Here is a 57671-nt window from a genome sequence, read left to right on the forward strand (position 1 = left end):
ACAGGCTGATCGAATACGACGGCAATCGCCGTGGTATGTCGCCACGGTCGTCTATGTATGGAGACGCGCTAGAAGCATTCGTAGGTGCTATTTATCTCGATAAGGGCTTCCGTTTCACACGGACCTTCATCATCAGCAAACTCATCACGCATTATGATCTGGACAGCATTATCCAGAACAACGTGAACTTCAAAAGCCTCATCATCGAATGGGCGCAGCGCGAAGGCAAGGAAATCCGTTTTGAAATACTCGAAGAACGGGGTACCCGCCACCACCGCGAATTCATTTCCCAAATTCTCGTCAACGACGAGCCTTTCGCAACAGGCAATGGCTTTACCAAGAAGAAAGCCGAGCAATCCGCATCGGAGCAAGCCTGCGCGATCCTTGAATTGAAATAACCTTACTTGTTTTTGAGTGCCCGCTCATTGGTTTTCCGATGGGCTAACGATGCTTTTGTCATTTTGCAGAATTGAGAATCGGTCGTTTTGTCTGCGTTTGGAAGCCTAAAATTGCCTAAATCGGCCATTTTGTCGCTATTTTTTTGATTTTGTAAGCCCGGAACAGAAGTTGTTAAATAGAGGGCATAACCGCGAGGTTGGAAGAAATTGAAAACTAGAAACAAAAACCTTATAACAATGAGCACATTAGTCAAACATTTCGCAGGTCCTTCTTATTTGAATGGATTTTTTGGTAAGGATCTCTTTAACGAATACAACACTCCTGCATTTGCAGGCACCGTACCAGCTGTGAACGTGGTTGAAAACGACGAAGGTTTCCGCATCGAAGTAGCGGCCCCCGGCCTTCAAAAGTCTGACTTCAAACTGAACCTCGATAAAAATCAACTGACCATCTCAGCTGAGAAAGAGCAGAAGGAAGAAAACAAAAACGAGAAGTACACGAGGAAAGAATTTAAATACACCTCTTTCCAAAGAACTTTCACTTTGCCTAACACCGTTGACGGCGACAGGATCGAAGCCAACTACGCCGACGGCATCCTGAGCATTGCGTTGCCGAAACGTGAAGAAGCAAAAGAGAAACCTGCCCGCCTGATCGAGGTCGCTTAGTCGGACGTACTCACATAATGGGCGTTATTCGGGAGGATAACGCCTTTTTTGTGGGCGCCGATGGATAATCCCCTGGCAGGATATTTTAGTAAATTCCCAAATGAAATATCTTTGTTAAAAGATGTTAAACGAATCTACGACGGGAATAATTTGTTGATTGATTTGCGTTATTTGTCCATAAAAATATAACCCCAACATATGTCTATGAAAACAAATTGGAAAGGTTTGGTGTTGGTTGGGTTGATTTCGAGTGCATCAACCATAGCTGGCTACAAACTACTTGGTCCTGATAGTGATAAAGATGTTATTTTCAAGGAAGCGCCTTCCGAATCCATAGCACGTTTTACATCGGCAGGAGCTCCGGCTGGTGCGCCGGGTGATTTTGTTTACGCAGCCGAGGCTACTACGCCGACGGTCGTGCACATTAAATCGACCGTTACCCGCCAGGCCTATCGTGGCCAGCAGATCCCTGATATTTTCCGGGACTTTTTCGGCGATGATTTCGGAGGCGGCCAACGCGGCCCGCAGCAATCGGAAGCGACCGGTTCGGGTGTAATCATTTCAAATGATGGATACATTGTTACTAACAACCACGTGGTGGAAGGCGCGCAGGAACTGGAAGTGACTTTGCATAACAAGAGCAAATTCCGCGCGAAAGTGATCGGTACCGACCCTTCCACGGATATTGCCGTGATTAAAATTGAAGGAAAAGACCTGCCTGCCGTGACTTTGGGTAATTCCGACGCCGTGAAAGTAGGAGAGTGGGTGGTTGCCGTGGGTAACCCTTTCAACCTTGAATCCACCGTAACAGCCGGTATTGTGAGTGCAAAAGGCCGTGGGTTGGGTATCATCGGCCAGTCGAGCCGCCGTAACCAGATGCAGCCGACCGCTGCCACAGCCGGCGATTCTCCACTGGAATCATTCATCCAGACCGACGCCGTTGTAAACCCTGGTAACAGTGGTGGCGCATTGGTAAACCTGAAAGGCGAGCTGATCGGTATCAACACCGCCATTGCGAGCCCTACCGGTAGCTTCGCAGGTTACGCATTCGCCGTACCTTCGAGCATTGTGAAAAAAGTATCGAGCGACCTGATCAAATTCGGTAATGTACAACGGGGTTACCTGGGTATCGCCCTCGACGACCTCGATAGCAGAAAAGCCGAAGAATACGGGGTGAAAGTAAGTGACGGCGTGTACGTACGTGATTTCACCGAAAACAGCGCTGCCAAGGCAGGTGGTGTGAACAAAGGTGACGTAATCGTGAAAGTAGACGGTGTGAATATTCACTCGATCCCTGAGTTGCAGCAATCTATCGGTTTGCACAAGCCCGGTGACAAGGTGAATCTGACCGTCAACCGCGATGGTAAGGAGAAAGACCTGAGCATTACGTTACGTAACCGTACAGGTGGTTCTGAGATCATCAAACGTGATGAATCAGCAGCAGTAATGAGCTCGCTGGGTGCGCAGTTCGGTAATTTGAGCGACCAGGAAAAACAGAGACTGTCGCGCTACAAAATCGATGGTGGTGTGAAAGTGCTCTCAATCGAAGGCGGCAAGTTTGCACGCTCGCAGGTGGAAGAAGGTTTTATCATCACCAAAGTGAATGGCAAGACGGTTAAAACTGTAAAAGAATTCGAAGCGGCGATTGCCGGTAAGGAAGACTCGATGGTGCAGTTTGAAGGACTTTATCCCGATGCGCCTTACGACGTTTACTCATTCGGATTCAGACTATAAGAATTGAATGCATAAAGAAAGGGCTGCGATGATCATCATCGCAGCCCTTTCTTATTTTGAGATGCCTGTAATTAAAGCAGGAATTTGAGCTTAATCACTTCCTTCTCAGTCAGGAAGCGCCATTTGCCGCGGGGCAAGTCCTTTTTATTCAACCCCGCAAAAACGGTACGGTCGAGTTTCTGAACTTCGTAACCCAAATGCTCGAACATACGGCGCACAATGCGGTTACGCCCGCTGTGGATTTCAAGTCCCACAACTTGTGCGTCCGGCGTCACCAAACCCACTTCGTCGGGACGGATAAAACCGTCTTCGAGTTCAACGCCGGCTTGCAGCTGCTCGAAATCCTCGGTAGTAATCGGTTTATCAAGCTCAGCCTGGTAAATCTTTTTGATACCGCTGGAAGGGTGCGTCAGCTTTTCGGCCAGTTCACCGTCATTGGTGAGCAACAGGAGCCCGGTTGTATTGCGGTCGAGACGGCCTACGGGGTACACGCGCTCGGAACATGCGCCGGCGATGAGATCGAGCACGGTTTTGCGCTCTTCGGGATCGTCGGTGGTGGTGATATAATCCTTTGGTTTGTTAATGAGGATGTACACCATTTTCTCCGGGTTCAATGCCTTCTTGCCATATTTCACGACATCGGTGGGGCGCACTTTGTAACCCATTTCGGTGATGATTTTGCCATTCACCGAAATTTGACCCGAAGAAATGAGGTCGTCGGCCTCGCGACGTGAGCAAATGCCCGCATTTGCGATGTAGCGGTTCAGACGGATTTCGTCGGTTTCTTCCTTGACCTTATGCCTTGCCGAAGGCTTCTTTTTATGCTCGTAATTGTCAAGATTATAGCGCGGTGCGGTCTCGTAACGTCCTACTCGTCTTTCCAACCCGCTGCGGTCCTGCTCTTCATCGTCCTGGAAACGGGAGCGGTAGGGTTTGTCGTCCCTATCTTCTTTTTTTTTAAAAGAACCTCCGTTGCGGTCAAATGAGCGGGAAGGCCTTTCTGATCTCGACTCGCTGCGATCACCGCGCGGCTTAAACTCGCGATCGCCGTCTCTTTCGAAACGTGGTTTGAACTCGCGTTCGTTATCATTCTTCTCAAAGCGCGGTTTAAACTCACGGTCACCTCTTTCGGGACGCGATTTGAAATCACGTGAATCTCTGTCCGGACGCGGTCTGAACTCACGCTCGTCATTATCCCTGTCAAAACGAGGTTTGAACTCGCGGTTGCGCTCTCCGAAGCCACCCCTTTCAGGACGGTCGCCAGATGGCTTCCGGTCACCGGAACGGAAATCTTTTTTACCAAAGTCCTTTTTAAAACCACGCTCAGCAGACTCGCCTTCGCGACGGAATGGACGGTCGTTGCCGCCTTTGTCCCATTTCTTGAAATCGGGCTTACCAAACCGTGGCTTATCAAAGCCAGGCTTATCGAATGCACGATCTTCCCGTGGCTTCTCGTGATCGAAGCTTGGACGAGCTTTCTGGCCTTTGTTGTCGGCCGGAGCAGAAAATTTAAGACTGGATTTTTTGATGCTGGGTTTGCTGAACCGGCTTTCTACCGCGGGTTTAGCACGTTTGAAGAATCCGCCTCCACCTTTGGAGCCTCCGGAATTGTTTCTGTTTCTCATTAGGAATGCAGTATCACTACTGGATTTATTTCCTCTTACAAATTTACCTTGTAACCGATTAGTGCTTTAATTCGCACAAAATGGTATGAATTGCCACTAAAACTGGTTAGCCAACGTATCTGATGGTCAGAGTACTAGTGTTGAAAAAAATTAGCCTGCAAAGATACGGGAATTTTTCTGGTAAAAATATTTGAATGTGTTTATGTCAAAAATGATATGAAAACGTTTATAAGTACTATCGGAGAAATGCGGCCGGAAATGGCCATTTTTACCTAACTAAACCTTCATTAACAAGTGCATTATGGCAGCTGAGGCGCAACCGTTGTGGAAACCGGGACGGAACCTGTTGGAACAGTCCAATCTGAAAAAGTATATGGACTGGCTGTTTGTCAAAAAGGGCCTCTATTTCCGCTCGTATCACGATCTGTGGGAATGGTCGGTAACCGATCTGGAAGATTTCTGGGAAAGCCTTTGGAATTATTTCAATATCAAATCCCACGATTTGTACCTCGAAGTGCTGCAAAAGCCCCTGAGCGGCATGATCGGCACACGCTGGTTCACGCGTTCCAAGCTAAACTACGCCGAACATATTTTCAGAAACAAAACCAAAGAGCGCCCGGCGATGGTCTTCCAGTCGGAAAAATCGGAGCTCGTGGAGATCTCCTGGGAAACGCTGGAAATGCAGGTAGCCGCTGTTTCGACCTGGCTGAAACAGCGCGGCGTGAAACCCGGCGACCGTGTGGCGGCAGTCTTGCCCAACATTCCCCAGGCCGTAGTCGCATTTCTGGCAACGAATGCAGTGGGAGCAGTGTGGTCGTCGTGCTCCCCCGATTTTGGCAAACCAGCGATTACCGAACGCTTCTCGCAAATTGAGCCGAAGGTGTTGTTTACCGTCGATGGCTATGTTTATAATGGCAAAACGTACGACATTACTTCCTTCGCCACCGAACTTTCCGCATCGCTTCCCAGCGTCGGCGACACGGTGCTGATCGACAATATATTTTCAGAAACCCGTCCCGATAGGTTTACAGCCTGGGAGGATATCCTGCATTTCGAAAATTTCGGGATCGATTTTGAACCCGTTCCTTTCGACCATCCGATCTGGATTCTGTACTCGTCGGGGACGACAGCCAAGCCGAAGGCCATTACCCACAGCGTCGGAGGTTGCCTGATCGAGCACATGAAAGCATTGGTACTGCATCAGAATGTGAAGCCGGGTGACCGGTACTTCTGGTATTCCACTACTGGTTGGATGATGTGGAACTACGCATTAAGCTCGCTGCTTTGCGGAGCTACATTGGTGATATACGACGGCGCCCCAGCATATCCTTCTTCGCAAGTACTATGGACAATGGCCGAAAAAGCCCGTATTACGCATTTTGGCAGCGGGGCGGCATTTTATATTGCTTCCATGAAAAGCGGCGTCAGCATTACTTCCGAGCGGCTTGGGTACCTGGAAACGATCGGTTCTACCGGCTCGCCGTTACCGCCGGAGGCATTTGAATGGATTTATAAACATGTCAAAAAAGATGTATGGCTGATCTCGCTGAGCGGCGGCACGGATGTATGCAGCGCGTTCGTAGGCGGGTGCCCGCTCGTGCCCGTATATGCGGGCGAGATCCAATGCCGGATGCTCGGAGCGAGAATCGAGGCATTCGATGAGGATGGGAAGCCTGTTTTGAACGAACTGGGTGAAATGGTAATCACACAGCCGATGCCGTCGATGCCTATCTATTTCTGGAACGACGAGCATGACGAAAAATACCTTTCCAGCTATTTCGAAATGTACCCGCACGTGTGGCGGCATGGCGACTGGATCAAAATCACGGACCGGAAATCGGTGATCATCTACGGCCGCTCCGACGCTACTTTGAACCGCGGCGGCGTCCGTATCGGTACCGCTGAGATTTACCGCGCCGTGGAAAGTATCCCGGAAGTGAAGGATAGCCTGGCTGTTTACCTCGAAAAGTCGAATGGGGAGGGGACGATATCGCTGTTTGTCGTTCTGGCTAAGGATAAAGAACTTACTGAAGATTTGAAAAAGCAGATTAAAGACACTTTACGCACGCAATACAGCCCGCGCCATGTGCCCGACACGATCGAGCAGGTGAGCGATATTCCTTATACAATCAACGGCAAGAAGATGGAAGCGCCGATGAAGCGGATACTGATGGGGCAAGACCCGGCCAAATGTATTAATGTCGACACCATGCGCAATCCCGAATCGTTAAAGGCATTCATCTAGAAATACGCGCTGTTGGTCTGTTAACGCCCTGCATTCATTTGCATTAGGCAACCAAAATCGTTTAATTCACGTTGGAGAAATAGCCAATTTCCGCGACGCCAGCCGATATTCCTAATTTTTACAGGTATGAACTCACATAGCCCCCAACCCCCCATTCAGAACTCGAAATCCGTAGTTCGTTTGCCTATCATCATTGCGATCACGCTGGCGGCGGGTGTGCTGCTGGGAAGTACGTTTTTCAGCGGTGGAAAAAAGCTGTCTGATGTGGCGAAGGGTTATGGCAAGTTCAGGGAGGTGTTAATGTTGGTGGAAAACAATTATGTCGATTCGGTAAACACTGAGGAGTTGGTGGATTATTCGATCTCGAAAATGCTGGAAAAGCTTGACCCGCACACGGCATATTTCAATGCCGAAGAAGCTACTGCAGCGCGGTCGCAGCTGGAATCGGGTTTTGACGGTATCGGCGTCGAGTTTAATATTTACAATGATACAGTGTATGTGGTAACCCCGCTGAGCGGCGGCCCTTCCGAAGCGGCTGGTATCCAGAGCGGCGACCGCATTATTTCGGTGAATAAAGAAAACCTTTCGGGGCCTGGCGTTACCAATGCGCAGGTCTACAAGTTGTTGCGAGGCAAGCGCGGTACCAAAGTGGATCTATCGATTGAAAGGGTAGGGTTAAAGGATAAAATGAATTTCTCCGTCGTGCGCGACCGCATTCCTACCTATTCGGTGGACGCCGCCTACATGGTGGATCAGGAAATAGGGTATATTAAAGTGAGCCGTTTCTCGGAAACCACTTTCGATGAGTTTAAATCCGCATTGAAAACCTTGAAGGCCGAAGGTTTGAAAAACCTCATTCTCGACCTTCGCGGCAACCCGGGCGGCTATATGGAACGCGCTACGGCCATGGCCGACGAGTTTATTGCAGGAGATAAGCTTCTGGTGTATACCGAAGGCAAAGACAGCCGCTTCGACCGCAAGACTCGCTCGCATGTGGACGGCCTTTTCGAGCAAGGCCCATTGATCGTGCTTGTGGACGAAGGCAGCGCATCAGCGTCCGAAATCCTCGCCGGCGCATTGCAGGACCACGACCGCGCATTGGTAGTAGGAAGAAGGTCTTATGGAAAAGGATTGGTTCAAATGCCGATCAAACTGTCGGATGGCTCTGAGCTGCGCCTGACAATCTCACGCTACTACACGCCGAGTGGTCGGAGCATTCAAAAACCTTATGAGCTTGGAAAAGGCGAAGATTACAGCCAGGATCTGGCGCACCGTTACGAAAGCGGAGAGCTATTCAATGCCGATAGCATCAAGTTTGATAAAACTAAGATTTATAAAACCGATGGCGGCCGTGTCGTGTACGGCGGCGGCGGTATTACCCCGGATATTTTTGTGGCAAAAGATACATTGATGAACAGCAAATACCTGTTTGAGCTGTATTCCAAAAACATTATCCGCGAATATGCGCTACGCTACGCGAACGAAAACCAGAAGAGATTGGAAAAACAGCCATTCAAGGAATACCTGAAATCATTCCAGGTGTCGGATGCGATGCTGGCCGAGTTGGTAAAAGACGCTTCGAGGGCGGGTATCAAACCAAATGAAAAAGAATTGAACCTGTCCAAACCGCTCATTACTTCGCAAACCAAGGCGATCATCGGTCGTTATGTCTGGGGAAGAAAGCAGAAAAATGGATTGAACAACGAAGTGTTTCAGGTTCTCAATCCGAGTGATAACGTTTATCAACAGGCTGTACAGCTTTTCTCACAGGCCGCACAGCTGGAAAAAGGCGAGTTCAGCAGTTTGAATACTCCAAAAAGCAAAAAGTAAAATTCACGCCACACCATCCACTCAATGTCCCGTATTGCATTTATTACCGGAGCCACATCCGGTATCGGTAAGGCCACGGCGGAAGCATTCGCCGGGGTCGGAATAGACCTTATTTTGTGCGGCCGGCGCCAGGAACGCCTCGACGAAGTAGCCGCTGAATTATCTTCCAAAGTAAAAGTAACCACACTCGTATTCGATGTCCGTGACAAAGGTGCGGTGTTCGTAGCAGTCGGCTCGCTGCCTGACAACTGGAAAAACATTGATATTCTGGTCAACAATGCAGGAAATGCACATGGGCTGGGCACGCTCGACGAAGGCGATACCGACGACTGGGACGCGATGATCGACGGTAATGTGAAAGGGCTTCTGTACGTTTCGAAGGCTATTATCCCGCTGCTTCTCGAACGCGGCAAAGGCCACATCGTCAATATCAGCTCCATTGCCGGTAAGCAGACTTACGCCAACGGCGCGGTGTATTGCGCTTCCAAAGCTGCCGTGGAGGTGATCAGCGAAGGAATGCGCCTCGAACTGACGCAGCATGGTATCAAAACGACCAACGTGGCGCCGGGTGCCGTGGAGACGGAATTCTCGCTCGTGCGTTTCAAAGGCGATGAAGCCCGGGCTGAAAAGGTGTACCAGGGTTTCGACCCGTTGCAAGCCGGCGACATCGCCGATGCGATACTCTACGCCGTTAATGCACCTGACCGTGTTACGATTGCCGATATTACCATTCTCGCCGGCACCCAGTCCGCGGCGACTGTGATCCATCGTAAATAGAATTTTATTTGGTTTTTAGTCGTAGTTAGGCTGATTATCGATACCTTCGTCATTCTTTTTCAGGCCCCGACTTCCATAAACAGGAGGTCGGGGATATTTTGAATGCCCATGAAAAGTTTCGACCAAAGTTCATCCGCGGATTCCTCCGCCGCCGTGTCCACGGCCTCGGTTCCCGCCTCTCAGACGGTATTTCCAATTCTTCTGGCACTGAGTTTCTCCCACTTGCTGAACGACACGATGCAATCCCTCATTCCGTCGATTTACCCGATGGTCAAGGATTCGTTCAACCTAAGCTTTTCGCAGATCGGGCTTATTACATTTACTTTTCAGGTGAGTGCATCTGTTTTTCAGCCACTTGTAGGTTCATTTACAGACAAAAGGCCGCAACCTTATGCATTGGCAGTCGGGATGTGCTTTACATTGCTGGGGCTTGTATCGCTGTCCTTAGCGAACAGTTTTCATATTGTATTACTTTCCGTGGGCCTGATCGGTATCGGTTCGGCGGTGTTCCATCCGGAGGCTTCACGCGTGGCGCGCATGGCGTCGGGAGGCAAGCATGGGATGGCACAATCACTTTTTCAGGTCGGTGGCAATGCAGGTAGTTCGCTCGGACCACTGCTGGCGGCATTGATATTATTGCCTTACGGGCGATTCCAGGTGATCTGGTTTTCACTCGTGGCATTGCTGGCAATCGTTATCCTTTCGTGGGTAGGCGGGTGGTACAAGCAAAACCTGGCGACGGTTGTAAAAAAATCCGCCAGCGCTGTGAAGCAGGAAGCGACTTTATCCAAATCCAAAGTGGTCGTTTCGATAGGTATTTTACTCCTGTTGATTTTCTCGAAATATATTTATATGGCCAGCATTTCGAGCTATTTCACCTTTTACCTGATCGATAAATTCGGTGTTTCCATACAGAGCTCGCAGATTTACCTGTTCGCATTCCTGTTTGCCGTAGCGGCAGGGACATTCATCGGCGGGCCGGTAGGCGACCGGATCGGTCGTAAATATGTAATCTGGATTTCGATTCTCGGCGCAGCACCATTTGCATTGCTATTGCCTTACGTCGATTTGTTCTGGACGGGCGTGCTGAGCTGCATTATCGGTCTGATCTTATCGTCGGCATTCTCGGCTATCCTCGTGTACGCGCAGGAGCTGATTCCGGGGAAAGTCGGGATGATCGCGGGGCTGTTCTTCGGTTTTGCATTCGGTATCGCCGGTATCGGTTCGGCCATTCTTGGCACGCTGGCTGACAAGACGAGTATTGAATACGTATTCTGGGTTTGCTCGTTCCTGCCGCTGATCGGGTTACTAACCGGGTTCTTGCCGAATTTGGAGAGGAAATCCTGAGTGGTTTTAGGCGAAAAGTTTCAAAAACTGGGGCAGACTGTAAACCGGCAGTAGCGTGAGCGCCTGCCTTTGAAATTTCCGATCACTACTAATGAAGAAATCAATTTTATGATGAAGCGCGGTATAGTATTACAGCGCATCTTCAATGTCGTCGATCGGAGAAGTTAGTGCCAGGTTTACGACTTCCTGATTGGCATCGACAATACTGATGTCCGAGAGAAACAGCAATAGGAGATCTTTGGACTGGGCACTTCCGTAAGCTTTTGTTAACCAATAGCTGACGATATGTAGAATGGAAGGTGAAATGAAGGCTTTAATTTTCTTTTCCAGCGCCAGCGATACTACTTCCCGCGCATCTTCATAGTCTTTTCTTTTCAGGAAAAAATCAAGCACGATGTTCGCATCGAGGAAGACGCTAGTGGCCATACTTTTCTTTGCGGGCTTCGTGATATGCTTTTACAAGATCCTGATCGGCATGTATGCCAATCGGCGCTTCCATTTCGTCGAGTACTTCGAGGATATTTTTTTTCCGTTCAGCTGATTGTGCAATAGATTTCAAATGATCCTCAATTATCTGAGAAACACTGATTTGTCGTGCTGCTGCGTAATTTTTGATGTACGCTAAAACAGTATCTTCAATTGTGACGTTCAAACGAGTTTTCATACTATGAATATGCGCATAAATTTTCGCATATGCGCACTACATTTAAACTTTTATTCTCAAAACCAGCTGTGGATCAGGACATAAATTGAGATAGTAATCCCGATCCGCGGCATTGCAGACGCCCGGAAAATCACCTTTGTAATGGCCCATATCTCCGATAACCTGAAAATGCAAATGCGGTGGCCAGTCGCCGTTTTCGGGATAGGGACCAATGGCAGCGAAGCGTTCTCCGGCGTGGATCGTTTTGCCTTCGTGCAAGCCATCCAATGAGCCTAATGATAAATGCCCGTAGAGCGTAAAGAAGGTTATCCCGCTTAGTTTATGTGCGAGGATAATGGTTGGGCCGTAATCTCCGTAATGGTCGTTAAATGCAAAGCTATGCACCGTCGCGTCGAGCGGTGCGTAAAGCGGCGTGCCTGCCTCTACCCAAATATCCACACCCAGGTGAATGCTGCGCGGCTTTTCGGCGTTGGCAGTGAAATGTTTCCGATGCCGGTAAATGACCCGGTCTTCGGCATAGCCGCCAATTCCATTGAATGTGTTTTCAGAAAGCATTTCACCGAAAACATAGTTGGAGAAATCAGCGGTTTCCGACAAATCGCGCGTCAGCAAATCGACATTGCCCGCTGTAAAATCCAGCTTCCGGTAAGGTTTGCTGTTCTGTATGACGGCACAGAATGTGGGATGATCGTGAAGGACCTCGGCGAGTTCTGGCATATTCAATGGGTTTTAAGTAAATCAGGCAAGCCGTTTCCGACTTGCCTGGTTCCATATACATTACTTCGGATCAAGCGCCTGCTTGATTCTTTGCGACACATCCTGCAAATGGTAGCGGGTGTTTTTATCGGTGCTTTTCGCGATGGCAGCATTCACCGTCGTTTTGAGGCTTTCCAAATGCGCCCTCGCGATGGATGGTAAATCGGTCTTTTCGAGTTCCACCGAACGTGTCGAGAAACCATAGGTAATGCCTACCGGGATGGATTGAACATTCGCCCGACCCGGTTTCAGCAACGAAATCAGCTTTTCAGCGTATACTTTTTGCAAATTCCGGCGGTACAGATCAATCGGCTTTCCGGCTTTGGTCTCCGACCATATCCCCGTTTCCAGGTCGGTAAAAAGATCGTCGAGCGTGTAGTATTTGGCTGAAATACCGGTTTCCATCAACCGTACGGCACGGTCGCCTGCGAAAAGGGAGGTCAATGCATAATCTTGCAAAGCTTTAATAGCCTCCATACCGGTTTCGGGCTTCACTTTGTTGAGGATATTCTGGTCCAAAAGCCAGGTCGGCGTTTTGAAAAGCTGGGCATTCAGGAAGTCGATGGCTTCTTTTTGGGTCGCTTTCGGCACCGTCGTAAAAGTAGGGCCTTCCATGTCGTAGGTCGTCGGCGTATCGTAAATACCGCCCACATTCTTGATCACATGGCCGAGGTAGCGACGATATTGCGTCACCACGTTGCCGTAAATTTCATCCAGTTCCTTATAGCTCTCGCCATCTTCCTTGCTCCATTCAATCAGGTTCGGTAAGATGCGTTTCAGGTTTTTGATACCATATTCCGAAGCTTTCATAGCATTGTCACTTAGATCCTCGGTCTGGTAACGGGGGTCATAAGGGCTGATTTCCGTACCAAAATGCAGGCGGTTGTCTTTGTAGGCCTCTTTGGTCAGGGTATTCAACGCCAATTTTTCGGCCTGGGCATCTTTGGCATCGGGGAAATTGCTGTAACCCCATTGAATGGCCCATTTGTCGTAGTCGCCGATGCGCGGAAAGAGGTCGGTAATGCCGTCCTCAGGCTGTGCTACGTAGTTGAAACGTGCATAGTCCATGATGGACGAAGTATGCCCGTGTTCAGCAATCCAGGCCTTATCGCGCAGTTTTTCGACGGGCGTGGCTGAGCTGGCACCCATATTGTGACGTAGGCCAAGGGTATGGCCGATTTCGTGAGATGACACGAAGCGAACGAGTTGGCCCATCAATTCGTCATCGAACTTCTTGGTACGTGCTTTCGGGTCCACCGCCGCGGCCTGGATAATGTACCAGTTGCGGAGCAGGCGCATCACATTATGGTACCAGCCGATGTGGCTTTCGAGGATCTCGCCGCTGCGCGGGTCGTGTACGTTAGGCCCGTAAGCATTCTGAATGTCGGCCGCGAAATAGCGGATCACCGAGTAGCGGGCATCTTCGAGGCTCATAGTGGTATCCCCTTCCGGCCAGTACTCGCCGCGGATCGCGTTTTTCCAGCCGGCTTTCTCAAATGCAACCTGCCAGTCATCGACACCGGCTTTCAGGTATTTGCGCCATTTTTCAGGTGTGGCCGGGTCGATGTAGTAAACGATCGGCTTTTTAGGCTCGATCAGCTCGCCGTTTTTCTGTTTGCGGGCATCTTCGGCATTCTTGGGTTCGAGGCGCCATCTCACAGCAAAAACTTCGGTGTCGGAACGCTGCGATTCCTCCCCGAAGGTGGCATATTGATTGGCAAAATAACCCACCCGACTATCGAAAATGCGCTTTTTCATCGGCGTTTTCGGCAGCAGGATCAGCGAGGAGTTCATTTCAAATGTCACGACACCCGCGTCCAGGCCGGACGGCAGGTATTGGCCGATCGAGGGCGTTGGCGTAGGCGTCAGCAGCTGAGGCGTTACGTTGAAAGTTTTGATCGTCCGGATCTCCGTATTGATCGGATAGGTACTGATTTTGGAAATGAAAGATGCTTCTTTCTTGAATGCGGCTAGTTTCAGGAGCTGTTTGCTCACAGAACTCAATGAAAACACCTGGTTATCGGAGTTGAAGAATTCAGTCACATCAACTACCGAGGATTTCCCAGGCTCTTTTTTGATTGCCTTAATGTCGAAAACACCGATAATAGGGTCGGAATTGGAGTTTTTGACGGCCTGGAAAATAGGCTTGGTACTATCTGGGCTTGTCACGACAATCGTTACCGACCGCAATAGCAGATTGTTATCCATTCCCCGTTCCCAACGGATCATTTGCCGGTTCACTTCCTCACCTCCGAAAATTCCGCCACCCGCTGCGGTTTTGGAATAGCGGGTCACAGCCATAATATCACGGTTCAGAAGCGAATCGGGAATTTCAAAATACCATTTGTCATCCACCTTGTGGACCGAGATCATGCCTTTCTGGCTAATGGCATTGGTGCTGTCGATGAGTTCCTTGAATGCTTTCGGGCCTTTCTTTTTGTCGTCTTTCAGCTTGTCTTTCACTGCGGAGGCAACCGCGTCGACGGCCTTGTCGATTTTGACGTCTTCCTGTTTGTCTTTCTTTTTCTTTCGTTGCGCATGCGCGTCGTGCGTGTACACGAATGCCAGCGCCGCGAGGAGAAGGTAACGCATTAATCTCATAGAGTTGGTTTTTGGGATAAAGTATAAAGGTGTATTTAAATGAGAGGTTAGGGGGTTATCTGGCCATCAATTCGGCCAAAACGCCTTCTTTGAGGGCATATTTAGAAACCTGGATTTGCCGGATACCATGCGTTTTGAGTACGTAGTCGATCAGGCAGACGGCCACGACAATCATGTCCACACGCAGCTCGATCATGCCGGGAATCGCCATGCGCTCGTCGTGGTTGCCGGAGAGTATGAGGGTATAGGCACGGTAAAATTCTTCCAGTGGAATGTTAAAATCCGTTTGGGCTGGCGGCGGCCAGTCGCCAGTGCGGAAATGGAAGTCCATATCCACAAGGGTATCGAATGTCCCTGACGAGCCCACGAGCTTTTCCGGGGCATATTGATGTATTGCATTCGCGAGCGGGATCAGGTTTTCGTCGAAATGATTGTAAAGTGCCCGGCGATCGGCCTGGGAAAGCGGGTCGTTCCGCATGAATTTTTCCATGAGCCGCTGTCCGCCGATTTCGAAGCTTTGCTTCCAAAAGATTTGCGAGCGGTTCCCGATGATAAATTCCACGCTCCCGCCACCGATGTCCATGATCAGCGAAGGAGCGTCACCAATGTCGGCCCCGCGGCGGACACCATAGTATATGTACTCTGCCTCGCGGTTGCCATCGATAACCGTCACTTCGATATTCGTTTTTTCCAAAATTTCGGAGCAGAACTCCTGCCGGTTTTCCGCATTACGGACCGCGCTCGTGCCGAATGCGAATGTTTTTTCAGGCATTACCTCAAAAGAATCCAGCTTTTCGCGGAAATAGGAGAGGACGGCAAGCGCGCGGTCCTGCGCTTCGGGTGTGATCACGCGTTTGTTGATACCTCCCAGGCCGATCCTGGCGGGCCTGCTTTCGTGGAAAACAGTCTTAAAATGAGCGCCGTTAGGCTCCGCGATCAGCAGGTGAAATGTGTTGGTGCCTAAATCAATTATTCCCAGTCTGGAACTCATATGGGGCTGTTTAATCTGTTAATGACTAGTGTTTCAATGCAATGGATACAAAAATAAACGAATTTTAACGACTTATTTCTTGATTTTCTGTTGGATATAGTTTTTCTTTGCAGTCCGATTTCAGAAACCAATTCAAAGAACATTAGAAATTATAAGCATGCTTATTATTAACATTAAAGACAACGAATCGATTGATCGCGCTCTTAAGCGTTACAAGAAGAAATTTGAAAGAACTGGTACAATGCGTGAGCTTCGTGCCCGTACAGCTTTCGAAAAACCATCTGTTAAGCGTCGTTTCGAAGTTTTGCGTGCAGTTTACAAAGAGAAAACTTACGGTCATTTAGAAGACTAGTTCCTCACGGAATGGTTCTCTGAAAGACTTCTATAGGATTATTGTATCCATATCATACAAGAGGAGCTGTCTTGAATAAGATAGCTCCTTTTCGTATGTTAGGGTTATGATAAAGCCGTTTCTGGAATTCCTCCAATTCGAAAAGCGCTCCAGTGCGCATACCATCAAATCGTACCAAACTGATCTCGAACAATTTCAGAAATACCTCCTTTTTCAATACGATTGTACCGAGCCCGAAATGGCCAAAGCGCCTATGCTGCGGTCGTGGATCGTGAGTTTGATGGAGGAGGGGCTTAACCCTTCGTCAATCAACCGGAAAATTGCTGCGCTCCGAACCTTTTACGGGTATTTAAGAAAGAAAAAGCATATTGACAGTGACCCGACGAAAATCCTGTCGGCTTTGAAAGCGCGTAAGAAGCTGCCTGCCTTTGTGGAGGAGAAATCGATGGAAATGCTTTTTGAAGAGGGTACATTTACCGATGATTTCGAAGGGCTGCGAGACAGGGTGATTATGGAACTGCTCTATGGCAGCGGGATCAGGCTTTCGGAACTGGTGGAGTTGGAATTAAAAGACCTCAACTTACCTGCCCGTACGATTCGGGTCTTTGGAAAGCGATCGAAGGAACGGATTGTGCCGGTCTCCACTTCTTTGGCACAATTACTTGAAAGATATATAGAACAGCGTGCGCCGGAAGAGGATACCGATGTTTTACTGCTAACCGATTCAAATAAAGCTGTTTACCCGGTTTTTGTGCAGCGGAAGGTGAAACAATACCTTTCGGCCGTTACCACGCTCTCGCAGAAGAGCCCGCACGTGCTCAGGCACACGTACGCGACGCATTTGCTCAACCGCGGTGCCGATCTCAATGCGATCAAAGAGTTATTGGGCCATGCCAACCTCGCTGCAACACAGATTTACACGCATAACTCGATCGAAAAGCTTAAAAAATCGCATCAACAAGCGCACCCCAAAGCCTGAAACCCATTTTTTAAGGTTATATTTGCCTTCAGTGCAAATTTCAAAATATAATTTCGTCACTCCATTATGAATAATAGTTTCCAGGACGCAGTTGTAACGAAGTATAATATTTTTAATAGCCTGTTTCTGAGCTTACCCTACCGCGGTATATTCCAAACAGGCTCCTTGCTTCCGATACTGACTCAGCAAAGTGAGATTGGCTTTCAGGAAGGCAAATCTCCCAAAGAAATCATCGAGCATTTTTTTTCAGAGCTCCTGGAAACAGCTACTCCCAAGGAACGTGCGGATCTGCTTTTTGCATTTATCCAATACATAGAGCGCCAGGTCGTGCTTTTCGACTCGGTGGAAGATGCGGCCTTCGACGAGACCCACGATCTGACCGGCAAAGGCTCGGTAACTTACCTGACCGAACGGCTGGAAAGCGATGAGCTGAAAAAGAAACTGCTCGCCAAACTGGAAGACTTCAGCGTACGCATCGTGCTGACCGCCCACCCGACCCAATTTTATTCAGGCAAAGTGCTGGGCATTATCAATGACCTGGAAGATGCGATCAAGGCCAACGACTTTACAGAGGTAAACCAGTTGCTGTTGCAGCTAGGGAAAACGGCATTCATTAATCACGAAAAACCTACGCCGTTCGATGAAGCGGTGAGCTTGTGCTGGTTCCTTGAAAACGTGTATTATGATGCGATCCCTTCCATTCTTGAAAAGTTGATTAACGGCCTGGGAATGAGTGTGCACGACTGGCCTTACCCGAATGTGTTCCGTCTGGGCTTCTGGCCGGGCGGCGACCGCGATGGCAACCCGTTCGTGAATCCCGAAATCACATTGAAAGTCGCCGATCGCCTGCGCGAGACGCTTTTGCGGGGTTACTACCGTGATATTCGCCAATTGAAACGTCGCCTTACATTCAAAGGAGTGGACGATGCGATTTCGCTCGCGGAGAAGAAGATGAACAGCACTATTTTCGGGCCGTTTGAGGAAGGCTATGGAAGTGCTCAGGAGCTGATCGACGAATTATTGAAAGCACGTGAAGTGCTGGTGAACAAGCACCAGGGCCTTTTCGTGGAATTGCTGGATAATTTTATCCTGAAACTCAATCTCTTCGGGTTCTTCTTTGCAAGCCTCGACGTCCGTCAGGACAGCCGAAAGCACGGAAAGGCCTGGGAGGATATCCTGAAAAGGCTTGAAAAGAAAATCCCGCTCCTGAAATATAGCGACTACCAGAGCTGGGATGAGGCGAAAAAGATCGATTTGCTGCTCTCGCTGAATATACCGCTTCGTGACGAAGATTATGAGGACGAATTGACGAAAGACATTCTCGGGTCAATCCGCGCGATCAAAACGATCCAGCAAAAGAATGGCGAAAAAGGTGCACATCGGTATGTGATTAGTAACAACACTTCCGCATTGAATGTAATGCAAGTGGTGGCACTGGCCAAAAACCTGATTGCAGACGAAGAAGGCAAGCTGGCGCTTGATGTCGTACCGCTTTTTGAAACCGTGGACGATCTGGCTAATGCACCGGGCATCATGCGGACGCTGTACGAAAATGAATATTACCGCAACCACCTCGCCAACCGCGAGAATCACCAGACGATCATGGTGGGCTTCTCGGATGGTACCAAAGACGGCGGCTACCTGCGTGCCAACTGGTCGATCTACCGGGCTAAGGAAGAGCTGACCAAAGTATCGCGTGAGTTCGGCATCAAAGTGACGTTCTTCGACGGTCGTGGAGGACCTCCTGCACGCGGTGGCGGCAATAACCATAACTTTTACTCGTCGCTCGGTAAGGATATTGAGGATAAGGAAATCCAGCTGACCGTTCAGGGGCAGACCATCAGTTCCAACTATGGTACCGTTACGACGGCGATGTATAACCTGGAAAGGCTGTTCACTGCCGGCCTCGAAAATCACCTTTTCAAAGGTCACCGCGACGATGAGTTGACCGACGCCGACAAGGATCTGATCGAGGAAATGGCGGAAATCGCCTATAATTCCTACCTGGACCTGAAAAACCACCCGATGTTTGTCAAATACCTCGATAAAAAGACGCCATTGCGCTTTTACGGGCAAACCAACATCGGCAGTCGCCCGACCAAACGCGGTAACGATGACGAAGGTTTGAAATTTGAGGATTTGCGTGCGATCCCGTTCGTGGGCTCATGGGCGCAGATGAAGCAGAATGTGCCGGGCTTCTACGGTTTCGGGACAGCTATCCGCGAACTGGCGAAACAGAACAAGATCGAGGATATCAAGAAGCTTTACCAGAAATCGCTTTTCTTCCGGACATTGATCGAAAACTCGATGCAGTCGCTTTCGAAGGCATTTTTCCCTGCCACCAAATACCTCCGCGATGAGGAAGAATACCGGGAGTTCTGGGACAAAATGTACGAGGAATTTTTGCTCACCCGTGAACTTCTGCTGGAAGTTTCGGGTCAGAAGGAGCTGCTCGACAGCAACAATGTCACCAAGGTTTCCATCAAAACCCGTGAACGCATCGTATTGCCATTGATCACTATACAGCAATATGCATTGCAAATGCTCGCCGGCGATCCGAAGGACTTGCCCGTGGATGTAGAGACTTACAACCAGCTGATTATCCGGGCGATGTTCGGGATCATCAACGCGGCGCGGAATTCGGCATAAGGATTTTCCCAAAGCTATATATTTCCTGAGCCGGGTCTGTGCCCGGCTCATTTTGTTTTATGGTCATTGGTTTTTCACTCGCCTCTTGCTTTGTATCGGATAATTTTCGTGTGAAACCGGCCGTTGCGGAAGCGTAGGGTATCGGGCAATACATCGGATGACCGGGGTATCCGGGCATTGGCCAATGTGAGCTGAAAACTTCCTTTTATTTCTTGCGTTTTGGCATTGTAGCTATCGATTTGGATGTAGTTATCTTCGGAGTCGACAGTATAGAAGAAGTCCCCGGCAACGTCGCCGTCGCTGAGTGATTCAAACAAAGCGACCTGGGGTTTGTCGCTGGATTCGCAGCCTGCGTAAGAATTGCATGACGCAACTTTATGTCGCCCCGGCATCGGAAAAAACGGGATTTTTTGAAATAACAGCTCTTGACGATTATAACCTTCCGGTGAATACAGTATCGAGGTTAATGTGTAGAAAACGCCCTTGGGGTTATCGGCATAATTAGTTGAGCCATGTGTAACCTGGTAGGCGTTTTTATATGTTTTGCTCCAATCTGCCCCGTTCATATCGGCTGTTAGATAGCCCCAGTTAGGCAGGCGCGGGAGCGGCCCTGCGGTATCGATGATTGCGTCCGTGATTTTACAACTAAATAGTATTGTAGTAATTCCAAGCGATATGTAAATAGTTAGTAGACGGTTCATTCTCTTTCAAAGTTTCGTTTTGTCAGGCCCAGATTAAAAATATGTACACACGGTTATCGAGCGTAACACCGATAATCACCTTTGTGTGAAAGCGCCCCTCGGTGAATCGGTGCATATCGGGCAGTGAGATTCTCCGCCACGCACCTATCCGCCATCCCTACCTTTGTATTCGATAATCCTGGTATGAAACCGGCCGTTTCGAAGACGCAGGGTATCGGGCAATACATCGGATGATCGGGATATCCTGGCATTGGCCAATGTGAGCTGAAAACTTCCTTTTATTTCTTGCGTTTTGGCATTGTAGCTGTTGATTTGGATGTAGTTATCTTCGGAAGTCGACGGTATAGAAGAAGTCCCCGGCAACGTCGCCGTCGCTGAGGAGTTCAAACAGTGCAACCTCGGGTTTGTCGCTGGATTCGCAGCCCGCGTAGGGTTTGCATGACACAAGTTTGTGCCGGCCTGTTTTTGGAGAGAATGGGATGTTTTGAAATAGCAGATGTTGGCGGTCATAGCCTTCCGATGTGTATAGTATCGAAATTAAGCCATAGGATATACCTTGCGGTTCATCCCGATAGCTAACGATCCCATGTGTAACCTGATAGGCATTTTTATAGCTTTTACTCCAATCACTACCATTCATATCAGCTGTCAGATAACCCCAATTTGGCAGGCGTGGGAGAGGGCCGACATTGTCAATGAGCTCGTTGGTGAGTTTACAACCCGCCGACAATATCGCAATCCCAAGTGTTAGACATATAGTTATTAAGCACTTCATTTGACAAGGGCTATTTTGTGATGATCACCCGGCAAGTTGTGATTCCCTGACTAGTAATCAGGCGAATGACATAGGTGCCAACGGATAGATCTTTACTTTTCATTTTAAATGAATAGCGGCCTTTACGATTTAATGCCTTGTCGTCTTTCAGTATTTCGATAACCTTTCCTGATTGGTCCAACACATCCAGTCTGACTTGAGTATCAGATTGGAGATTATAGGAAACGTTAATCAGATCATCTGCAGGGTTGGGAGTGGCAATTAGGTGAGGTAGCTCGGGTTGCTGCGCAACGGTGTCATTTCCTGCGACAGAAACCTTATAGGGATTAGCAGGTAATTGGGCAGTTACAGTAATGTATGCCGTTGCAGACTGGCCGTTAGAAGTAACCGTGCCTTTAAGGTAAATCTTTTGACTTTGAGAGAAATACCATGTAAACACGTCTGTCGTGGTATTGGAAAGCGTGTAATTGACACCGTCATAACTGTATTGCCAGCTAAAAGTGTATGGCGCAGACCCGCAGCTATAATACAACTCATAGTTTTTCCCGCCCGGGCTGCTTACCCATGTGGGGCCATCCACAAAAGCATTCAACGGATTAGCAGGGTCTGGCCTGAATGCGCCTACGATCGGGTGAGATTCTGTAATTCTTTGGGCATTGTTTTCATCGTTCGTACCGGTTGCCCTCCCACTCACCTGAATATTTGGATTTGAAAAGTTCAACAACCTATTCTTGGCATGGTCAGCAGAGATGCCATTACCGACCATCATTGTTCTGTCGACGGTAAATCCTAGGACTTTGATTTTGTAGCCTTTGGCATAGGATGGTAGGGCCGTATTGTCATCTTCGTGACGGCATCCGTATAAATGGCCCACTTCGTGAGCGAACGTCTTATGAGAAGTTGCACACCAGAGTTCAACAATTGAATAGGAGTTCGAATTTACTAATGTGACAGTCTGAGACTTGCCCCTAGTATCACCATCTTGGTAGTAGGAGTCCGTCAAAAGTACTACAAGATCAGCCTGGTATTGATTTCTAAGACTTTGTGCTGTTGCGTTACCTACCAGACTATTGAGGTCGTTTGTAATAGACTCAGTTTCTGTTAAGTTCAATGGCGCAATCCCCGCCAGTACCAAAGCCGCAGCGCTTGTAATCCCGCTATTGTAAATGCAGCTGTTGAACTGCGAAATGGACAGGTTTACGTGGTCTGTCAGATTCGTAAGGTTGCTCGCTAGCGTCAAAGCCTTTGGCGTATACAGTACCAGCACTCTCGGATACGTCAACGCCTGGCAAGGCTGCATTTTCGCATTCGCATTGTCGTCTTGCTTAACAGCTGGTTCAATGGCTGCCATTCGCCCGTTATCGGGCTTTGAATTGGGAGAGGAGGTCGTGGCGCAGCCAACGTCCCATGCCTTCTCAGGATCGACGATTTGCAGGCAATACAGTCCTCCCGGCGCGGGAAATACCTCATACACACCCGCAGGTGTAGATATGTGCGCACACACACGACCAGCCCTCGATACAATAATCACAGTGCCCCGGTCATCATCGGTTTTTCCGATCCATTCGTATTCACTGGCAGATTCGTATTTCACATGGCTGGCGGTAGCGGTAATAATTGGGCCGCCGGGAATGTGAAGCACCAGAATGCCGTCTTTTTGCGAAGTTGCCAATGCGTTGAGCTTGACGAAATGATAGCCTGTGATATCCGGATTTTTTCGTAAACGTTCGCGGTATGCAGCCATTTCGGGCGAATCCGGGATCTGGTCGGCAGATACCGATTGAATAAACGGCGTGTCCTGCGCTTGGAGGGAGAGGCCGATGCACGAGATGACTGTGAATAGGCCAGTTCGGATGAAAGTGTAAAGTAGTTTTCGCATAGCAGAAATAGTTAAACAATGCTCGTGGAGGTAATTTTTCGGCTGAAATCTTGCACTATTTCTGCTGCCTAAAAAGTGTTTCGGCTGCGAACCATCCTCCGGTCGATGATGGAGGATGACAGGCTAAAACCAATTATCAACATCAACTTTCCCTCAAACTTTTTCTCACAATTATTAGTAGACGAATTGTTGCACAGGCTTATATTTGATAATACTCAATCATTCCAATCCTATTTACTTCCACATCATGACACACCAGTCGGATCATCGTGCCTATTTTTTCAAGATAGATACGACTATCAAAAAGATTCGTAATGCCTTACAAAAGCAGCTGACTGAGGCGGGTTTTGACCTCACGGTCGATCAATGGGTACTTATTGACCATATCTTTAGAAAGCAAGGCATCAGCCAGAATGAGCTGGCGGAAATGACTTTCAAGGATCCTCCTACGGTGACGAGGATTATCGATTTGCTGGAAAAAAAAGGGATGGTTGAGCGCGGGCCGGCAGCGGGGGACCGTCGTAAATTCAACCTGTTTCTGACCAAAAACGGAGAGGCTATCTATAACCAGGCGTTCCCGATCGTAGCCGACATCCGTCGCAAAGGCTGGGGCAGTCTGAGCGACTCCGATTACCAGCATTTCGTACGGATCATGGACTCCATTTACCAAAATTTTACCTGATTTGACAAAATTTTTACAAAGCCATTAAGTGGAAGAATGACAGCTTCTTACGTCGTTCTTCCACTTTTTTTGTGTAGAAGTGTCGGATTACCGGGGCATTTGCACGAGCATCCGGTTAAACCTTTCGGTATGTTTTTGTATCTAAACCATAGAACGGTTCCGAAACCAGCAGGTTTGAAAGGAGCTGTTCCGGTAATATCAGTTTCATTTATATCCATTTTAAGGCCATGAAAAAGTATTTTTTGCTCGGCGCTCTCATTACTTCATCACTCATTAATCCTGCGTTTTCACAAGTCAAAACAGAACAGTTAGTTCAGGTCCCGAATATAGAAGTAGCAGGCTTTGCCGAAATGGAGGTGGTGCCCGATGAAATTTATTTCAATATCTCGCTCCGTGAGTATTTCCAGGACGAGAAGAACCAGAAGGACAAGGTCAACATCTCGACGCTCGAAAAGCAGTTGATCAAAGCTGTGGCCGATGCTGGTTTGCCGAAGGAAGCATTGTCGATCAGCGGAGTAGGAGGTTACCAGAATTATGTGGACAAGAAGAAAAAGCCCGCTACTTTCCTCGAAGCGAAGCAATATGAGTTGAAAGTATCGAGCGCCGAAAAGCTGGATGGCATTTTGTCGAAGGTTGAAAGCCGTGGCGTGCAGTATGCGAACGTTGCGCGGGTAGATCACTCGAAACGCGAGGAGTTCAAGAAGCAGGTGAAAATCGACGCATTGAAAGCGGCCAAAGTGAAAGCGGAGTACCTTGTGGCGTCGCTCGATCAAAAGTTGGGTAAGGTATTGTCGATCAAAGAATTGGACGAAAACCTGTACTTCCCGCAGCCTGTATTTGCCAAAGCAAATGTGCGTGCCTTTGCGGCGGAAGCTGCGGATGCCGTTCAGGACAGCGATGTGCAGTATCAAAAAATCAAAATCAGTTATCGTATGCAGGCTGCATTTGAGATCAAATAGGCTGTTTCACGCATAAACTCCCTGTCAGGTGCCCGGTGAACGATTTACCGGGCACAATTTTTTCTGTGCGATGAATCCGGATTTGTCAGTCCGTTCTTTTGTTGGGAATATTACTTTCTTTAAATTGAATGTTCAATCTCAAACTAAGTAACTGGAAATCATGAGCATTAACGCGAAACACCTGGCCACATTCATTTTGGGCGCCGCTGCGGGGGTGGCTGCACACAAATACCTTCAGACCGAGGAGGGGGAGAAGCTTCTGGAAGACCTCAAAACAAAGGCGAACAACCTGAAAGCCGAGGCGGAAGGGGCCATCGATAAAGCTCCTGAGTATTTCGAGGAACTTAAAACGAAGGGCGCCGAGACGCTTAAAGGTAATTTCCCTGACGCGGAGGCATTTTTCAAGGATTTGTTCGAAAAGTTCAAGGGTACCAAAGGCCCGGCTTCCACTGAAACGGACGTCACTCCGACGCCGGATCCTATTTCCTGATAACAACAAACAACCGATGCCGGAGAACGTTCTGCACTTTCTCCGGCATTTTTATTGCCCTACCAATCCGTTAATCTGTGCATACTGGATGAGCATGATGGTTTTGGCATCGTTAATCGCCCCGCTGGCGACCATTTGAACGGCTTCTCTGAAAGGAATTTCCATCACTTCGATATTTTCCTGTTCGGTCGCGCAGCCTCCGCCGTCGCTTACCTTCATATCGTCTGAATATTCGGCTACGAAGAAATAGAGGATTTCGGTAACGGAGCCGGGCGACATGTAGGCCTGGAATATCTTCTTTACCGAGCTCACTTTGTAGCCGGTTTCCTCTTCAGTTTCCCGCTTGATACATTCTTCCGGATTGTCTTTATCCAGCAGGCCTGCGCAAGCTTCGATCATCATGCCGCTTTCGTTGCCATTGGTATAGGTGGGCAGGCGGAATTGCCTTGTGAGCACTACGGTTTGCTTCTCCTTATTATAAAGTAAAATAACGGCTCCATTCCCGCGATCGTACGCCTCGCGCGTCTGGCGCTCCCAGGACCCGTCGGCACGCTGATAATCGAATATGTATTTGCGAAGGGTGTACCAGTTATTCGAAAGCACTTCTTCGGAAGCAATGTTGACACGCGGGTTAGTCATTGATCAGGAATGATTATTTATGATTAATAATGATCAAAACTAGTCAAAACTTTTCTGTTGGCAAAAAAGAATGAGCCAGTGGTGAATATTTAGCGATGCGGATTACTTTGCGGTTGTATCTCAACCGACGTTCCATGAAACCAGCATCCTACTGGATAGAAAAGTATAATCTGATGCCCCACCCGGAAGGTGGCCATTTTGCCGAAACCTATCGCGCGTCGGAAACCATCGCGCATCATGCATTACCCGCACGGTTCGGAGGCGACAGGGCATTTTCCACAGGTATTTATTTCCTGCTCGAATCGCACAATTTTTCTGCATTTCACCGTATTCAGGCCGATGAAATGTGGCACTTCTATGCCGGTGAAGCATTAGAAGTGTTTGTGATTAATGAGAAAACGGGAGAGTTGAGTATTATCAGGCTGGGTAATAATCCGGATAATGGCGAGACATTCCAGGCCGTGGTACCGGCCGGGGCATGGTTTGCTTCGCGCCCTGCGAGCGGGAGCACATACGCGCTCGTGGGCTGCACGGTAGCGCCAGGCTTCGATTTTGCCGATTTTGAAATGGCTGAGCGGAACGCATTATCGCAGCTTTATCCGCAGCACGCCGGGTTGATTGCAGAGCTCACCTGGTGCTGACCAACCCGGCGTCTTCGCTTAATAGCCTACGCTCGTATCGTCCCCGCGCGGATCAGAGCCGCCTTCGAGGGAGCCGTCGGGAAGTACGAGAATACAATCCATCCGCCCGATGGAATTACGTTGCTGTTCGAGGATGTAGCCTTTGTCCTGCAACTTTTTAATGGTTTCGGCGGAGAATGCATTGGCCTCGAAAGTGGTTTTGTCGGGCAGCCATTGATGGTGAAATTTCAAAGCATTTACGGCCTGCTGCATGGTCATACCGTGTTCCAGTACATTCAGGATCGTTTGGTAGACGGATGTGATAATGGTAGAGCCGCCGGGCGTTCCTACGACCATCAGTAGTTTCCCATCTTTTTCGATGATCGTCGGCGTCATGGAAGAAAGCATTCGCTTACCCGGAGCGATCGCATTGGCTTTGTTACCGATCAGGCCGTACATGTTTGGAGCGCCGGCTTTAATGCTGAAATCATCCATTTCATTATTCATGAAAAAGCCGCCGCCTTTCACCACTACGCGACTGCCGTATCCGCCGTTCAGGGTAGTGGTGACGGACACTGCATTACCTTCCTTGTCTACCACCGAAAAGTGTGTCGTTTCGAGGCTTTCATAGCCCGGGAGTACTCCGCCATGGATATTTTTGCTGTCGGTAGCTTTGTCCCAGGAGAAATCGCTCCAACGTTTTTGCAGGTATTCCTTACTGATCAGATCGTTCACCGGCACTTTCACGAAATCGGGGTCGCCGAGGAACTTGGCGCGGTCGGCGTACACCCGGCGTTCGGCTTCGATCATCACCTGAATGGTGGAATCGCTGTGCCAGCCCCATTTGCGTAACGGGTGTTGCTCGGTGAGGCGCATGAGTTGCAGTAATGCCACGCCGCCGCTGGACGGCGGGGCCATGGTAATCACCTTGTAGCTTTTGTAGCCTTCGGTAATGGTCTCCCGCCATTGTGCACGGTAATCGGCGAGGTCTTGCTTGCTGATAATGCCTTCGCCATTCTTATTAATATCTTTTACGAGCTGTTTGGCCACTTTTCCGGCATAAAAGCCTTCGCGGCCTTTTTTCTGAATTCGCTTTAATACTTTCGAAAGATCTTTCTGCACGAGCAGGTCGCCGGCCGCCCAATCTTTCCCGTTCGGATTCAAGAAATAGGACGAACCCGGATTTACGGCTAACAGGTCACTTTTGATCGAATTGAGGCTGCGAGCTTCGCGTTCGGTTAGCACCACACCGTTTCGGGCAATATCAATGGCGGGCTGTAATACCTGTTTCCAGCTTAGTTTGCCATATTTCGCGTGAGCTTGTACCATGCCATCCACAGATCCCGGCACGCCGGAAGCCAGGCGGCCCAGCGTGCTGGATTTGGGAATGATATTGCCGTCCTTGTCAAGGTACATATCCGCGTGCCCTTTGCCGGGCGCTTTTTCGCGGAAATCGATGCTGTAACTTTTGCCTTCCTTATCCCGCAAAACCAGAAATCCGCCGCCGCCGATATTACCCGCCGAGGGATGTACGACCGCCTGCGCAAACTGCACGGCCACCGCGGCATCTACCGCGTTGCCTCCGGATTTCAAAATATCCACACCTGCCTGAGACGCCACCGGATGTGCCGATGCGACCATCCCATTTTGCGCGAAGACGCCTTTGCGATCGCTGAAAAATGGCTTTTGATTAGGATCGTCGGAGAGAAACTGGTAGAAGCCGGTAGATTCCTGTACAGGTTTTTGGGCGAAAGAAATGCCGGATAGTGAGCCGGCGAGCAGGATTAGCGAGTAGCGTAATTTCATATAGGAGTGTCAGGTTAATGTTGTAATTTATTAAATCGAACCCTTTTTCTTACCTTTTATAACAATTTATTTCGATGCATTGGGGCGATGCGCTAACTTTTGAATTCAAATTGTCCGTAACGTCATGATGAAGTTTTTACGACAGGTCTGGGAGAGTTTCCGGTTTGCATGGGGAGCGCTTAAAACCAATGTTACCCGCACTATTCTTTCGCTTCTTGGCGTAACGGTCGGCATATTCGCGATCGTCGCCGTTTTTACAATCGTGGATTCGCTTGAAAAGAGTATCCGCGATAGCCTGAGCTTCATCGGCGACAAAGTGATTTATGTACAAAAATGGCCCTGGGGCTTCGGCGGTGAATACCAATGGTGGAAGTACTTCCAATGGCCCGAGCCGAATTATTCCGAATATAAATACCTGTACGATAACCTGGAAAGTGCCAGTGCCGTGGCAATAATGGATTTCAGGGGTAATACCGTGCTAAAAAATGGTTCGAACAGCATTAATGCAATAATTCAGGGCGTGTCTTTCGAGTACAATCTTATATCTGACATTCCAGTCCAGAACGGCCGCTACTTCATTCCGCTCGAAACCAATAATGCCCGAAATGTTGCCATTGTTGGTGCGGACATTGCGGAATCGCTCTTTCCGGGCCAGGATCCCGTCGGGAAACCATTCAAACTGGCGGGGCATAAGTTTACGATTATCGGCGTGCGGAAGAAAGAGGGAGAGAGCCTGGTCGATTTTGGTGGTAGCCCCGATAAGATCTGCCTGATTCCGTTTTCCTCCTTCTCCAAACTATTCCAATCGGGCAGGCGAAGTGCCGATATTGTGGTGAAGGGCTTCCCCGAAGATGTGGGCATGAAAGAAGTGGAAGCCGAGATTGTGGGCCTGATGCGTACCAAACGGGGAATCAAGCCGCGCGATGGCAACAACTTCTCATTAAACCGGCCCGAAGCGGCAGCCGTTGCGATTTCCGGTCTGTTCGCGGTACTCACGGTGGCGGGTTGGGTAATCGGCAGCTTTTCGATTCTGGTGGGTGGTTTCGGGATTGCCAATATCATGTTCGTGTCTGTCAAAGAAAGGACCAATCTGATCGGGATCCAGAAATCGCTGGGGGCCAAAAATTATTCCATATTATTTCAATTCCTGTTCGAGGCGGTGATGCTGAGCCTGGTCGGGGGGCTGGTAGGAATATTCCTGGTATACCTGCTATCATTCCTGAAACTGGGTTCGCTGGAAATACTGCTTTTGCCGCGCAATGTGCTTTTGGGACTAGGCGTGTCGAGCATTATCGGCGTGCTTTCGGGCATCGTACCCGCCATGCTCGCAGCGCGTATGGATCCGGTGATCGCGATCCGGGCTAAATAATAACTAGGAAAAATCAAACTGTTTTGCGAAGTTCGCTTCTATCACCAACACTGATCGACTGTTATGCGTAAATGGGTCATTTTCGCCGTATTTCTGGCTATCGTATTCGGGATTCTATATTATATCACTTTTGGATATTACAGTGAAGGAAAACGGGGAGGATATGTGACGAGGCTCAGCAACCGGGGCTATTTATTCAAAACCTACGAAGGTGAGCTGAGAATGGGTGGCCTGTTCGAAGGCGACGGTACCATGAATTCCTCGCAGTGGGTGTTCTCCGTAAGCGGCAAGAACAAGGACGCTATTGGAAAGCTCGAAGAGGCGATCAAAAACGGCCATAGGGTTTCATTAACCTACGAAGAGAAGTTTTTCAAACTCCCCTGGAACGGCGATACGAAGTTCTTCGTCACCGACGTGGAAGTGCTCGGGCCGACGAAATCAGCAACACCCCCGGCATCGTCAGTGCCCGCACCGACGGAAATCGATACCACTAAGACATTATAATTCAAGCCGGAGCTACCCTCCGGCTTTTTTGGCTTTATAGTTTTTGCTTGTGAGCCACGCAATGACTTTGTCGCGGTGGTCGCCCTGGATTTGCACTTCGCCATCTTTTACGGTACCGCCGCTGCCACAGAGGCCTTTCAGTTGCTTGCCGAGCGCTTCCAGGTCGGTATTTGTCCCGACAAATCCTTTCACGACGGTAATCACCTTGCCGCCGCCTTTGCGATCGAGCCAGATGCGGAGATCTTGCTGCTGCGGGGCCAGCGTTTCGGCCTCGTCTTCCTGATCGTTATATTCAAACTCCGGGTTGGTAGAATACACAATGCCGGAGCGGTTTTTCTTTGACATATTTTCAGCGTTTGGGGGAAGTCAGATGATCACATTCAGGCTTCCCGGCTTTATTTTAACCTCTATTCGTGTAGTATCCAGCTGCAATGGCTCTCCATCGTAATGGATCATCGGAGGCACATCGGTTTCGACCACGGCCTGTGTCGCGCGCCGGTAGTCGATGTAGGTCGATTGTTTCAACTGTTTGGTAAACAATCCATAAGCGAGCGCCGTGCCGTACCATTGCGGGAATGGGCTGATCGTGCATACATCGAGCAGGCCATCCTGCAAGCTGGCCTGCGGTGCTACCCAGGCATTATTCCCAAATTGGCCCGCGTTGGCAAAGGAAAGCGAAAATGCCTGCTTTTCCACACCGTCGAGCCGGAACGATTGCGGTTTATAGGACCAGTAGGCTTTGAAAGAAACATTCACATAGGTCATCAGACCGCGTGCTTTTTGCTGGCTGAACAAATGCCCCACGTAGGCGTCGAAACCCATTCCTGCGGTACAGAAGAAGGGTATACCATTCAATTCGGCGCTGTCGATCGTAGAGGGGTTACCCTCGAAGAGTCGTTTCAGGGCCGCGTCCAGCGTTAGCGGAAGTCCCAGGTGCCTTGCGAGGCCATTTCCCGAGCCGAGCGGCAGGATACCTATCGGGATGTTGGTGTCCACCAATGGCTTCGCGATCTCGTTCACCGTACCGTCACCACCGACCGCCACGATGGCCTTCCATTTTTCCGTGTGCATATGCTCACGTACGAGCTCGGTCGCGTGCGCAGGCTCCTCTGTGAACAGGATTTGGGCAGAACCGGCATTCTTTTTCGCGACGGAGTGGATTCGCTCCCGCACAGCCGCGCTGTTCTTGCCGATGGACGTGCCCGAGTTGGGATTCAGTATAAATAAATAAGGATGGGTCACTGGTCAGGCAAAAAATAGGAACAGAATAAGGATAAAAACAATGATGAACAGGTAGTAAAGACCATCCACGAAAGGGTATTTCTGGCGGTCGATTTTTTTGAAAATGCTGTCGAACTTGCTCATACCTGCTGGATCAATGATATTTCGGCCACGTGCTTCCTGGGGCGCCGATCTTTCCGTTATATTTAGAATCGTCAATTGCATTACAAAAATCCATAAAAAATATGAGAAACTGGCTTTTTACCCTCATTCTGATCGGCGTTGCGTTGACGGCAGAGGCACAGTCGCCGCGCGACAAAGATGAGATCCTCGGCATTCTGAAACGGCAGGAGGCGGATTGGAACAAGGGAGATATTCAATCGTTCATGAACGGCTACTGGGAATCCGATTCGCTGATGTTCGTCGGAAAGACGGGTATTACCTACGGCTACAAGCCTACTTATGAAGGTTATCTCAAGCGCTACCCCGACCGCGCGACGATGGGTACATTGAAATTTACCTTCCTCAACTTTTCATTCCCCGGCCGCGATGTGGCTTTTGTAGTGGGGAAATTTCATTTAACGCGGCCTGAAAAAGGCGACCTGGAAGGCCATTACACGCTTTTGTTCAAGAAAATCAAAGGGAAATGGCTGATCGTTTGCGATCACACAAGCGGGTAGCAAAAGAGCCGGACTGAGAAGCCCGGCTCTTTTGCTTAATAACACTTTTGAGAATGTTTATACCTTTTTGAATTTCAGCACGACATCAATAGCCGCTGAGCCAGGAATAACGGCAGCATCGTCAACGGAAACTTGCAAATCTGAGCCGTTCAGCGTGTATTTGAAAGATTTGGAATTATTGGAAGCGTCTTTCAGGATCAAATTGCCGTCCTTAACCTCCCATTTGGCTCCACTGATGGGTATAACCGAATTAATGAGCGTCACAGCGGTTGGGCAATCGGCCGTTGCAACGGTATTGTCAGCCTTGAAAGTCAATTTCAAACTGTATATACATTGTACGAATGTAACTGGGTCAATCGGCAGTGTAGATCCGGGAGCAGCTGCAACGGCAGTAAGTTGCCATGATGCTACGATCGGGTCATTGTTTGCGGGTGGTGTCGGTTCATCGTCATCATCTTTACAAGCAAAAACGACCGAAAGGATCATGAACATGGCTAGCAAGGAGGCTTTGCTGAGGGCGTAGGTTTTTTTCATAGTTGAGAACTTAAAAGTTAAAATCAATAGAGTTGATTCGCGTTAGTTTTAACGCTCAAACTTAGTGAAAAATGCCTTTTGCCGGGAAGTTTTATGACTTAGCAGAAAATTTTGGGGGTTGTTCGGAAGAAAGAAACAGATTGATCAGGTCTGCGGCCGCTTCATCGGGTAACTTTTCTCCGCTTCGCACAGCCTGGTCCGCCGAGATACTGTGTTTTTTTACCAGTTCATTTTTATAAAACCGGTCTTCCAACGACTGCCGGATTTGTTCGTGGAGCCATTCCACGCGCTGAAACTCCCTGTTATGCTCAAAAAAGCCGCTTTCAGAAGTTTGTGTATGGTAATCTGAGATCAGTTTCCAAATGAGCCCCATACCGGTTCCTTCCAATGCCGAACACGCCACTACCTGAACGGGCACTTTGGAAGCAGTTTCTGGAAAGAGGTGTAATGCCTGCCGGTATTCCGTAACTGCTTTCGCAACAGCCTGCTCGTTGCCATGATCGGCCTTGTTGACTGCTACGGCGTCTACCATCTCCATAATGCCTTTTTTAATGCCCTGCAACTCGTCGCCCGCGCCTGCAAGCATGAGCAACAGGAAAAAGTCGGTCATACCCTTCACCAGGGTTTCCGATTGGCCAACGCCTACGGTTTCGACCAAGATAATATCGTAGCCCGCCGCCTCACAGAGCAGGATCGCTTCACGCGTATGCCGTGCGACGCCCCCGAGCGTCGCGTTCGCAGGCGTGGGGCGAATGTACGCATGCGGGTCACGCGCGAGTTTTTCCATCCGAGTTTTATCCCCCAAGATGCTCCCCCCCGACTGCTTGCTGCTCGGGTCGACTGCCAGCACGGCCACCCGTTTGCCCAGCGAAGTAAGGTAGTTGCCAAATGCCTCGATGAATGTGCTTTTCCCTACGCCGGGTACCCCGGTAATACCAATGCGGATGGATTTCCCAGTATGCGGCAGGACATTTTGGAGGATTTGAGAGGCTAATAAACGGTCTTCGGGCAGGCTGCTTTCGATGATCGTGATCGAGCGGCTGAGCGTGGTGCGGTCGCCCAAGAGGATGCCTTTGGTATATGTTTCAACTGACAGTCGCTGGCGCATTGGAATGAAAAATTGACGTCGGCAGACAAACGGCGTTGTCCGTCGCTAAAATGAAACTTTTTCACCTAAAACAGGTGAAAAGGTGTATATTGCTCGTTTACAACCCAATATTTCTAATTTTTAACCATTATAATGAAAATTTCAATATTTCGTCTGGGCGTCATTGCGATGAGCAGTCTGGGCTTCTTCAACAACACTATCGCACAGGAGGCGGAGAAGGTGAAATATGATGCTCATGTCCTTTTTCATCCGCTTTTCAACTTCCAGCCGGGCAATGAATACCGGACGGGAAGCGGCGCCCCCGGCCCCAAATACTGGCAGAACCGTGCTGATTACAAAATCAACGTGGCGCTCGAAGAGGAGAAAGGTACCGTGAGCGGGGAAGTGGAGCTTACCTATAAAAATAACAGTCCTGAAAATCTGGAATTCCTCTGGCTGCAACTCGATCAGAATGCATTTGGCAGCCATTCGAGAGGTGCACAAACGACGCCGGTTAGCGGCGGCCGTTTCGGCAATATGGGATTTGATGGCGGTGATTCCATTAAATCCGTAACAATACAGCAAGGCAAGGGCGCATTTGTGGATGCCGAGTACAAAATTACCGACACCCGCATGCAAATCCGCCTCAAAACGCCGGTGAAAGGAAATGGCGACGTGATCAGGATCAAGCTCGCCTATTCATTTAAAATCCCTGAGTATGGCTCCGACCGCATGGGAACGCTGGAAACGAAGAATGGTATCGTGTACGAAATGGCGCAATGGTATCCACGGGTCGCGGTTTTTGACGATATCGAAGGCTGGAACCTGCTGCCTTACCTGGGCGCCGGAGAGTTTTACCTCGAATATGGTGACTTTGAATATAACGTGACTGTTCCCTGGGACCACATCGTAGTAGGATCGGGAGAATTGCTCAACCCGAACGAAGTACTGACGGCCGAGCAGCGTAAAAGACTCGCTGACGCCGCCAAAAGCGACCAGACCGTTGTAATCCGCAGCGCAGAAGAAGTTACCAACCCGAACACAAGACCCAAACAGTCGGGTACCCTGACCTGGCGCTTCCGTTGCGTGCAGGCGCGCGACATTGCATGGGCTACTTCCAAGGCATTTGTGTGGGATGCAGCGCGCATGAACCTGCCGAAAGGCAAAACCGCGTTGGCGCAGTCGGTATACCCGGCTGAGGATGGCGGACTGGATGGCTGGGGCCGTTCGACCGAGTACGTGAAGGGCTGTATCGAATTCTATTCCAATTATGTGCATGAATATACCTACCCGGTGGCTACCAACGTGGCCGGTATCGTGGGCGGTATGGAATATCCGGGAATTGTTTTTTGCAGCAGCAAGAGCCGTAAAGAGGACCTTTGGGGCGTAACCGACCACGAGTTCGGCCACAACTGGTTCCCGATGATCGTGGGTAATAACGAGCGCAAATACGCGTGGATGGACGAAGGGTTCAACACATTTATCAACTTCCTGTCAGGCGATAACTTCAACAATGGCGAGTACAAAACAAACCAGATGAACGATATGCACCGCCTGGCGCCGATGATCTTCCGCCCGAAAGCGGATCCGATCATGACCATTCCGGATGTAGTTCAAGCTGTGAATCTGGGTTGGGAAGCGTATTACAAACCGGCATTAGGCCTGAAAATGCTTCGTGAGCAGATCCTCGGCAAGGAGCGCTTCGACTATGCATTCAAGATTTACGTACAGCGCTGGGCATTCAAGCATCCCACACCTTACGATTTCTTCCGTACTATCGAAGACGCTGCAGGGGAAGACCTGGGCTGGTTCTGGAAGGGCTGGTTCTTCGAGAACTATAAACTCGACCAATCGGTGAAGGAAGTAGCTTATGTAGAACAAAACCCGCAAAAAGGCTCTTACATCACGATCGAAAACCTCGATCAGCTGGCAATGCCGGTGAAAGTGGATATCGAAGAAGTAAGCGGCAAAAAAACGCGCGTTGAATTGCCTGTTGAAATCTGGCAGCGTGGCGGTGCCTGGACGTTCAAAGCGGCTACGCAAGGGCCGATCCGTTCGGTAACGATCGATCCTGATCATAACCTTCCGGATATCAATCCTGAAAATAATGTGTGGAAACCGGCCTCGTACAATACTGAACCGGATGTGAACTAAGCATTCCAAAATATAGAAAAAGCCTTCCGATCGCGGTGATTGGAAGGCTTTTTTATGGTCTGAATAAAGGGGTACTACACGGTCAGCAGCATGGCGCCGTACGAATAGCCGCCGCCAAATACCGTAATCACGATATTTTCACCTATTTTAAATTTATCCTTGTTCTCGGAAAGCGCGATCGCGCAACCGGCGCAACCTGTGTTACCGAGGTACTGAATGTTCGAAATCAGTTTTTCGGCGGGGATACCCAGCGTGTTGATCACGTTAAGGCTAATGCGGTGGTTGGCCTGGTGGGGAATCAGGTAGTCGAGATCGTTGATCGTCAGGCCGCATTCCTGCAACACCTGCTGGCTCACTTTGGGCATGTATACGCAGGCATTCTGGAACACATCGCGCCCGAAAGGCATCACCACTCCCCGGTCGTTGGGCCGGAGTACTACCGCCTCGATGGCTTTTCCGCTGGTGGCCGCACCGCCGGTGATGAGCTTTTTGATCTGCATATCGCCTTCCGTCTGCCGCTCTTTGGAAATCAGCAATGCAGAAGCACCATCGCCCCACAAATGCCCGGAAACGGTGTCCATTTCATTGTAATAGGCTGTGTTATGGTCGGAAACGACCACCAATGCCTTCGAAGCCTTACCCATGGCAAAGTACCCTTCGACGATCTCGATGGCGTTGAGCAACGACGAGCAGGCGGATGAAATACTTACGACCGGAATGTCGGGGATTTGAAGCTGGTGCTGTACCGCGTGAGCCAATGTGACGATCGTGTCGTAAGGCGTATAAGTCGCTCCTACGATCAGATCTATCTCGTTTTTACTGTATGGGATATTTTCGAGCAATGTTTCGACCGCCTTCATGGCCATGGTCGATGTGTTTTCGTCTGCTGATGCTTTACGTCTTTCTGAGATTCCCGTTCTTTCCGTTATCCACTCGTTAGATAGGTTGTTGAGATTTGTAAAATATTCATTACCAATAACTTCGCTTGGCAGATAATGACTAACCGTATTAATATACATGATTGAGAAGTTGACTTCGCAAGCTACAATTCTTTTCGATTCCGAAAGTTAAATATTTCGTAGAAATCGTAGCACTCCATATTTGAACAATTCAATAGTAAATTTATAAAATTATAATGCCTGCATCTGTAAATTAGATGGTTAGGAATTAAAAATGTCGTTATAAAATGACAAAAGTTTGGCTTCTTCCGAAGCCCAGTTGTAATGTGCTTCCGCGGCTTTTCTGCCGTTCCTACCCATTTGCTGTCTGAGAGAATTGTCGATAATGCAGCATTCCAATGCTTGGCGCAGCATTTGGGCATTGTAGGGAGAAATACAGAATCCGCATTTTGAACCTTCCACGATCTGCCGGTAAGCCGGGAAATCGGATGTGACAACTGGCAATTGCAATGCCATGTATTCGAACAGTTTTGTCGGGAACGACTCCGGGTAATCGGCCACGGGTTTCAGCAGTGCAATGCCGGCTGCCGATCGCCGCGCATACCGTAACGCCGCTTTCTGATCGGTATAACCATGGAAGGTGATATTGTTCCTTACCTCGGGATAGCCGGCTATCGCTTCGAGCTCCGCTTTGTCCACCCGCACGGGGCCGAAAAGGTGTAAATGGCAGTCAGGATGACTGCTTTTCAAGAGCGCCAAGGCATGGACCATCGTATCGAGGCAGCGCTCCATGGACACAACGCCCAGGTAAAAAATCTCGGGCTTATGCGCAAGCGCGCCCTCATGCGTGTGCGCATCCATTACAGGCAGCGATACATAATTATGGACCACAGCGAATGGCTTTGCCAGGTTGCGGTATTCTTCCAGATAGGCATCGTCCGTAAAGACGCAGTGGAAGTTCTGGCGAGCCAGTTTGTCGAAAAACCGGAATAACCTTTTGAAAACCGGACTGTTGTTGTACCGTTTGATCGCAAACTTCTTGAACAGGTTTTCTTGTACCTCATACACCACTTTGGCTCCTGCCCATTGGAAAAGCAATGCTATGGGAATCAGCTCCGGCACAAAAATGTGGACGATATCCGGCCTTAGCCGTAAGCATTTGAACAACGCAACAGGGTGTGCAAACAGGATTCTCGGCAACAACCATCTGAATTTCGGCAGTTCGATCAAATGCTGCTTATCTCTCAAGCCGTTTCGAAGATCAGGTAGCGCACAAAATACCTCGTAATAACCTTGGAGCGAGGGCGCGATCTTGTACATAATGCGCGAGTCTGTCGACGGGTGAACTGTACTGAGAAGCAGCACGCGTTTCATGCGCGGGTTACGATTGCAACGCCTGACGAGGTTCCGATCCGTTCGGCACCGGCTTCGATCATGGCAATGGCCTGTTCGTACGTTTTGATCCCGCCCGAAGCCTTGATCTTCACCTCAGCAGGTAAAATCGACCGCATTTTACGGACCGTTTCTACATCCGCACCACCGGGACCAAAGCCTGTCGATGTTTTGACAAAATCGGCATTTGCCTCCGCGCAGATTTCGCAAGCCGTATACAGGTCGAATGAATCGAGGGCGGCGGTTTCGATAATTACTTTCAGCAATGCATTCTGCGCATGCGCCAAGTCGGCGAGTTGCTTCAATTCCTCACGAATGCTCAGATAAGCCATCGATTTGAATTGCGACAAATTCATCACCACATCCAGTTCCGTAACCCCGTTTTGCAATGCTTCACTAGCCTCGGCAATCTTGGTCGCAGTGGTAGAATAACCCATCGGAAAGCCCACTACCGTCGCAATTTCAATTTTTACAGGACAAAATTCTAGCATTTCGACGACATATGGCACGTAAACAGGCGCTACACATACCGCTTTGAACTGGTGTATCCAGGCTTCTTCGCAAAGCTTGCGGATATTAGTTTCGCTGGCCGTGGCCGAGAGCAGCGTGTGATCGATATAGGAAGAGAGATTATCCATAAAAAGGAAAAACCCCACCGGAAAGGCAGGGTTCCACATGATATCGGTTGCTTTTTAAGCTTTGCTTTTTTCTTTTTTGGCAGCCTTTTTCGCAGGTGCTTCTTTCACTTCTTCTTGCGCAGAAACTTCTGCTACCGGTTCTGCTACTTCCGCTTCGCCTTCGGTTGCTACAAATGCTTCGGGGATGTATTTCGAAAGCAGGTTGTACCAGGAAATGACTTTCTTGATGTCCGATACATACACTTTCGAGCGGTCGAACTCAGGAAGTACCTCAGCAAGAAACTCGATGAGTTCTTTGTCTGATGAAGTTTTGGCTGACAATGTAACCTCTTCGCCGTGGATTTCACGGATTTTCAGGAACACGTCCGACAGGGCAACAGATTCTTCTGCACCGTCTGTAAAGATCGAAACGTCTTTCAAAACGGATACGCGCGCAGTTGGCCCGATGAGCGTTTTTTCACGTTTCCCGTCCAGGCTTTCTACGATTACGCCCGCACGGCTTGGTTTCAGAATGCGGAACAACCCTGGCTTGCCGGATACATTGGCTACTTCTTTCAACAAATCCATTCCTGTTGACTCTACTTTTTCACTCATCCTTTCTTACTATGGTTATATCTTGATGTTAATGTTGGATGCGGCAATTGAAATTTTGCGCAAAATAACGGAAAGATTGCCCGGGAAACAACCTATATCCTATTTTGTCTTCACAAACGACTGATTATAAGTTTCTATTGTCGCCAGTATGGGCTCCCGGCCCTCATTTTTCTCTGCCGAAGTCACATACATTTCAGGCACTTCTTCCCACATTTCGCTCATTTTACGTTTATAGGCTTCTACCTGGGCGGCTACCTGGCCGGGCTTGAGCTTGTCGGCTTTGGTGAATATAATTTCAAACGGAATGCCGGCTTCGCCCAATGCGGCCATAAATTCGAGATCGACGGCCATGGCACTATGGCGGACGTCCACCAGTACGAAGGTGCAAATGAGGTTTTCTCGGTAATACAGATAATCGTGGATCATTTTTTCCCACTTGTCGCGTTCCACTTTACTCACTTTGGCATAACCATACCCGGGCAAATCGACCAGATACCAGGCGTTGTCGATGATAAAATGGTTGATCATCTGCGTTTTTCCCGGTTGCTGCGAGGTTTTGGCCAATGCTTTTTTGCCGGTCAGCATGTTGATAAGCGACGATTTACCCACATTGGAACGTCCGATAAATGCATATTCGGGAAGGACGGGCTCCGGGCACTTCTGGTAATCGGAGTTGCTCATCACATACTTGGCTTCCTGAACTTTCATGGTATTCTGGTGTTAATGAAGTTGCGAAGTTACCCTTTTTGAGCTTCTTATCCGCAAAAGATGCCGGATAGGCTCGCAGTCCATAATTGTGTAAAATAAAACAAAGGCGTATTTTCGTTATGGTATACGCAAATCAAAAATCTTATTATTCAAATGAAAAATCTTAAAAATCTCGGTTTCGCGATCATGGCGCTGATGCTGGCCATGTCGGTGGCAGTGGCCGGGGAAGGAGATAAAAAGGCAGCAAAAAGTGCCGACAAGGGAATCCAGTTTACGGAAGGTAAATGGTCGGAAATTCTTAAACAGGCCAAAAAAGAGAACAAACTGATCTTCCTGGACGCGTACACTACGTGGTGCGGCCCGTGTAAAATGCTGCAAAAGAACGTTTTCACACGCGACGACGTAGCAGCAACTTTCAATGGAAACTTCATCAACGTGAAGATCGATATGGAGGCTGGCGAAGGTCCTTCACTGGCAAAAAGATACCCGATCGAAGGTTACCCGACGTTGTTCTTCATCAATGGAAAGGGTAAGGTGGTGAAACAGCTACTGGGCTATCAGCAACCTCAGGATTTGATCAAAGTTGCCAAATCCGTGCAAAAAGGACCTGCTATTTAAATTATTAGTATAAAAAGAAACCCCCGTAGAAATGGCTCTGCGGGGGTTTTATTTTTTGCATAAATCTTATTCGTAATAGTTGGGAACGCGGTGGCCGCTGCTTTCCAGCAAACGGTCCTTGCGGAACAACTCAACGTCCGCAGCAACCATGTCGTTTACGAGCGCTTTCAGGTCGTATTTCGGTTTCCAGCCCAGCTTTTCCATTGACTTCGTAGGATCGCCGATCAGCAGTTCTACTTCGGTAGGGCGGAAATAACGCGGGTCAACAGCCACGACTTCCTTACCGATTTCGATCTGGAATTCAGGATTATTGCATTTGACTACTTTCGCGATTTCGTCCACGCCTGCACCGGAGAATTCAACCTCAATGCCCACTTCTGCAAATGCCATTCTCACAAACTCGCGGATACGGGTGGTAACGCCGGTTGCGATCACGAAGTCCTCAGGGGTTTCCTGTTGGAGGATGAGCCACATGGCTTCTACGAAGTCTTTCGCATGGCCCCAGTCACGCTGTGCGTCGAGGTTACCGAGGTATACTTTATCCTGTAAGCCCAATGCGATACGTGCCACCGCGCGGGTGATTTTACGGGTCACGAAAGTTTCGCCGCGTAATGGCGACTCGTGGTTGAAGAGGATACCGTTCACTGCGAACATATTATATGCTTCGCGGTAGTTGACAGTGATCCAGTAGCCGTACAGCTTCGCAACCGCGTAAGGCGAGCGCGGGTAGAATGGCGTGCGCTCCGACTGCGGTACTTCCTGCACCAACCCGTACAATTCGGAAGTCGAAGCCTGGTAAATTTTGGTTTTTTGGGTTAACCCCAGCAAACGGACTGCTTCGAGGATGCGGAGCGTTCCGATACCGTCTACGTTGGCGGTGTATTCAGGTTCTTCGAAACTCACCTGAACGTGCGACATCGCACCCAGGTTGTATATTTCATCCGGCTGAACTTCCTGGATGATGCGGATAATATTCGTGGAATCGCTCAAGTCGCCGTAATGAAGGTGAAAGCGCACGTTTTTCTCGTGCGGGTCTTCGTAAATATGGTCGATCCGCTGGGTATTGAACAACGAACTGCGGCGTTTGATACCATGCACTTCATATCCCTTGCTCAAAAGGAGCTCGGCCAAATAGGAGCCATCCTGGCCGGTGATCCCTGTAATTAGCGCTTTCTTCATTCTGTTGGTAGTATGTATATGTGGATAAAGTTATCCGGTTAATAAGTAATTACATTAATTGTGGTCGGAAGCCGGGTTGACCATCAGGCTCCGCTTGATATCTACCCTGTCGGCGAGGATCACGGCGGAAGCATATTGTTCACGGATCAGATCAAGGTAATGCTCTGCGTCGCTCCGGTACATAAAATCGCCCACCTTCACGCGGTAGGTCGGCTGGGTGTACGAAACGTAAGGGTTCAAATCCGGAAAGGCCTGGTAAATGTAGGACTTCGCACCATCCGCTTCCTGCCGCACATTTCCTACGTAAATCTGGATCCGGTAACCATTGATGTAGCGGATCGCCTTGTTCTGCTTCGCCAGTGTGTCCAGCACCGACTCCAGTTTCTTGTTGACATACAGCGGCTTGTCTACATCAGCCTTCGGCACATTGTTGCTTTTAGCGGGTGTTGCCGGTTCCGTTCGGGTTACGACAGCGGGTTCTACATATTCATAGCGTGGCCGGACCGCGGAAAGATCTTCCCTATACTCGGAACCGGAGCTCACAACCGATGTTTTAGCACAACCCGAAATCAGAATGATACCAAGATGCAGAGCCCATAAAAATTTCTTTTTTAGCGTCATATCCTGAACCATTGTAACTGAGCCCACAAACTTAATCAAAATTGGATGAATCACCATACCACTTAATTTTGAATGTAATACCTAACTTTACCCGGTTTATCCCCGATTTCAATGCTAGTACAATCCAACGTTTCGCTTCGTCATCTCAATACATTCGGGCTCGATGCCGATGCCAGGTATTTTGTAAATGTGTCCTCCGTCGATGAATTAACGGCCGTTTTACGTGATCCTGTGTGGAAGGAAATTCCGAAATTCATCCTGGGTGGAGGAAGTAACATTTTGCTTACACAGGATATCGATGCGCTCGTGATCCGTCCGGGTATCAAGGGTATTACAGTCCTTGAAGAAACTGAGGAAACGGTCGTGCTCGAAGTGGGCGCAGGCGAGGTTTGGCACGATTTCGTCATGCATTGCGTGGATAATGGCTATGGCGGTGTGGAAAACCTTTCGCTCATTCCCGGGACCGTTGGTGCGGCGCCTATGCAAAACATCGGCGCGTACGGGGTGGAGATCAAAAGTGTGATCGAATCGGTGGAAGCGGTGGATATTGAAAGTGGTGAAAAACGTATTTTCAGCAACGCAGAATGCGAATTCGGCTATCGTGAAAGTATTTTCAAGAAAGCATTGAAACATCAATATGTGATCACCGGTGCAACTTTCAGGCTCAGTAAGAAGCCTGTTTTGAACGTGGCTTATGGCGATGTGCAAAAAACATTGCAGGAAATGGGCGCTGAAAACCCGACGATCCGTGACATCAGCGAGGCGATTATGCAAATCCGCCGCAGCAAGCTGCCCGATCCGGCGGAGATTGGAAACGCGGGGAGTTTCTTCAAAAATCCAGAGATACCGGTTACTCAGTTCGCACAATTACGGGAAACCTTTCCGGAAGTTCCCGGTTATCCGGTAGATGCCGAAACGGTGAAGGTACCCGCTGGCTGGCTGATCGAACGGGCTGGTTGGAAGGGTTATCGGGAGGGTGAGATCGGTGTCCATGCGCGCCAGGCACTTGTATTGGTCAATTATGGCGGCGGTACCGGGGCGCAGATCAAGGCATTAGCAGAAAAAATTCAAGCGTCGGTGGCCGAGCGGTTCGGCATCCGGCTCAACGCGGAAGTCAATTTTATATAGTATCCTATGCATCGCAAAAAGTTATATACCTCATTTGCCCTGCTCGCATTATTTATCCTCGTTTTTTTCCTGAAAGACCGGTTTACCGTTGACCTTTACCAGGACGAACACCATTACCTGCCTACGGCGGTATTGTTCAGTACTGAGCCGATCCCCTCACTACACCTGCTTCAAACTTACAATGAGCTGAACACCCCGATCCCGTTCATCCTGGGCGGATGGGTATTGCGCGTTTTCGGAGAAGACATCCAGAACCTCCGCCTGCTCACGGCTTTTACGAGTTTTGCATTGCTGATGCTTTTTGTGTGGTACAGCCCCGGGCGCACGAAGCGTTTCTGGCTTTGCCTGGGCGGACTGCTGATTTTTCCGAATTATTACCTGGTAAGTGTCTACTACTACACCGACATTTTCGCGATGGTGTTCACGCTCGGTGGGGTGATCGCCTATTTGCGCAAATGGCATTGGGTGGGATTCCTGTCGTTGGCCGCGGCGGTTTGCTGCCGCCAATATATGCTGGCTTTTCCTGCGGCGATCCTTGCTTATGAGGTGTTTAAGAATGTAAAATGGAGTACTAATCCGGTGATTCTGGTAAAAGGCGTATTTGCCGATCCTGCCTGGATCTGGTATGCGCTGGCGGTGCTGGCGATCGTTCCGTGGGTGGTGATCTGGCATGGGCCCGCGCCCGCGTCGGTGATGGCCGATCAGCATTATGACTCGGATAAGCTGGTAAACTACAATTTTGGCTACTTGATGTACGCCTCGGTGGTGGTAGCGGTGTACTACATTCTTCCGGAAACATTGGTAACACGCCGCTTTTCGCATTTTTTGGAATATCCACGAAAGCATCCGGTGATGTTCGCCGGTTTTCTGGTAATAATTGCCGCGATTGTTGCCTTTTTCCCTGCCAAGCAGGCTTATAATCCCTATTTTACCTGGCCGTATTTAGGGTATGTAGATGAATTATTGATGAAAATTGGCATTAGCGGATTGCTGAAACAGCTGGTTTTCGGGGTGCTCATGCTGGTTACGCTGGTCCGTTTTGTATCTCCCCGGTTTAATCTCGCTACCTGGGTTTTCCTGTTGAATATCCTCTTGCTGGGCAAGGCTCAACTGTCCTGGGACAAATATTCCCTGCCGATGATCATGGTTTTGTGGTTCCTGGCGATGTACGACGAGCATTGGCTTCCTTCCGAAATCCGCACTGGCAACGAACCGGAGGCATTAAATATGAAATATTAAAGATATATTTATCACCCGGCATCGATCTGCCATTTGTCTGCCTGTGCGCAGCAGGGCCCGGAGAATTTTAATAGCCATCAGAAACAGCCTCTTTAATGAAATGAACTTTACACACTTCAAATTCTTCCTGCTTTCTATCCTTTTTTGCTGCATGTATGGCAGCGCGAGTGCCCAGCGTTTTTATTCGGTGGTTTTCAACAAGCTGCCGCGCGACATGCAATTGTACGCCCGTGCGGACGACAATATGGCCGACGTGCCTATTTCCGGCATTATCGAACTGGCCGGGTGGGATCATATGTCGGTGGTAACGTTCCGGAACAATGTGCGGACGGGCTACCATAAATCGGCGATCACTTATGGCGCTGGTACGACCGGGACATTCAGCATGACACCGAGAATCAAAGCGGAAATGGCTGATTACTCCTTTGAAGTGTACGCTTGCCACGAGGCCGACTCGGCGCTGATCGTGCGGCGTAATGAGGTGGTAGCAGGCGATTTCTACGTCATCAGTGGGCAATCCAATGCAGCTGCAACTGTTTTCGGGGCTTGGTCGAGCAAATATGCCCGTACTGTCGCCCGCACACCCGATCAGAGTCCCGCCATTTTACCTGGCGATACACTTTGGACTGCCGCGGCATGGTCGTGGACGTACGTGGGGGCGTGGGGCCTTGAAATGCAAAAGGAGATTTTAGAACGAGATAGCATTCCTACCTGCGTGATTAACGGATCATTGCCCGGTGCGAAACTGAGCGATTTCCTCGGTAACCGCAGTTCCAACGACTCTATGAGTATCAGCTCACTTTACGGCAGTTTGCGTAAAAGGGTAAATGTTGCTAATCCTGCCCGTATCAGGGCGTTTATCTGGATGCACGGCGAGCAGGAGGTGTTCGAAAATATCCCTAATTATGCCACCCAATTCGATCAGTTGCGTAAATTTTGGGTACGTGACTATCCGCAGGTCGACCAGTTCGTGGTCGTTCAGTCGAACGTCATTGTTCTGAGAAATGATACTCCCAATCCGATGGGAGGCACGATACGCGATTTCCTGAGAAGAACCAAATACATTTACCCCAAAACAGACCATTTTGCTGCCGTTGGAACACCCGATTATGACGGTGTGCATTATCACAGGTCGGGCTACGAAGAATTTGGCCGCCGGATGTACCGCTTTTTCGCGCCTCGTATTTATGGCTCAAAAGATTCGGACAATGTGCGAAGCCCGGATATCAAAAGGGCATTCTATACCAATGCGGAGAAAAAGGAAATCACCCTGATTTTCGACGAAGGCCAGGAACTGAGATGGCCTGCTGATACCATAATCAAAGGACAGGATGGTAAACCGCTTGTATTGAGCCTGAAAAACTTCTTTTTTCTGGATGGAGATGAAAAGAAAGCAGCCTTCTCTGCCGGAAAAGTGACAGGGAACCAGGTAACGCTGACACTCAAAGAGGCGTCCAATGCAACGAAATTGAGTTATCTGCCTTCGTTTTATCCCGACAATCTCCCTTTGCAATGGCCGTACGAACAAAATATAGGTATTTTCACGGGACCTTATCTCTTAAACAAGCGCGGTCTGGGCGCATTTTCTTTTGATAAAGTCAGCATCGGGACGCTACTGCCTAATGTTGCGCTCTCGGCTAACCGCACTTACAATTCAGTAATATTGACCTGGCCCGCGATAGAGACGGCTACCAGCTACGTGCTGCAACGCAAAAAATCCGACTCGGCCCCTTACGAGACATTGAAAACACTCAACGGGCAGTCGTTATCCTTCGAAGACAAAGACATCGAGCTCAATGCGAAATTTACCTACCGGATACAGGCGTTCAGTGAGATTTCACAGTCAGGATATTCAACTGTGTCGGTTGATTTGAGTCCGATCCTTGGCAACGAGATCGGGGCCAAAAATATGCTCTGGCAGCTTTTCCCGAACCCGACCGACCGGGTATTGCGCGTCGAATTCAAGAACGCAGCCACGGGTGCAATGGCGATTTTCAATGCAAAGGGCCAGGTTCTGCACCGGAAAACCTTGAAAGCGTCTAGAAGCGAGGAAATCAATGTAGCCGACTGGCCAACCGGCACCTATTTGTTGAATTTTGAAAACCAGGACGGCGTCAGAACTGCTCAGCAGTTTATCAAACGTTAGACATATTTAAGGGTCTTTCGCGGGAGGCGGGGCAATGTACTTTTCGTAAAACGAGCCAGGTTTTCCGAGGTACTGGTCCGCCTCCTGCTGTGACCAGCGTTGCCGGAGTGTTTCATACAGGCTGGGATAAGCGTCATAGGGGATTGCCACGAACCCGGTATTCGGACTCCACAAGGCTGTAATGCGGTTGAGCCTCGCCGCTCTGTAAAACCGACCGATCCCCACTGCGGCGGGGAGCACCAGGGCGAGCATGATGATGATACAATTGGTATTACCCCGCAATATCGTAAGAGTTTTCGCCAGCGGCTGGCTTGCGAGAGGGTACAGTAAACAACAACCGATCAATATCAGTACCGGCATCATGCCGCGCAGCAGCATATCGTTCACTTTCCCGACCCTGATCAGCGGAAAAAGTAATGTAATGCCAATTAGTGTCCAGAACGGCAGTGCGGGGATAGACTGCAGTCCGGCTCGGCGGGATACCAGGTATGCGAAGACAAAGAGCAGGGTATCCGCGACTGTATTCACCAGGTATTCCCGCATCAGATTGCCCATATCACCCCGAAATTCCCATATCAGTCCGTTCTCCGGTGGGTGCGGGTGCGATTGAAACAACAGCAGCACAGGCACCGCTGCGATGGAAGGCAAGAAAATCTGCTGGAATAGCCTTCGAAAAGTAATGCCCCATCGGATCCATTGGAAAATCAACAGAAGTGCGGTGATCAGGCCCACAATCAATGCGGGAAAGGCGGCCCACCAAAGCGCCAGCACCGTTGGGAAGCAAAGCAATGCATAGTCCAACCGGTGGCGGATCATGTGAAAAAGCATTCCGCCGAGCATGATCGAGGGAATAAATTGGTTTGGGGCCCAGAATAGATTCTCAAGATTCGACCAGTGCTCGACGCCGATTTCCTCGTACCTGTACAATTGAATGGACGCATGCGAAGCGACGCCTTTAAAGATCCTCGGAAAGTCGCCCACGCACAACACGAGCAATGTTGCCCACCATTTCCGATCCAGCGATGTGCAAATCCACAGCAGTCCCAATGCGATCCCAACGCTGGTCCAGACCAGAATTGCAGCCTGGGAAATATCGCCAATCAGCCTGGAAAAGGCGGCCGGTACCAGATAGTACCCGAAGTAATAAGCCATAACCGGGCGGTTGGCCGGAAAGCGGAGCGGCCAGTCGTTTTGAAGAAGTTCCTGGAACTTCGCATTGTGGCACCAGTGGTCCATGGTTTGAAATGCGAAGCCGGTAACGCCGGAAGCGAGTGTCAGAGCCACCGCCAGACTCAGCGCAATACAGATATCTTTGATATGAATAATATGTTTCGGGAATGCAATTTCTTGCAATATACTTTTATGGAGAAGGTGAATTAATAGTGCGATTCCTGTTAGTGAAAATGCGGCTTTTGTCCAATATAAATAGTAGATAATATTGGGTATTAATAAATAAATAATTGAAACGATATAAAGCGTTTTATTTCGCATTTAATTAAAAAATAATGTGTGTATAACATATTTGAATTATCAGCCGGTAAATAGCTGATTGAAAACGTAAATTTTCAATCAGCTATTTGCGAGCCAATATGTAAAGTTTTCGCAGGTAATCCCGGTTAACAATACAGAACCTGATGAGGTTGCTGCGGCCTTCGATTTTCAGCTTTTTGCTGATCCTTCGCTTATAATTTTCAATGCTTTTGGGCTCAATGACAAGACATTCGGCTATTTCGGCGGTCGTAAGGCCATCCGTGATGAAGGAAAGGACGTCCCATTCGCGGTCGGTGAGTTGGAGTAATCTTTGGTTGATCGACTGGTAGTCATCGACCAATAGTATGGAAGCATTTTCTGATACAGGGGTCATGAATAGCGTGTTGATAATGGTAATTCGAAAAGGGTTTTTAATCGCCGTCAATGCAATGCGTGGCCAGATGAACGGCAAAGTTATTTGTTTTATTAAAAATAAAAACCCCTCAATAATTGAGGGGTTTGGTGTAAAGTTTTGATGGGTAAATGAAATAGGTGAAGTGAAATAGTAGATATAGTTTTACTGAAACTACTTTACTAATTTTGTTATGCACACTAATATTACTTACGTCGGATACGTTCTGACCTGGTTGCTTTTGCTAGGTGCAAATCACTTGTTTGCAAATGGTCTGAAAAGTGAAAATGAAGCGGATTTAGATCCGGTTTTGTTTTCGATGATTGCGGATAAATCCGTGGTGAAGGTGGGCGAGGAGTTTTCGATCGACATTCAGTGTACGATGCGTGACTTTTCGGACCTCCGGTTGTTCCCGGTGTCGTTGAACGGCGAGTTTGTATTGAAAGTCGTGTCCCCCGATGGCTTTGTGCAAACGGCTGGTAACTATTATCATGCGGTCTCCGGGAAACTGCTGCGGCCGGGAGAGAGCATCACGTACAAGCTTACCGGTAAGTTTGTATCGAAGCCGCCTGCCGGAAAGTTCATGCTGCTGCGTGGAACAAAGTACTCGGCCGAAATCGATCGGTTTCTTTACCGCGGAGAACTATCCATAGCAGTTCATGACGTGGAAACAGCAGCGAGGCAGGCTGCGACCCACGCTTTCAATCAATGTCTCGAAGCAGAACTGATGTCCGGCGCCAATGGACCTATTACCAGCGACCCCAATGCCTCGAACGGCCAGACGCGCGGCGCGGAGAACCAGTACAACCACTTTGTCGACTACACGGTGAATGTGCCGTCGGCGGGGCCTTACCAGGTTACTTTGCGCTATTACTCCTCGGCATCGCCGATAGTGAGTGTGACGGTCAACGGTGGTAATGCGCAGAGTATTTCACTGCCGAATTCCGGTTCCTGGAACATCGCCTATACCGATTATACTTTCGCCGTGAGCCTGAACGCGGGCGCATCGACCCTGAAAATAGCCGGTACCGGTGGCGGGAGTTGCCGTCAGGACAAGATTTGCGTCACAGGAGAAGGTCAGATGTGCCCTGTTTTGAGCAAGGTAAGGCTGCATTGGCGCACGGCGGATTTCAACCGGCTCAATGGGGCGAAGATCCAGGGTTCCAACAACGGTTCGGGCTGGACGGACATTTATACAATCGGCGTGAATGCAACAGGCAGTTGGCAGGAATTTACTTTCCCGAATGCGACGCCGTACCAGCATGTGCGCTATGCGGCCAGCCCGACCGGCTATGGCGAACTGCGAGAGATCGAATTTTACAGCGGGGCCACTAAACTTTCAGGGACGACCTTCGGTTCTGACCCGAATGTGGCTAATATGGGCTGGCAATACGCCATCGACGGAACGGTGAATGCCTCATGGCACGGCCAGTATTCGGGCATTGGGGCACATGCAGGACCGAGTAATTTCGTAGGTTTATCCATTACCGGTTGCGCGACGACCTGCATCACACCTACTATTGTGCAAACCGCCGGAACGAATGTGTGTCCGGCAACCAGTCAACAAGTAGTACTCACCGCCTCGGGTTACTCGGATAATGTGAGCTGGCTGCTGAATGGATCTGGGGTAGGGAGCGGTACTTCCTTGACAACCGTTAATGCGGGAACTTATACAGCTTTCAGTGGTAATGGTACCTGCACGAGCGGGCAATCTCAGGCATTCACGGTGGGGCAGGCAGCCAATTGCGCGGCACCGGCATTGGTACCCAAGATTTCTTCCAGCGGTTTTCCTGAAATCCTCACGTTGTCGATTGTCGCCGATCCTGCCAACCCCGGGAGCTGGTTACTGAGTGATATCGGAACGGTAAGTCTGCCCGCCGGTTACGAATGGTCCTATTTCATCGGGAGCAAATGGCTCAAAACCGGAACGAATTTGACTAATGAGCCGTGGCAATCGAGTAGCCCTGGCAGGGTTGTGAAGATGGCAACGAAAATCGGGCTCGATACGCTTAATCGCTGGCCATGCCCGCCGGAGGGCTGCAACTACTATTACCAGAACGATGCTGTCACACAACTCGCGCCCGGTGCGCGGGGAGGTCTCACCACTTTTATTTTTAACTGACCATGAAAAAGCTGATTCTGCTTTGGATGCTCTTGGGCACCCTGCCCCTCCATGCCCAAACAATACCGGTTACTTTCAAGAGCACCGTTCCTGCCAGCTATGATCCTACCTCACAGGTGCCCGGTTTTGTGGAAGTGAGCCCGAACATCGCAATGCCGCAGGGGCACGTGCTCGTAAAGCCGCCTACCAAGCAGTCGTACACCTGGGCGCAGACGTTCGCGAAGGGCGGTACGCACTACAACCGCAATGAATTGGGTAATGAGGGCTCTTTGGCGACATTCAGGAGTACTTATCCCGACAAGGAATACAATGGTGTACCCACCATCCCGACGATATTCGGCTTGTCTTGCTCGGGGCCGGAAGAATGGGTGGATGGGTACAACAAGAAATGCTGGCCCACCGGGCCGTTTACGGATGCGGAGGCACGTGCAAAGGCGCACGAGATATGGAACAGCGGAAACGCGTCGAATCTCTGGATCGGGGAGACGATGGAGAACTTCCCTTTTATGCCGGCCGACAAGCCAATGTGGTATTCATTCTATGACGAGCTCGCCGGACTTTACGAGGCGAAGAAGGCACAGGACCAGAAGCCGTTTTTTCTTTGTCACAACTACTTTGCCACCAGCCCCTATTACCTTGGAAATACAACCAAAACACAGGCCGACTGGGAGGTAATGTACACGCAGGATCCTTCACAATGGCAAATGAAAACCTGGTTTCACCCCGGCGGGACGTTGTCACGCACGAATACTGTAATGGAAGGTATTTATTTCGGAGCGTTCGATCTCAGTCCGGGGCAGGCAATGAATACGCTCTTTTGCATGGAGCTTTGGCAAAAACTCGGCAAATACACCGGGATGTTTTTTTATAATCATCATGAATGGGCGCCGGAATCGTTTACTGACAAAGTTACATTCCCGGAAGGCACATTTTTCCGTGCCGATAAACCGGTACATGACCCTGCATTTCAGATCCTCATGGGATTTCTGGCACACGAGTACGGCAATGTCTTTGTCGATTGGGGCACATTTCTGAAACAGCCATCCAGCAAGAAGCCCATTGGTTACTATCAGCCCGTACACCAAAGCATGGATTACTGGCGGCCGAATGCAGGAGGTCCGGCGACATTTCCTTATTACTACCAACTGGGAGTAGGTTTGCCCCCGCAGGATTTTTATTCGCCGCTGGCTGTCAGCAGTGATTACAGCTATTTCGGGAATTTATTGTGGATGCAAACGGGCGGAAGTGTTGCAGGCGGGACGCCGTATTACTGTTCCTATCGCCTCGACGGCAATGCGTGGATCGACCGGAAGGCATCGGGTTGTGACATCGTGAGTGCCTACTTTGCCAAAAGGGGCGTTGCGAGGTGTCGTATTTCAGGCAACAAGATGGTTTTGTATTACTTCAATATGTACGCGGATAATCTGCGGCACACCATTGAGATCAAACACCCGACCAACCCCGCCAAAAGCTATACCGGCACGGTATGCGGAAGTGGTATTCATGTGGTATTGCTGGATATTTAGTTGTCGGAAATTGCAGGATGGGACGGTAACCATGTAGGGCCTTAACTGAACAATCCGTAACGTACAATGCAGTACAATGCACGGAAGCCGTCCTTCCAGTTGATTTTTTTTCCCTCATCGTACGTACGGCCGTAATAGGATACGCCCACTTCGTAAATACGGATTTTGGGAATTTTGGAAATTTTGGCGGTCACCTCCGGCTCGAAACCGAAACGGTTTTCGACCAGTTTCAGACTTTTCAGTAGATCGGCCCGGAAGAGTTTGTAGCATGTTTCCATGTCCGTCAGGTTGAGGTTAGTGAACATGTTGCTCAGGAACGTCAGGAACTTGTTCCCGATTGTGTGCCAGAAAAAAAGGATGCGGTGTGGTCTTCCGCCCATGAAGCGGGAGCCATACACCACATCCGCATATCCTTCGATAACCGGTTTTAGCAATATGTTGAATTCCTGGGGATCGTATTCAAGATCGGCGTCCTGAACGATAATGTAGTCGCCCGTGGCGCGGCGGATGCCAGTGTGCAATGCCGCCCCCTTCCCCTGGTTGTATTCATGCCGGAAGTAAGCCACTTCCAGCTCAGGATTCTCTTCTATGAATTTTTTGGCAACTGCCTCCGTATTGTCAGCAGAACAATCATTTACTATTACAACTTCCTTTTTAAAATTACCTATCAGGTCAACGGATTTGAGTTTATCCAGCACATTTCGGATTGTCTTTTCTTCATTGTAGGCAGGAACGATAACCGATAATTTCATCAGGGAAAGATATAGTGAGACTGTTTAAGAGTGAATCGTTATTGTTTCGGGGTTATTCGTTATTCAAAACACAATGAAGCTGCTCCCAGCAGTCCGGCGTCGTTAGCGAGCGTTGCGCGTTTGATATTGATTGTTTTCAGGTAATAAGGCGTCAGCCAGTACTTGAAACGATCGTTAATTGCCGGCAAAATAAACTCAAATGAGGCAGAAATACCACCACCGATCAAAATTGTTGTGATATCGAGTATCCGGATCATCGAAACGAGGCCTTCTCCCAGCAGGTAACCCATCTCATGGAAAACAGCTTTCGCCAGCTCGTCGCCTGCCGAAGCAGCCGCTACCAGGCCGGTTGTAGAAATGGTGCCATCGGCAGGAAGTTGGGTAGTACCGGTGTAAGCTGCGCGCATTGCATTCGCCATGTCGAGCAGTTCTTTTTTACCGATGTTGCGTTCGAGTACCTTTCCATTTTTGGAAGGAACGTGGCCTGGCTCCATGGCATTACCGCCGCCGCCTTTGAATACCTTCTTGTCGATAATCGCCGCGCCGCCGATGCCGGTGCCGAGGGTTACGAAAATATAATCTTCGGGAAGTTTGTCTTCACCAAAATAATATTCACCCAAAGCTGCCGCATTCGCGTCGTTTTCCAGGTAAAAATCATGTTGCGGAAACCGTGCTTTCAAATCCGGAACAATGGTAATCCCGTCGATTTCAGGGATTGCAGTGATTTCGATCAGCGTGGTTCTGTCGCGGGAAATGAGCCCCGGAACACCGATCCCTACTTTTTTGACTTCGGGATATTCAACGAGTTGGAGCGCAATGGCATCCCCTAATCTGTCTATAAAATGCCCGGAGCTGCGCCAGCTGGCGGTATCGTGACTGTAAAAATTTGAGATTCTTCCATCCGTAGCGTCAACGATCCCCATTTTTACGTTAGTACCGCCCACGTCTATACCGAGGTATTGTTCCATGAAATGAAATATGGGTTTAATAAATAATTTTAAAAATGCGGCAATTTAGTAAAATTGCTCTATTGTTCACTCATTAATCCAAATCTCCCAGCTGCGGGCGGATCAGAATTTCTTCCACCACTGCCCTGGGAGACAATGCATAGGCAGCCCAGATCGACTCGGCCACGTCGCCGGAATCCATAAAACGGTCTTCGGGCAAATCGGTACCTTTCCAGCTGTCGGTATACGTCGCACCGGGCAGGATAGCCGTTACACGGACATTGTGCGGCTTCATTTCCTCGCGCAAAACCTTGGTCATCCCATATAATGCGAACTTCGAAATGCAGTAGGAGCCGCCGTTCGGATAAGCGATAATGCTGGCTGTGGAGCAAATGGTGAAAATATGTCCCTTTTTCTGCTCCATCATGCCCGCGAGTACCCCGCGTGTGAGGTGGTAGGCGCTGTAAAGGTTGGTCTCCATCGTTTTTTCCAGCGTGCCTTCGGTTTCATTATGAACCTGCCCTGGAATAAATACGCCGGTATTGTTGATAAGTACCTCCACCGGGGAGCTATGTTTGTGGATAAATGCAATAAACGCATCCACATCGGCCCGTACCGAGAGGTCGGCCGTTAAATAAGTCAGTTTCGATTGGGGAAAACTTTCGCTGAATGTTTGTTGCAGTGCGAGCAGGTCGCTCTCGTTTCTTGCGCAGGTAATTACGTCGAAGCCTTGTGCTAAAAATTTTTCTATCGCTGCCCTTCCGATCCCTTTTGTTCCACCGGTTACAACCGCTAATGGATTCATTTTTCTGATTACTTCTTTTTTTGCCTAATTTTCCCGAAAATATTGAATACAATTAAGATATCATGTCTGTAATCGGTAAATACTTCATTTTTTTAGGGACGCTGTTCGGGAAGGGCGAGAAATTATCGGTTTACTGGCGGAGGCTGATGGAGGAATGCGTGGGCATCGGCGTGAGCTCGATTTTCATCGTCGCGATCGTTTCCACGTTTATTGGCGCGGTGTCTTGTATTCAGACGGCCTATAACCTCGTTAGCCCCATTATCCCTATTTCCACCGTGGCACTCATCGTTCGCGATATGGAGATCCTCGAACTCGCTCCTACCATTACCTGTATCGTTTTAGCCGGAAAAGTAGGGTCGAACATTGCCAGTGAATTGGGTACGATGCGCATTACCGAGCAGATCGATGCTTTGGAAGTAATGGGGATCAATTCCTCGTCCTATCTGGTGCTTCCGAAAGTGGTGGCAGCGATGCTCACATTTCCGATGCTCGTGATTTTTTCCGCATTTCTGGGCATTTTCGGCGGTTATCTCGCGGGTACACTCACGGGCGTGATCACCGAACGCGACTATTTATACGGTATCCGCGATTCCTTTGTGCCCTACAATATATTTTTCATGTGTGTAAAACCCTTCGTTTTCGGCTTTCTGATCGCCTCTATTTCATCCTTTAAGGGATTTTTTACATCGGGCGGTGCGTTGGAAGTCGGTAAGGCCAGCACACAGGCGGTGACTAACAGCTGTATTTCCATCCTCATCGCCGATTACCTGCTCGCACAGCTGCTTTTGTAAGCGTTCTCAACCGGACACAAAATGATTGAAATCAATAATATCTCGAAGGCATTCAACGGTAAGGAAGTTTTAAAAGGGATTTCGGCCCAGTTTCAGAAAGGGGAAACAAACCTGATCATCGGCGGTAGCGGTACGGGTAAAAGTGTATTGCTCAAATGTATGATTGGCCTGGTGAAGCCCGACGAGGGCAATGTGCTCTACAACGGCCGTGATTTTTACCATTGCGACAAGGAAACCCAGCAGTCGATCCGCCGGGAAATGGGCGTACTCTTCCAGGGTGGAGCATTGTTCGATTCCAAGACAGTGGAGGAAAATGTGCGCTTTCCGCTGGATATGCTTACGACCCAATCGCCGGAGGAAAAACGGGAGCGAGTAGCATTCTGCTTACAAAGGGTAGGGCTGGAACAGGCCGCGAAACGGATGCCGTCCGAGATTAGTGGCGGGATGAAGAAGCGTGTGGGCATTGCGCGGGCCATTGTAATGAACCCTGCCTACCTGTTCTGCGACGAACCCAACTCGGGCCTCGATCCACTCACATCGGTGAAGATCGACGAGCTGATCAAAGAGATTACGGAAGAATACAAGATCACCACCATCATCATTACCCACGATATGAACTCGGTGATGGAGATCGGTCAGAATATCATGTTCCTGTATCAGGGACATAAGCTTTGGGAAGGCGTGAACACCGACATTACCAAAACCGATGTGCCGGAACTAAAAGAATTCCTTTTCTCCAATAAACTGCTGCGCGAAATGCAGGAATAGCCTGCATTGCCGCTGAGCTGCCAGCGCGGAGCTATTTCCGCCTGGATTACCGCCGCCGGAGTGCAGGAATGTTTTTCTTTTCTACCAAAAACACTACGACCGCACACACTGCGAATATGGCCATGTGCACTGGCACGGAAATCCATAGATTTGGTATTTTAAACAAAGAGGATGCGTAGATCAGCAATGCGCCTCCGCCAATATAACCGATCGCCGATGTCACATCGTACGGCACGGGGTAATACTTTTGCCCGAAATAATAGCAAAGGGCCAGCATCACAAAGCCCGACAATGCGAATGCGATCGCAAATCCGTGATAGCCGATTTGCGGTACGAGTACGAAGCTCGTCGCGATGGTAATGCCTGCGCCTGTGAGGGTGAGCCAGGTTCCGTATTCGGTTTTGTCTGTCAGTTTAAACCAGGTTGCCAGGTTGTAATATACGCCCAGGAACAAATATCCCGCCAGAAGCCAGGGTACTACACCCAGGCCTTCGTGGTAGATCTTCTTTTTCAGGAACAACTCGGCGAAAAGATCGAGGTTCAGGCATATGCCCACCCACATGAGCACGCATATAATGATAAAATACTTGGTAACCTTCGCGAATACCGGGGGCGCGTTCTTGTCCTCGCCCTTGGAGAAGAAAAACGGCTCTGCGGCGTATTTGAACGCCTGTATGGCCAGGTTCATGAAGATCGACAGCTTGTAGCATTGCACATAAATACCGATGGCGGTTTCGTTGCTGCGGCCGGGATAGAAGCCCTCGGGGAGCAGGAACTGGATGAATGCCCGGTCGAAAAGCATATTGAGCACACCGCCGATATTCATGACCAATACCGGAAATGCGTAAACCCAGACCGGTTTAAAAAGGCTGCTGTTGAATACAAACCGGAAGTCGGCGAATTCCTTGCGGAGCATCCAGAAGAATGCCAGGTTGGCTATGAGGTTGGCGAGTACAATGTAATCCGGGGCGTGCAGTGGATTGTAAAACAGATCTACGGCCGGTTGCAGGAATGTGAGGTATTTCCCGGCATGAATGTCGCGGCAAACAAGCAGGAAGAATAAATTCAGGAAAATGTTGATGAGAATGTTGGTAACCCGGATGATCACGAATTTTTTACCCTTACCTTCCAGTCTCAGCCTCGCAAACGGGATCGAAACAATGCCATCGGTCGCCATAATGATGGCAAACATACGCACAATG

Annotated in this window: 54 protein-coding genes (2 of these 54 only partly in view); 26 read left to right on the plus strand and 28 right to left on the minus strand. The window is 49.3% G+C overall.

The features are described 5' to 3' along the window. The 3 genes from rnc to ACQ4MZ_RS27840 all read left to right on the plus strand — a co-directional run. A protein-coding gene (gene rnc / locus ACQ4MZ_RS27830; protein WP_223406370.1) for a ribonuclease III crosses the window boundary here: on the plus strand, positions 1-398 show its 3' portion. 349 nt of this gene lie to the left of the window's left edge; only the last 398 of its 747 coding nucleotides appear in the window; the start codon falls outside the window, past its left edge; its stop codon occupies positions 396-398. Positions 399-635: 237 nt separating this feature from the next. Further along, entirely contained in the window at positions 636-1064 is a 429-nt protein-coding gene (locus tag ACQ4MZ_RS27835; RefSeq protein WP_430850761.1) for an Hsp20/alpha crystallin family protein, read from the plus strand. A gap of 204 nt (positions 1065-1268) precedes the next feature. Beyond that, entirely contained in the window at positions 1269-2798 is a 1530-nt protein-coding gene (locus ACQ4MZ_RS27840) for a Do family serine endopeptidase (RefSeq protein WP_430850763.1), read from the plus strand. 71 nt (positions 2799-2869) lie between these two features. On the opposite strand, the gene ACQ4MZ_RS27845 is transcribed toward ACQ4MZ_RS27840, so the two are convergent. After that, positions 2870-4423 carry a pseudouridine synthase gene (locus ACQ4MZ_RS27845; RefSeq protein WP_430850765.1) on the minus strand — a complete coding sequence of 518 codons (1554 nt, stop codon included), beginning with the start codon at positions 4421-4423 and terminating at the stop codon, positions 2870-2872. 301 nt (positions 4424-4724) lie between these two features. Here ACQ4MZ_RS27845 and ACQ4MZ_RS27850 point away from each other — a divergent pair, with 301 nt between their 5' ends. From ACQ4MZ_RS27850 to ACQ4MZ_RS27865, 4 genes are all read left to right on the plus strand, one after another. Then, complete coding sequence (locus tag ACQ4MZ_RS27850) at positions 4725-6668, plus strand: acetoacetate--CoA ligase (RefSeq protein WP_430850767.1); 1944 nt, start codon at positions 4725-4727, stop codon at positions 6666-6668. Positions 6669-6794: 126 nt separating this feature from the next. Further along, a complete protein-coding gene (locus ACQ4MZ_RS27855; RefSeq protein ID WP_430850769.1) occupies positions 6795-8498 on the plus strand; it encodes a S41 family peptidase in 1704 nt (567 codons plus the stop codon). 24 nt (positions 8499-8522) lie between these two features. Continuing rightward, entirely contained in the window at positions 8523-9275 is a 753-nt protein-coding gene (locus ACQ4MZ_RS27860; protein ID WP_430850771.1) for an SDR family NAD(P)-dependent oxidoreductase, read from the plus strand. Between the two features lie 108 nt (positions 9276-9383). Next, entirely contained in the window at positions 9384-10622 is a 1239-nt protein-coding gene (locus ACQ4MZ_RS27865) for an MFS transporter (protein WP_430850773.1), read from the plus strand. Between the two features lie 129 nt (positions 10623-10751). On the opposite strand, the gene ACQ4MZ_RS27870 is transcribed toward ACQ4MZ_RS27865, so the two are convergent. The 5 genes from ACQ4MZ_RS27870 to ACQ4MZ_RS27890 all read right to left on the minus strand — a co-directional run bounded on the left by ACQ4MZ_RS27870 (position 10752) and on the right by ACQ4MZ_RS27890 (position 15634). Next, the gene (locus ACQ4MZ_RS27870) at positions 10752-11048 is read right to left on the minus strand and encodes a type II toxin-antitoxin system VapC family toxin (RefSeq protein WP_430850775.1); all 297 of its coding nucleotides are present in this window, start codon (positions 11046-11048) and stop codon (positions 10752-10754) included. After that, complete coding sequence (locus tag ACQ4MZ_RS27875; RefSeq protein ID WP_430850777.1) at positions 11038-11286, minus strand: DUF6364 family protein; 249 nt, start codon at positions 11284-11286, stop codon at positions 11038-11040. The genes ACQ4MZ_RS27870 and ACQ4MZ_RS27875 overlap by 11 nt, the downstream gene beginning before the upstream one ends. A 42-nt stretch (positions 11287-11328) precedes the next feature. After that, entirely contained in the window at positions 11329-12003 is a 675-nt protein-coding gene (locus ACQ4MZ_RS27880) for a peptidoglycan DD-metalloendopeptidase family protein (protein ID WP_430850779.1), read from the minus strand. A gap of 60 nt (positions 12004-12063) precedes the next feature. Then, positions 12064-14634 carry a zinc-dependent metalloprotease gene (locus tag ACQ4MZ_RS27885; RefSeq protein WP_430850781.1) on the minus strand — a complete coding sequence of 857 codons (2571 nt, stop codon included), beginning with the start codon at positions 14632-14634 and terminating at the stop codon, positions 12064-12066. A 64-nt stretch (positions 14635-14698) separates the two neighbouring features. Continuing rightward, positions 14699-15634 (minus strand): phosphatase, encoded by a 936-nt coding sequence (locus ACQ4MZ_RS27890; protein WP_430850783.1) that lies wholly within the window; start codon positions 15632-15634, stop codon positions 14699-14701. Between the two features lie 157 nt (positions 15635-15791). On the opposite strand from ACQ4MZ_RS27890, the gene rpsU reads away from it, so the two are divergent. The 3 genes from rpsU (at position 15792) to ACQ4MZ_RS27905 (ending at position 19614) form a co-directional block, all read left to right on the plus strand. Beyond that, positions 15792-15986 carry a 30S ribosomal protein S21 gene (gene rpsU, locus ACQ4MZ_RS27895; protein WP_015813375.1) on the plus strand — a complete coding sequence of 65 codons (195 nt, stop codon included), beginning with the start codon at positions 15792-15794 and terminating at the stop codon, positions 15984-15986. Positions 15987-16092: 106 nt separating this feature from the next. Beyond that, positions 16093-16965, plus strand: a complete 873-nt coding sequence (locus ACQ4MZ_RS27900) for a tyrosine-type recombinase/integrase (protein WP_430850785.1) — start codon at positions 16093-16095, stop codon at positions 16963-16965. Between the two features lie 66 nt (positions 16966-17031). Beyond that, positions 17032-19614 (plus strand): phosphoenolpyruvate carboxylase, encoded by a 2583-nt coding sequence (locus ACQ4MZ_RS27905; protein WP_430850787.1) that lies wholly within the window; start codon positions 17032-17034, stop codon positions 19612-19614. A gap of 74 nt (positions 19615-19688) precedes the next feature. On the opposite strand, the gene ACQ4MZ_RS27910 is transcribed toward ACQ4MZ_RS27905, so the two are convergent. The 3 genes from ACQ4MZ_RS27910 to ACQ4MZ_RS27920 all read right to left on the minus strand — a co-directional run bounded on the left by ACQ4MZ_RS27910 (position 19689) and on the right by ACQ4MZ_RS27920 (position 22969). Then, a complete protein-coding gene (locus ACQ4MZ_RS27910; RefSeq protein WP_430850789.1) occupies positions 19689-20315 on the minus strand; it encodes a hypothetical protein in 627 nt (208 codons plus the stop codon). 144 nt (positions 20316-20459) lie between these two features. Then, the gene (locus ACQ4MZ_RS27915; RefSeq protein WP_430850791.1) at positions 20460-20702 is read right to left on the minus strand and encodes a hypothetical protein; all 243 of its coding nucleotides are present in this window, start codon (positions 20700-20702) and stop codon (positions 20460-20462) included. 398 nt (positions 20703-21100) lie between these two features. Beyond that, positions 21101-22969, minus strand: coding sequence for a M12 family metallo-peptidase (locus tag ACQ4MZ_RS27920; protein WP_430850793.1), 1869 nt, complete (start codon positions 22967-22969; stop codon positions 21101-21103). A gap of 247 nt (positions 22970-23216) precedes the next feature. Here ACQ4MZ_RS27920 and ACQ4MZ_RS27925 point away from each other — a divergent pair, with 247 nt between their 5' ends. From ACQ4MZ_RS27925 to ACQ4MZ_RS27935, 3 genes are all read left to right on the plus strand, one after another. Further along, the gene (locus ACQ4MZ_RS27925) at positions 23217-23651 is read left to right on the plus strand and encodes a MarR family winged helix-turn-helix transcriptional regulator (protein WP_223406403.1); all 435 of its coding nucleotides are present in this window, start codon (positions 23217-23219) and stop codon (positions 23649-23651) included. 227 nt (positions 23652-23878) lie between these two features. Beyond that, complete coding sequence (locus tag ACQ4MZ_RS27930; protein ID WP_430850795.1) at positions 23879-24610, plus strand: SIMPL domain-containing protein; 732 nt, start codon at positions 23879-23881, stop codon at positions 24608-24610. A 160-nt stretch (positions 24611-24770) separates the two neighbouring features. After that, positions 24771-25100: a YtxH domain-containing protein gene (locus tag ACQ4MZ_RS27935; protein ID WP_430850797.1), complete on the plus strand. Its 330-nt coding sequence runs from the start codon at positions 24771-24773 to the stop codon at positions 25098-25100. A gap of 51 nt (positions 25101-25151) precedes the next feature. On the opposite strand, the gene nudK is transcribed toward ACQ4MZ_RS27935, so the two are convergent. Next, positions 25152-25739, minus strand: a complete 588-nt coding sequence (nudK, locus tag ACQ4MZ_RS27940; protein WP_430850802.1) for a GDP-mannose pyrophosphatase NudK — start codon at positions 25737-25739, stop codon at positions 25152-25154. Between the two features lie 134 nt (positions 25740-25873). On the opposite strand from nudK, the gene ACQ4MZ_RS27945 reads away from it, so the two are divergent. Next, on the plus strand, positions 25874-26380 hold the full coding sequence (locus ACQ4MZ_RS27945; protein ID WP_430850804.1) for a cupin domain-containing protein: 507 nt from the start codon (positions 25874-25876) through the stop codon (positions 26378-26380). 18 nt (positions 26381-26398) lie between these two features. On the opposite strand, the gene ggt is transcribed toward ACQ4MZ_RS27945, so the two are convergent. After that, positions 26399-28165 carry a gamma-glutamyltransferase gene (gene ggt, locus ACQ4MZ_RS27950; protein WP_430850806.1) on the minus strand — a complete coding sequence of 589 codons (1767 nt, stop codon included), beginning with the start codon at positions 28163-28165 and terminating at the stop codon, positions 26399-26401. Positions 28166-28289: 124 nt separating this feature from the next. Between ggt and ACQ4MZ_RS27955 the strand changes: the two genes are divergently transcribed. Next, positions 28290-29534, plus strand: coding sequence for an ABC transporter permease (locus ACQ4MZ_RS27955; protein WP_430850809.1), 1245 nt, complete (start codon positions 28290-28292; stop codon positions 29532-29534). A gap of 63 nt (positions 29535-29597) precedes the next feature. Then, complete coding sequence (locus tag ACQ4MZ_RS27960) at positions 29598-30038, plus strand: hypothetical protein (protein WP_430850811.1); 441 nt, start codon at positions 29598-29600, stop codon at positions 30036-30038. 12 nt (positions 30039-30050) lie between these two features. Here ACQ4MZ_RS27960 and ACQ4MZ_RS27965 read toward each other — a convergent pair whose 3' ends face one another. Both ACQ4MZ_RS27965 and ACQ4MZ_RS27970 read right to left on the minus strand, forming a co-directional pair. Next, complete coding sequence (locus ACQ4MZ_RS27965) at positions 30051-30383, minus strand: translation initiation factor (protein WP_430850813.1); 333 nt, start codon at positions 30381-30383, stop codon at positions 30051-30053. A gap of 21 nt (positions 30384-30404) precedes the next feature. Next, positions 30405-31280 carry a diacylglycerol/lipid kinase family protein gene (locus tag ACQ4MZ_RS27970; protein ID WP_430850815.1) on the minus strand — a complete coding sequence of 292 codons (876 nt, stop codon included), beginning with the start codon at positions 31278-31280 and terminating at the stop codon, positions 30405-30407. A 224-nt stretch (positions 31281-31504) separates the two neighbouring features. Here ACQ4MZ_RS27970 and ACQ4MZ_RS27975 point away from each other — a divergent pair, with 224 nt between their 5' ends. Continuing rightward, positions 31505-31939 (plus strand): YybH family protein, encoded by a 435-nt coding sequence (locus ACQ4MZ_RS27975; protein ID WP_430850817.1) that lies wholly within the window; start codon positions 31505-31507, stop codon positions 31937-31939. Between the two features lie 57 nt (positions 31940-31996). Here the strand turns inward: ACQ4MZ_RS27975 and ACQ4MZ_RS27980 are convergent, their stop codons facing one another. Both ACQ4MZ_RS27980 and meaB read right to left on the minus strand, forming a co-directional pair. Next, the gene (locus ACQ4MZ_RS27980) at positions 31997-32473 is read right to left on the minus strand and encodes a lipocalin family protein (protein WP_430850819.1); all 477 of its coding nucleotides are present in this window, start codon (positions 32471-32473) and stop codon (positions 31997-31999) included. A 91-nt stretch (positions 32474-32564) separates the two neighbouring features. Continuing rightward, complete coding sequence (gene meaB / locus ACQ4MZ_RS27985) at positions 32565-33581, minus strand: methylmalonyl Co-A mutase-associated GTPase MeaB (protein ID WP_430850821.1); 1017 nt, start codon at positions 33579-33581, stop codon at positions 32565-32567. A 132-nt stretch (positions 33582-33713) separates the two neighbouring features. Between meaB and ACQ4MZ_RS27990 the strand changes: the two genes are divergently transcribed. Next, a complete protein-coding gene (locus ACQ4MZ_RS27990) occupies positions 33714-35714 on the plus strand; it encodes a M1 family metallopeptidase (protein ID WP_430850823.1) in 2001 nt (666 codons plus the stop codon). 74 nt (positions 35715-35788) lie between these two features. Here the strand turns inward: ACQ4MZ_RS27990 and ACQ4MZ_RS27995 are convergent, their stop codons facing one another. The 5 genes from ACQ4MZ_RS27995 to yihA all read right to left on the minus strand — a co-directional run bounded on the left by ACQ4MZ_RS27995 (position 35789) and on the right by yihA (position 39945). Then, positions 35789-36733, minus strand: a complete 945-nt coding sequence (locus ACQ4MZ_RS27995; RefSeq protein ID WP_430850825.1) for a 3-oxoacyl-ACP synthase III family protein — start codon at positions 36731-36733, stop codon at positions 35789-35791. A 141-nt stretch (positions 36734-36874) separates the two neighbouring features. After that, the gene (locus ACQ4MZ_RS28000; protein ID WP_430850827.1) at positions 36875-37987 is read right to left on the minus strand and encodes a glycosyltransferase; all 1113 of its coding nucleotides are present in this window, start codon (positions 37985-37987) and stop codon (positions 36875-36877) included. After that, positions 37984-38643, minus strand: coding sequence for a deoxyribose-phosphate aldolase (gene deoC, locus ACQ4MZ_RS28005; RefSeq protein ID WP_430850871.1), 660 nt, complete (start codon positions 38641-38643; stop codon positions 37984-37986). The genes ACQ4MZ_RS28000 and deoC overlap by 4 nt, the downstream gene beginning before the upstream one ends. A gap of 54 nt (positions 38644-38697) precedes the next feature. Then, entirely contained in the window at positions 38698-39237 is a 540-nt protein-coding gene (locus tag ACQ4MZ_RS28010; protein WP_430850829.1) for a DUF5606 family protein, read from the minus strand. Between the two features lie 99 nt (positions 39238-39336). Continuing rightward, entirely contained in the window at positions 39337-39945 is a 609-nt protein-coding gene (yihA, locus tag ACQ4MZ_RS28015; protein ID WP_430850831.1) for a ribosome biogenesis GTP-binding protein YihA/YsxC, read from the minus strand. 153 nt (positions 39946-40098) lie between these two features. On the opposite strand from yihA, the gene ACQ4MZ_RS28020 reads away from it, so the two are divergent. Further along, on the plus strand, positions 40099-40563 hold the full coding sequence (locus ACQ4MZ_RS28020) for a thioredoxin family protein (RefSeq protein WP_430850833.1): 465 nt from the start codon (positions 40099-40101) through the stop codon (positions 40561-40563). A gap of 66 nt (positions 40564-40629) precedes the next feature. Here ACQ4MZ_RS28020 and gmd read toward each other — a convergent pair whose 3' ends face one another. Together gmd and ACQ4MZ_RS28030 are read right to left on the minus strand one after the other, a co-directional pair. Further along, complete coding sequence (gmd, locus tag ACQ4MZ_RS28025) at positions 40630-41742, minus strand: GDP-mannose 4,6-dehydratase (protein ID WP_430850835.1); 1113 nt, start codon at positions 41740-41742, stop codon at positions 40630-40632. A 54-nt stretch (positions 41743-41796) separates the two neighbouring features. Continuing rightward, on the minus strand, positions 41797-42285 hold the full coding sequence (locus ACQ4MZ_RS28030) for an SPOR domain-containing protein (RefSeq protein WP_430850837.1): 489 nt from the start codon (positions 42283-42285) through the stop codon (positions 41797-41799). A gap of 189 nt (positions 42286-42474) precedes the next feature. Between ACQ4MZ_RS28030 and murB the strand changes: the two genes are divergently transcribed. The 3 genes from murB to ACQ4MZ_RS28045 all read left to right on the plus strand — a co-directional run bounded on the left by murB (position 42475) and on the right by ACQ4MZ_RS28045 (position 46876). After that, complete coding sequence (murB, locus tag ACQ4MZ_RS28035; RefSeq protein WP_430850839.1) at positions 42475-43491, plus strand: UDP-N-acetylmuramate dehydrogenase; 1017 nt, start codon at positions 42475-42477, stop codon at positions 43489-43491. 6 nt (positions 43492-43497) lie between these two features. Then, positions 43498-44730, plus strand: a complete 1233-nt coding sequence (locus ACQ4MZ_RS28040) for a hypothetical protein (protein ID WP_430850841.1) — start codon at positions 43498-43500, stop codon at positions 44728-44730. Between the two features lie 100 nt (positions 44731-44830). Further along, positions 44831-46876 carry a T9SS type A sorting domain-containing protein gene (locus ACQ4MZ_RS28045; RefSeq protein ID WP_430850843.1) on the plus strand — a complete coding sequence of 682 codons (2046 nt, stop codon included), beginning with the start codon at positions 44831-44833 and terminating at the stop codon, positions 46874-46876. 6 nt (positions 46877-46882) lie between these two features. Here ACQ4MZ_RS28045 and ACQ4MZ_RS28050 read toward each other — a convergent pair whose 3' ends face one another. Both ACQ4MZ_RS28050 and ACQ4MZ_RS28055 read right to left on the minus strand, forming a co-directional pair. Beyond that, complete coding sequence (locus tag ACQ4MZ_RS28050) at positions 46883-48229, minus strand: hypothetical protein (protein WP_430850845.1); 1347 nt, start codon at positions 48227-48229, stop codon at positions 46883-46885. A gap of 220 nt (positions 48230-48449) precedes the next feature. Then, positions 48450-48740 carry a helix-turn-helix domain-containing protein gene (locus ACQ4MZ_RS28055; RefSeq protein ID WP_430850847.1) on the minus strand — a complete coding sequence of 97 codons (291 nt, stop codon included), beginning with the start codon at positions 48738-48740 and terminating at the stop codon, positions 48450-48452. Between the two features lie 211 nt (positions 48741-48951). Between ACQ4MZ_RS28055 and ACQ4MZ_RS28060 the strand changes: the two genes are divergently transcribed. Both ACQ4MZ_RS28060 and ACQ4MZ_RS28065 read left to right on the plus strand, forming a co-directional pair. After that, complete coding sequence (locus ACQ4MZ_RS28060) at positions 48952-50880, plus strand: carbohydrate-binding protein (RefSeq protein ID WP_430850849.1); 1929 nt, start codon at positions 48952-48954, stop codon at positions 50878-50880. 2 nt (positions 50881-50882) lie between these two features. Beyond that, positions 50883-52406, plus strand: coding sequence for a hypothetical protein (locus ACQ4MZ_RS28065; RefSeq protein ID WP_430850851.1), 1524 nt, complete (start codon positions 50883-50885; stop codon positions 52404-52406). 41 nt (positions 52407-52447) lie between these two features. On the opposite strand, the gene ACQ4MZ_RS28070 is transcribed toward ACQ4MZ_RS28065, so the two are convergent. From ACQ4MZ_RS28070 to ACQ4MZ_RS28080, 3 genes are all read right to left on the minus strand, one after another. Next, positions 52448-53158, minus strand: a complete 711-nt coding sequence (locus tag ACQ4MZ_RS28070; protein WP_430850853.1) for a glycosyltransferase family 2 protein — start codon at positions 53156-53158, stop codon at positions 52448-52450. Between the two features lie 59 nt (positions 53159-53217). Continuing rightward, positions 53218-54126, minus strand: coding sequence for an ROK family protein (locus ACQ4MZ_RS28075; RefSeq protein ID WP_106599595.1), 909 nt, complete (start codon positions 54124-54126; stop codon positions 53218-53220). Positions 54127-54199: 73 nt separating this feature from the next. Further along, positions 54200-54910 (minus strand): SDR family oxidoreductase, encoded by a 711-nt coding sequence (locus tag ACQ4MZ_RS28080; protein ID WP_430850856.1) that lies wholly within the window; start codon positions 54908-54910, stop codon positions 54200-54202. 62 nt (positions 54911-54972) lie between these two features. On the opposite strand from ACQ4MZ_RS28080, the gene ACQ4MZ_RS28085 reads away from it, so the two are divergent. Both ACQ4MZ_RS28085 and ACQ4MZ_RS28090 read left to right on the plus strand, forming a co-directional pair. Then, complete coding sequence (locus tag ACQ4MZ_RS28085) at positions 54973-55701, plus strand: MlaE family ABC transporter permease (RefSeq protein ID WP_291042488.1); 729 nt, start codon at positions 54973-54975, stop codon at positions 55699-55701. A gap of 21 nt (positions 55702-55722) precedes the next feature. Continuing rightward, positions 55723-56469 (plus strand): ABC transporter ATP-binding protein, encoded by a 747-nt coding sequence (locus ACQ4MZ_RS28090; RefSeq protein WP_430850859.1) that lies wholly within the window; start codon positions 55723-55725, stop codon positions 56467-56469. Between the two features lie 46 nt (positions 56470-56515). On the opposite strand, the gene ACQ4MZ_RS28095 is transcribed toward ACQ4MZ_RS28090, so the two are convergent. Beyond that, positions 56516-57671 carry the 3' portion of a lipopolysaccharide biosynthesis protein gene (locus tag ACQ4MZ_RS28095; RefSeq protein WP_430850861.1) on the minus strand. 347 nt of this gene lie beyond the right edge of the window, so only the last 1156 of its 1503 coding nucleotides appear in the window; its start codon lies beyond the right edge, outside the window — the gene reads right to left on this strand; it ends in the stop codon at positions 56516-56518.

The sequence above is a fragment of the Dyadobacter sp. BHUBP1 genome (genome assembly GCF_050587785.1).
GTDB lineage: Bacteria > Bacteroidota > Bacteroidia > Cytophagales > Spirosomataceae > Dyadobacter.

Coding starts and splice junctions, on each gene's coding strand:
- ACQ4MZ_RS27930 (WP_430850795.1), top strand. CDS start 23,879: ATGAAAAAGTATTTTTTGCTCGGCGCTCTCATTACTTCATCACTCATT.
- ACQ4MZ_RS27900 (WP_430850785.1), top strand. CDS start 16,093: ATGATAAAGCCGTTTCTGGAATTCCTCCAATTCGAAAAGCGCTCCAGT.
- meaB (WP_430850821.1), bottom strand. CDS start 33,581: ATGCGCCAGCGACTGTCAGTTGAAACATATACCAAAGGCATCCTCTTG.
- ACQ4MZ_RS28080 (WP_430850856.1), bottom strand. CDS start 54,910: ATGAATCCATTAGCGGTTGTAACCGGTGGAACAAAAGGGATCGGAAGG.
- ACQ4MZ_RS28045 (WP_430850843.1), top strand. CDS start 44,831: ATGAACTTTACACACTTCAAATTCTTCCTGCTTTCTATCCTTTTTTGC.
- ggt (WP_430850806.1), bottom strand. CDS start 28,165: ATGAAATTACGCTACTCGCTAATCCTGCTCGCCGGCTCACTATCCGGC.
- ACQ4MZ_RS27840 (WP_430850763.1), top strand. CDS start 1,269: ATGAAAACAAATTGGAAAGGTTTGGTGTTGGTTGGGTTGATTTCGAGT.
- ACQ4MZ_RS27835 (WP_430850761.1), top strand. CDS start 636: ATGAGCACATTAGTCAAACATTTCGCAGGTCCTTCTTATTTGAATGGA.
- ACQ4MZ_RS27975 (WP_430850817.1), top strand. CDS start 31,505: ATGAGAAACTGGCTTTTTACCCTCATTCTGATCGGCGTTGCGTTGACG.
- deoC (WP_430850871.1), bottom strand. CDS start 38,643: ATGGATAATCTCTCTTCCTATATCGATCACACGCTGCTCTCGGCCACG.
- yihA (WP_430850831.1), bottom strand. CDS start 39,945: ATGAAAGTTCAGGAAGCCAAGTATGTGATGAGCAACTCCGATTACCAG.
- ACQ4MZ_RS27850 (WP_430850767.1), top strand. CDS start 4,725: ATGGCAGCTGAGGCGCAACCGTTGTGGAAACCGGGACGGAACCTGTTG.
- ACQ4MZ_RS28075 (WP_106599595.1), bottom strand. CDS start 54,126: ATGGAACAATACCTCGGTATAGACGTGGGCGGTACTAACGTAAAAATG.
- ACQ4MZ_RS27965 (WP_430850813.1), bottom strand. CDS start 30,383: ATGTCAAAGAAAAACCGCTCCGGCATTGTGTATTCTACCAACCCGGAG.
- ACQ4MZ_RS27995 (WP_430850825.1), bottom strand. CDS start 36,733: ATGTATATTAATACGGTTAGTCATTATCTGCCAAGCGAAGTTATTGGT.
- ACQ4MZ_RS28020 (WP_430850833.1), top strand. CDS start 40,099: ATGAAAAATCTTAAAAATCTCGGTTTCGCGATCATGGCGCTGATGCTG.
- ACQ4MZ_RS27865 (WP_430850773.1), top strand. CDS start 9,384: ATGAAAAGTTTCGACCAAAGTTCATCCGCGGATTCCTCCGCCGCCGTG.
- ACQ4MZ_RS28000 (WP_430850827.1), bottom strand. CDS start 37,987: ATGAAACGCGTGCTGCTTCTCAGTACAGTTCACCCGTCGACAGACTCG.
- ACQ4MZ_RS27920 (WP_430850793.1), bottom strand. CDS start 22,969: ATGCGAAAACTACTTTACACTTTCATCCGAACTGGCCTATTCACAGTC.
- ACQ4MZ_RS28010 (WP_430850829.1), bottom strand. CDS start 39,237: ATGAGTGAAAAAGTAGAGTCAACAGGAATGGATTTGTTGAAAGAAGTA.
- ACQ4MZ_RS28065 (WP_430850851.1), top strand. CDS start 50,883: ATGAAAAAGCTGATTCTGCTTTGGATGCTCTTGGGCACCCTGCCCCTC.
- nudK (WP_430850802.1), bottom strand. CDS start 25,739: ATGACTAACCCGCGTGTCAACATTGCTTCCGAAGAAGTGCTTTCGAAT.
- ACQ4MZ_RS28070 (WP_430850853.1), bottom strand. CDS start 53,158: ATGAAATTATCGGTTATCGTTCCTGCCTACAATGAAGAAAAGACAATC.
- ACQ4MZ_RS27980 (WP_430850819.1), bottom strand. CDS start 32,473: ATGAAAAAAACCTACGCCCTCAGCAAAGCCTCCTTGCTAGCCATGTTC.
- ACQ4MZ_RS27905 (WP_430850787.1), top strand. CDS start 17,032: ATGAATAATAGTTTCCAGGACGCAGTTGTAACGAAGTATAATATTTTT.
- gmd (WP_430850835.1), bottom strand. CDS start 41,742: ATGAAGAAAGCGCTAATTACAGGGATCACCGGCCAGGATGGCTCCTAT.
- ACQ4MZ_RS27990 (WP_430850823.1), top strand. CDS start 33,714: ATGAAAATTTCAATATTTCGTCTGGGCGTCATTGCGATGAGCAGTCTG.
- ACQ4MZ_RS28060 (WP_430850849.1), top strand. CDS start 48,952: ATGCACACTAATATTACTTACGTCGGATACGTTCTGACCTGGTTGCTT.
- ACQ4MZ_RS27910 (WP_430850789.1), bottom strand. CDS start 20,315: ATGAACCGTCTACTAACTATTTACATATCGCTTGGAATTACTACAATA.
- ACQ4MZ_RS27890 (WP_430850783.1), bottom strand. CDS start 15,634: ATGAGTTCCAGACTGGGAATAATTGATTTAGGCACCAACACATTTCAC.
- ACQ4MZ_RS27935 (WP_430850797.1), top strand. CDS start 24,771: ATGAGCATTAACGCGAAACACCTGGCCACATTCATTTTGGGCGCCGCT.
- ACQ4MZ_RS27880 (WP_430850779.1), bottom strand. CDS start 12,003: ATGCCAGAACTCGCCGAGGTCCTTCACGATCATCCCACATTCTGTGCC.
- ACQ4MZ_RS27860 (WP_430850771.1), top strand. CDS start 8,523: ATGTCCCGTATTGCATTTATTACCGGAGCCACATCCGGTATCGGTAAG.
- ACQ4MZ_RS27945 (WP_430850804.1), top strand. CDS start 25,874: ATGAAACCAGCATCCTACTGGATAGAAAAGTATAATCTGATGCCCCAC.
- ACQ4MZ_RS28090 (WP_430850859.1), top strand. CDS start 55,723: ATGATTGAAATCAATAATATCTCGAAGGCATTCAACGGTAAGGAAGTT.
- rpsU (WP_015813375.1), top strand. CDS start 15,792: ATGCTTATTATTAACATTAAAGACAACGAATCGATTGATCGCGCTCTT.
- ACQ4MZ_RS27955 (WP_430850809.1), top strand. CDS start 28,290: ATGATGAAGTTTTTACGACAGGTCTGGGAGAGTTTCCGGTTTGCATGG.
- ACQ4MZ_RS27885 (WP_430850781.1), bottom strand. CDS start 14,634: ATGCGTTACCTTCTCCTCGCGGCGCTGGCATTCGTGTACACGCACGAC.
- ACQ4MZ_RS28055 (WP_430850847.1), bottom strand. CDS start 48,740: ATGACCCCTGTATCAGAAAATGCTTCCATACTATTGGTCGATGACTAC.
- ACQ4MZ_RS27845 (WP_430850765.1), bottom strand. CDS start 4,423: ATGAGAAACAGAAACAATTCCGGAGGCTCCAAAGGTGGAGGCGGATTC.
- ACQ4MZ_RS28040 (WP_430850841.1), top strand. CDS start 43,498: ATGCATCGCAAAAAGTTATATACCTCATTTGCCCTGCTCGCATTATTT.
- ACQ4MZ_RS27960 (WP_430850811.1), top strand. CDS start 29,598: ATGCGTAAATGGGTCATTTTCGCCGTATTTCTGGCTATCGTATTCGGG.
- ACQ4MZ_RS27870 (WP_430850775.1), bottom strand. CDS start 11,048: ATGGCCACTAGCGTCTTCCTCGATGCGAACATCGTGCTTGATTTTTTC.
- ACQ4MZ_RS27855 (WP_430850769.1), top strand. CDS start 6,795: ATGAACTCACATAGCCCCCAACCCCCCATTCAGAACTCGAAATCCGTA.
- ACQ4MZ_RS27925 (WP_223406403.1), top strand. CDS start 23,217: ATGACACACCAGTCGGATCATCGTGCCTATTTTTTCAAGATAGATACG.
- ACQ4MZ_RS27875 (WP_430850777.1), bottom strand. CDS start 11,286: ATGAAAACTCGTTTGAACGTCACAATTGAAGATACTGTTTTAGCGTAC.
- ACQ4MZ_RS28085 (WP_291042488.1), top strand. CDS start 54,973: ATGTCTGTAATCGGTAAATACTTCATTTTTTTAGGGACGCTGTTCGGG.
- murB (WP_430850839.1), top strand. CDS start 42,475: ATGCTAGTACAATCCAACGTTTCGCTTCGTCATCTCAATACATTCGGG.